General features: G+C 42.3%; 45 protein-coding genes and 1 pseudogene (1 of these 46 running past the window's edge). 4 read left to right on the top strand and 42 right to left on the bottom strand.

What is annotated here, in order from left to right; translation table 11 throughout:
• The 5 genes from PAENI_RS07380 to PAENI_RS07360 all read right to left on the bottom strand — a co-directional run.
• A protein-coding gene (locus PAENI_RS07380) for a non-ribosomal peptide synthetase (RefSeq protein ID WP_149644841.1) crosses the window boundary here: on the bottom strand, positions 1-5,346 show its 5' end (the start). The gene continues 5,394 nt to the left of window position 1, outside the view; 5,346 of the gene's 10,740 nt are visible here — the first part of the coding sequence; it begins with the start codon at positions 5,344-5,346; its stop codon lies beyond the left edge, outside the window.
• A 26-nt stretch (positions 5,347-5,372) separates the two neighbouring features.
• A complete protein-coding gene (locus PAENI_RS07375) occupies positions 5,373-12,443 on the bottom strand; it encodes a non-ribosomal peptide synthetase (protein WP_149644840.1) in 7,071 nt (2,356 codons plus the stop codon).
• 17 nt (positions 12,444-12,460) lie between these two features.
• On the bottom strand, positions 12,461-13,204 hold the full coding sequence (locus PAENI_RS07370; protein WP_149644839.1) for a thioesterase II family protein: 744 nt from the start codon (positions 13,202-13,204) through the stop codon (positions 12,461-12,463).
• Entirely contained in the window at positions 13,204-13,899 is a 696-nt protein-coding gene (locus PAENI_RS07365) for a 4'-phosphopantetheinyl transferase family protein (protein ID WP_149644838.1), read from the bottom strand. Before PAENI_RS07365 ends, PAENI_RS07370 begins: the two co-directional genes overlap by 1 nt.
• 241 nt (positions 13,900-14,140) lie before the next feature.
• The gene (locus tag PAENI_RS07360) at positions 14,141-14,614 is read right to left on the bottom strand and encodes a CcdC protein domain-containing protein (protein ID WP_042192000.1); all 474 of its coding nucleotides are present in this window, start codon (positions 14,612-14,614) and stop codon (positions 14,141-14,143) included.
• A gap of 489 nt (positions 14,615-15,103) precedes the next feature.
• On the opposite strand from PAENI_RS07360, the gene PAENI_RS31770 reads away from it, so the two are divergent.
• Entirely contained in the window at positions 15,104-15,274 is a 171-nt protein-coding gene (locus PAENI_RS31770) for a hypothetical protein (protein WP_156113190.1), read from the top strand.
• 63 nt (positions 15,275-15,337) lie between these two features.
• On the opposite strand, the gene PAENI_RS07355 is transcribed toward PAENI_RS31770, so the two are convergent.
• The 13 genes from PAENI_RS07355 to PAENI_RS07295 form a co-directional block, all read right to left on the bottom strand.
• Complete coding sequence (locus PAENI_RS07355; RefSeq protein ID WP_149644837.1) at positions 15,338-15,928, bottom strand: dihydrofolate reductase family protein; 591 nt, start codon at positions 15,926-15,928, stop codon at positions 15,338-15,340.
• 66 nt (positions 15,929-15,994) lie between these two features.
• The gene (locus PAENI_RS32930; RefSeq protein WP_149644836.1) at positions 15,995-16,993 is read right to left on the bottom strand and encodes a globin-coupled sensor protein; all 999 of its coding nucleotides are present in this window, start codon (positions 16,991-16,993) and stop codon (positions 15,995-15,997) included.
• A gap of 237 nt (positions 16,994-17,230) precedes the next feature.
• A complete protein-coding gene (locus PAENI_RS07345) occupies positions 17,231-17,854 on the bottom strand; it encodes an NAD(P)/FAD-dependent oxidoreductase (protein ID WP_149644835.1) in 624 nt (207 codons plus the stop codon).
• A gap of 32 nt (positions 17,855-17,886) precedes the next feature.
• Entirely contained in the window at positions 17,887-20,319 is a 2,433-nt protein-coding gene (locus PAENI_RS07340; protein WP_149644834.1) for a heavy metal translocating P-type ATPase, read from the bottom strand.
• 206 nt (positions 20,320-20,525) lie between these two features.
• Entirely contained in the window at positions 20,526-20,855 is a 330-nt protein-coding gene (locus PAENI_RS07335; protein WP_042192011.1) for a four-helix bundle copper-binding protein, read from the bottom strand.
• Between the two features lie 104 nt (positions 20,856-20,959).
• The gene (locus PAENI_RS07330; RefSeq protein ID WP_060625785.1) at positions 20,960-21,196 is read right to left on the bottom strand and encodes a glutaredoxin family protein; all 237 of its coding nucleotides are present in this window, start codon (positions 21,194-21,196) and stop codon (positions 20,960-20,962) included.
• Between the two features lie 108 nt (positions 21,197-21,304).
• Positions 21,305-21,625 carry a metal-sensitive transcriptional regulator gene (locus tag PAENI_RS07325; protein ID WP_042131123.1) on the bottom strand — a complete coding sequence of 107 codons (321 nt, stop codon included), beginning with the start codon at positions 21,623-21,625 and terminating at the stop codon, positions 21,305-21,307.
• Between the two features lie 73 nt (positions 21,626-21,698).
• Positions 21,699-22,724, bottom strand: a complete 1,026-nt coding sequence (locus PAENI_RS07320) for a cation diffusion facilitator family transporter (RefSeq protein ID WP_149644833.1) — start codon at positions 22,722-22,724, stop codon at positions 21,699-21,701.
• A 237-nt stretch (positions 22,725-22,961) separates the two neighbouring features.
• Entirely contained in the window at positions 22,962-23,678 is a 717-nt protein-coding gene (gene deoD, locus PAENI_RS07315) for a purine-nucleoside phosphorylase (RefSeq protein WP_149644832.1), read from the bottom strand.
• 114 nt (positions 23,679-23,792) lie between these two features.
• Complete coding sequence (locus tag PAENI_RS07310; protein WP_149644831.1) at positions 23,793-24,614, bottom strand: methyl-accepting chemotaxis protein; 822 nt, start codon at positions 24,612-24,614, stop codon at positions 23,793-23,795.
• Positions 24,615-24,838: 224 nt separating this feature from the next.
• Positions 24,839-26,368, bottom strand: coding sequence for an alkyl hydroperoxide reductase subunit F (gene ahpF, locus PAENI_RS07305; RefSeq protein ID WP_149644830.1), 1,530 nt, complete (start codon positions 26,366-26,368; stop codon positions 24,839-24,841).
• Positions 26,369-26,382: 14 nt separating this feature from the next.
• Positions 26,383-26,946, bottom strand: coding sequence for an alkyl hydroperoxide reductase subunit C (ahpC, locus tag PAENI_RS07300; RefSeq protein WP_042192019.1), 564 nt, complete (start codon positions 26,944-26,946; stop codon positions 26,383-26,385).
• Positions 26,947-27,175: 229 nt separating this feature from the next.
• On the bottom strand, positions 27,176-28,054 hold the full coding sequence (locus PAENI_RS07295) for an aminoglycoside phosphotransferase family protein (RefSeq protein ID WP_149644912.1): 879 nt from the start codon (positions 28,052-28,054) through the stop codon (positions 27,176-27,178).
• Between the two features lie 170 nt (positions 28,055-28,224).
• Between PAENI_RS07295 and PAENI_RS07290 the strand changes: the two genes are divergently transcribed.
• Positions 28,225-28,818, top strand: a complete 594-nt coding sequence (locus tag PAENI_RS07290; protein WP_149644829.1) for a YdeI/OmpD-associated family protein — start codon at positions 28,225-28,227, stop codon at positions 28,816-28,818.
• An 82-nt stretch (positions 28,819-28,900) separates the two neighbouring features.
• On the opposite strand, the gene PAENI_RS07285 is transcribed toward PAENI_RS07290, so the two are convergent.
• From PAENI_RS07285 to PAENI_RS07240, 10 genes are all read right to left on the bottom strand, one after another.
• Entirely contained in the window at positions 28,901-32,392 is a 3,492-nt protein-coding gene (locus PAENI_RS07285) for an alpha-amylase family glycosyl hydrolase (protein WP_149644828.1), read from the bottom strand.
• Between the two features lie 483 nt (positions 32,393-32,875).
• Complete coding sequence (locus tag PAENI_RS07280; RefSeq protein ID WP_149644827.1) at positions 32,876-33,304, bottom strand: SRPBCC family protein; 429 nt, start codon at positions 33,302-33,304, stop codon at positions 32,876-32,878.
• Positions 33,305-33,372: 68 nt separating this feature from the next.
• Positions 33,373-33,777 carry a GNAT family N-acetyltransferase gene (locus PAENI_RS07275; RefSeq protein ID WP_038573410.1) on the bottom strand — a complete coding sequence of 135 codons (405 nt, stop codon included), beginning with the start codon at positions 33,775-33,777 and terminating at the stop codon, positions 33,373-33,375.
• Positions 33,778-34,150: 373 nt separating this feature from the next.
• A complete protein-coding gene (locus PAENI_RS07270) occupies positions 34,151-34,501 on the bottom strand; it encodes a DUF6678 family protein (protein WP_223178921.1) in 351 nt (116 codons plus the stop codon).
• Positions 34,502-34,832: 331 nt separating this feature from the next.
• Positions 34,833-35,675, bottom strand: coding sequence for a membrane protein insertase YidC (gene yidC, locus PAENI_RS07265; RefSeq protein WP_149644826.1), 843 nt, complete (start codon positions 35,673-35,675; stop codon positions 34,833-34,835).
• Between the two features lie 31 nt (positions 35,676-35,706).
• The gene (locus tag PAENI_RS07260; protein WP_149644825.1) at positions 35,707-35,937 is read right to left on the bottom strand and encodes a hypothetical protein; all 231 of its coding nucleotides are present in this window, start codon (positions 35,935-35,937) and stop codon (positions 35,707-35,709) included.
• A gap of 337 nt (positions 35,938-36,274) precedes the next feature.
• Positions 36,275-36,763: a DUF2199 domain-containing protein gene (locus tag PAENI_RS07255; RefSeq protein ID WP_149644824.1), complete on the bottom strand. Its 489-nt coding sequence runs from the start codon at positions 36,761-36,763 to the stop codon at positions 36,275-36,277.
• Between the two features lie 213 nt (positions 36,764-36,976).
• Positions 36,977-37,645 carry a Type 1 glutamine amidotransferase-like domain-containing protein gene (locus PAENI_RS07250; protein WP_149644823.1) on the bottom strand — a complete coding sequence of 223 codons (669 nt, stop codon included), beginning with the start codon at positions 37,643-37,645 and terminating at the stop codon, positions 36,977-36,979.
• Between the two features lie 106 nt (positions 37,646-37,751).
• Positions 37,752-38,231, bottom strand: a complete 480-nt coding sequence (locus PAENI_RS07245) for a cysteine hydrolase family protein (protein WP_316502761.1) — start codon at positions 38,229-38,231, stop codon at positions 37,752-37,754.
• Positions 38,232-38,352: 121 nt separating this feature from the next.
• Positions 38,353-39,258, bottom strand: a complete 906-nt coding sequence (locus PAENI_RS07240; RefSeq protein ID WP_149644821.1) for an NAD(P)/FAD-dependent oxidoreductase — start codon at positions 39,256-39,258, stop codon at positions 38,353-38,355.
• A 348-nt stretch (positions 39,259-39,606) separates the two neighbouring features.
• Here PAENI_RS07240 and PAENI_RS07235 point away from each other — a divergent pair, with 348 nt between their 5' ends.
• A complete protein-coding gene (locus PAENI_RS07235) occupies positions 39,607-40,164 on the top strand; it encodes a hypothetical protein (RefSeq protein ID WP_149644820.1) in 558 nt (185 codons plus the stop codon).
• Between the two features lie 711 nt (positions 40,165-40,875).
• On the opposite strand, the gene PAENI_RS07225 is transcribed toward PAENI_RS07235, so the two are convergent.
• The 14 genes and pseudogenes from PAENI_RS07225 to PAENI_RS07165 form a co-directional block, all read right to left on the bottom strand.
• The gene (locus tag PAENI_RS07225) at positions 40,876-41,841 is read right to left on the bottom strand and encodes a glycoside hydrolase family 43 protein (RefSeq protein ID WP_149644819.1); all 966 of its coding nucleotides are present in this window, start codon (positions 41,839-41,841) and stop codon (positions 40,876-40,878) included.
• A 289-nt stretch (positions 41,842-42,130) separates the two neighbouring features.
• A complete protein-coding gene (locus PAENI_RS07220; protein WP_149644818.1) occupies positions 42,131-42,985 on the bottom strand; it encodes a carbohydrate ABC transporter permease in 855 nt (284 codons plus the stop codon).
• A complete protein-coding gene (locus PAENI_RS07215) occupies positions 42,975-43,961 on the bottom strand; it encodes a carbohydrate ABC transporter permease (RefSeq protein ID WP_042192055.1) in 987 nt (328 codons plus the stop codon). Before PAENI_RS07215 ends, PAENI_RS07220 begins: the two co-directional genes overlap by 11 nt.
• Before the next feature lie 62 nt (positions 43,962-44,023).
• Positions 44,024-45,430: an ABC transporter substrate-binding protein gene (locus tag PAENI_RS07210; RefSeq protein ID WP_081383079.1), complete on the bottom strand. Its 1,407-nt coding sequence runs from the start codon at positions 45,428-45,430 to the stop codon at positions 44,024-44,026.
• Positions 45,431-45,632: 202 nt separating this feature from the next.
• A complete protein-coding gene (locus PAENI_RS07205; protein ID WP_262495548.1) occupies positions 45,633-46,889 on the bottom strand; it encodes an extracellular solute-binding protein in 1,257 nt (418 codons plus the stop codon).
• A 66-nt stretch (positions 46,890-46,955) separates the two neighbouring features.
• Positions 46,956-47,759, bottom strand: coding sequence for a response regulator transcription factor (locus PAENI_RS07200; RefSeq protein ID WP_042192060.1), 804 nt, complete (start codon positions 47,757-47,759; stop codon positions 46,956-46,958).
• Positions 47,756-49,549 (bottom strand): sensor histidine kinase, encoded by a 1,794-nt coding sequence (locus PAENI_RS07195; RefSeq protein ID WP_262495547.1) that lies wholly within the window; start codon positions 49,547-49,549, stop codon positions 47,756-47,758. Before PAENI_RS07195 ends, PAENI_RS07200 begins: the two co-directional genes overlap by 4 nt.
• Positions 49,550-49,809: 260 nt before the next feature.
• The gene (locus PAENI_RS07190; protein ID WP_076285549.1) at positions 49,810-50,181 is read right to left on the bottom strand and encodes an iron chaperone; all 372 of its coding nucleotides are present in this window, start codon (positions 50,179-50,181) and stop codon (positions 49,810-49,812) included.
• Between the two features lie 263 nt (positions 50,182-50,444).
• Positions 50,445-51,620 (bottom strand): annotated as a pseudogene (locus tag PAENI_RS07185) (MFS transporter).
• Positions 51,621-51,644: 24 nt separating this feature from the next.
• On the bottom strand, positions 51,645-52,463 hold the full coding sequence (locus PAENI_RS07180) for a MerR family transcriptional regulator (RefSeq protein ID WP_149644816.1): 819 nt from the start codon (positions 52,461-52,463) through the stop codon (positions 51,645-51,647).
• A gap of 415 nt (positions 52,464-52,878) precedes the next feature.
• Positions 52,879-53,433 carry an RICIN domain-containing protein gene (locus PAENI_RS07175; RefSeq protein WP_149644815.1) on the bottom strand — a complete coding sequence of 185 codons (555 nt, stop codon included), beginning with the start codon at positions 53,431-53,433 and terminating at the stop codon, positions 52,879-52,881.
• Positions 53,434-53,947: 514 nt separating this feature from the next.
• Positions 53,948-54,184: a hypothetical protein gene (locus tag PAENI_RS07170; protein ID WP_076301020.1), complete on the bottom strand. Its 237-nt coding sequence runs from the start codon at positions 54,182-54,184 to the stop codon at positions 53,948-53,950.
• Between the two features lie 109 nt (positions 54,185-54,293).
• Complete coding sequence (locus PAENI_RS31765) at positions 54,294-54,467, bottom strand: hypothetical protein (protein ID WP_188114500.1); 174 nt, start codon at positions 54,465-54,467, stop codon at positions 54,294-54,296.
• A gap of 79 nt (positions 54,468-54,546) precedes the next feature.
• Positions 54,547-55,983, bottom strand: coding sequence for an erythromycin esterase family protein (locus PAENI_RS07165; RefSeq protein ID WP_149644814.1), 1,437 nt, complete (start codon positions 55,981-55,983; stop codon positions 54,547-54,549).
• 206 nt (positions 55,984-56,189) lie between these two features.
• Here PAENI_RS07165 and PAENI_RS07160 point away from each other — a divergent pair, with 206 nt between their 5' ends.
• Positions 56,190-57,074 carry a helix-turn-helix transcriptional regulator gene (locus PAENI_RS07160; RefSeq protein WP_149644813.1) on the top strand — a complete coding sequence of 295 codons (885 nt, stop codon included), beginning with the start codon at positions 56,190-56,192 and terminating at the stop codon, positions 57,072-57,074.
• The last annotated feature ends 597 nt before the right edge of the window (positions 57,075-57,671 follow it).

The raw sequence follows: 57,671 nt of genomic DNA, 5'->3' as shown, positions 1-57,671 counted from the left end.
AACGCGTTCCCCGCCGAAGAGGACTTTCCTTACCTGAGACAAAGCTTCAACGTTCACATCCACGACGGTGTTGAATAATGCGGTGGTAATAAACAGTAGCGAAATGCGTTCGTTCTCGATCATCTTCGTCCATTCCGTGATATCCGAAATCGACTCCTTGTCAATTAGCACCAGCTTAGCACCATTTAAAAGAGCGCCAAAGATATCAAAGGTAGATCCGTCAAAAGCATAATTGGACAATTGCAGCAGTGCGTCATCTTCAGTAATTTTGATATAGTTAGTATTCCTTACAATGCGAATAATGCCGGAATGACTGCTTATCGTTCCTTTCGGCTTGCCGGTAGATCCTGAAGTGTACATTACATAGGCTGGAGAGGAGGAATCTATCTGACAAGGAAAAGGTATGAAAGATTCGTTAACCTGGAGCGCATGCAGACCATCGAGCCAGATCACTTCACGCAGAACTTCTCTCGTTGTTTCATGAATTTTCGTCACTAATAAGCTTTGGGTTAAAAGTACCTGAATCCGCGCATCCTCAATAATGGTGCCGATACGTTCTTGTGAATACTCTGGATCTATAGGTACGTAGGCTCCGCCTGCTTTCAATATTCCTAAGATCCCAATGATCATTTCAAATGAACGTTCCACCATCAGCCCCACTCTATGACCTGGGCCAACACCTTGAGTTCGAAGCAGATAAGCCAACCTTCCAGACTGCTGATCTAGCTCCTCATATGTCATTTGCTCTTCACCCGAGACTAGGGCAACATGTGTAGGAAACTTTGCCACCTGCTCCTCAAATAACTGTGGAACCGTTAGATCTCTTGGATAGTCCGTCCAGGTATCGTTAAATTCCTGAACAATGACTGCTCTCTCTTCCTCGCTCATCAGCTGCAGTTCTTTTATTGGGGCATCTGTCTTCCGAGTCATCTCCCGTATAATATTCAAATAGTGCTCTGTAAAACGCCGTATCGTCTCCTGGTGGAACAAATCGGTTCCATACTCCCATCGGAAAACAATTTCATCCATACGCTCCTCGGCAAACACCGTCATATCAAACTTGGCTATCTTATAATCAAAAGGATAGTAAGACAGCTTGGCATGGCCCAGTTCAATCTGCGGAACATCCATATTCTCCAGAATAAACATGGTATCAAAGATCGGATTCCTGCTTTTTTCTCTTCGTACTTGAAGCACATCCAGCAGCTCGTCGAAAGGGTAATGCTGATTCTCGAATACATCCAACGAACGCTCCTTGATTTCTTTCAGGAAATCAAAAACGGTCTTGTCACCTTCCGGATAATTTCTGTGCGCTACCGTATTCACGAACATGCCCATCGTCCGTTCCAAATCCGCATGTGGCCTTCCCATGGAGACTGAACCGACAATAATATCCTCTTGCCCCGTGTATTTTGATAAAAGAATGTTATAGGCTGCCAGCAAGACCATAAATAAAGTGGCACCCGTTTCTCTAGACAACCGCCGAATATCATCGACAACCGCTCCATTCAAGGTGAAATCAATAAAGTCACCTTTGAAGCTTTGTACAGCTGGCCTTGGAAAATCACTTGGCAGATTCAAGACGGGAAGATCGTCCTGAAGTTGTTCCTTCCAGAATTTCTCCTGTTTACCGCGCTCCTCCACTCCTTCTGAACTCAATCTCCACTCAGTGTAATCCTTGTACTGGATAGTAGCTTCTTCTATAGAACAACCAGCATAAAGATCCATTAGTTCCTGAAATAAAATCGCTGTGGAGATGCCATCAGAAGCAATATGATGAATGTCCATCAGTAGCAGCTGTCTTCCATCCTCAACCCGAACCGTCTGTGCTCTGAGCATCGGAACCCTGTCTAAGGCAAACGGAGTAATAAACTCATCAATTAATGAAGCAACAGAATCTCTATCTCCTGTAATATCCGGGACTTCAAAAGAGAACTCCTGATGCACTTGCTGCATTAGCCCTTCCTCCGTCATAAGATAAGACGTCCGCAGAATTTCATGCCGTCCGATAATATCTTTCATGGCCTGCTGCAACCGTACGCGATCCAGCTCCCCATCCACGATCCATATATTCGGCATATTATAGGTGGTCGATTGATCATCCAGCTGACTTAAGGCGTAAATTCTTTGCTGCATTGGTGACGCCGAATACATCACCCGTGACTCAGCTGCCGGGATTGGTAGCTGTACTCGCTGGATCGCCCCTCCCATCCAATCCGCAAGACCTGCTATAGTGGAAGTGACGAATAGTTGTTTAAGTGGCACCTCGATACTAAGCTCCTTTTGAATTCGAGATACAAGCACCATGGCCTTAAGCGAATGACCTCCCAGTAAGAAGAAATCATCTTGAATACCTACACGTTCTATATTCAAGACCTCTTGCCAGATATAAGTCAGCTTGCTCTCCAGCTTATTGCGTGGAGCTTCATAGATGTTGTATAAGAAAGTACCTGCTTCCGGTTCGGGAAGCTCCTTCTTGTTGACTTTACCGTTAGAAGTTACAGGTAAGGTAGCCAGCTCCATGAAATAGGTCGGGATCATAAAATCAGGTAATAATTGAGTCAGGAAAGCTCTTAACTCTACTGGTTTCAGACCTGAATCTGTTACATAATAGGCGCAGAGTAAATTTTGTCCGCTGGAATCCTGACGGCCAATCACGACCGCATCTGTGATGTCCTTATGCTGCTGTATCTGATATGCCACCTCTGCGGGTTCCACTCGGTAGCCTCTTATTTTTATCTGATCATCTATCCGTCCTAGGTAAGCAATAGAACCATCTGGCAGCACTCTACCTCTGTCACCTGTACGGTATAATCGTTCTTCACGTCCTGATAAAGACAGGATTAGAAACTTACTGCTATTCAAATCCTCACGGTTTATATACCCTTTGCCTACTCCATTTCCAGCAATGCAGATTTCCCCGGCTAAACCCGTCGGCATCAGATGATTGTTCTTATCCACAATGTAGATTCTAGTATTATCAATAGGTTTGCCAATCGTAGGCATCTGACTAAATCGCTCTAATCCATCTCGTTCCATCCAATGAGCAATACTGCCGATTGTAGCTTCTGTAGGGCCATAATGATTCATTACTCGAATGTTACTGCTAAGCTGGAAAGTCCGTTCCACGTCCCTCACATGAATCGGTTCACCGCCAAGTACTAGCACTCTCAAGGATGGGAAGAACAGATCCTCAGCCTCTGTTTCGTTTTGCAACGTGCTGTAAAGTGTTGGTGTCATTTTTAAGAAGGTAAGATTATGAACTCTACCATATTCAAGAAGCCGCTGTGGAGATGCATATAACTCTTTATCCAGTAAATGAAGTTCGCACCCACTTACCATTGCTGAGAAAAGAGCGGTATATCCGAGGTCAAAGGCAAAGGAAGAGGTTAAGGCCGTCTTATCACTGGACCGAAGCTCTGCTGTACGCTGGAACCAGATCAAATAATTCACAAGATTATGGTGAGCAATCGCGACTCCTTTAGGAACTCCCGTTGTTCCACTGGTATAGATCACATACACCGTATCCGTTGGATCATTATCCGGCCATTGGATCTCCGCACCATTCTCCATTTGATTGCTATCTAGATACAACGTTTCTACCGGAAGTTCCTCTGCCCGAAGATTGCCCTCTTGTGTAATTAACAGCCTTGCTTCACTATCTTTTAGCATATAAGCTTGCCGTTCTGCCGAGAATTCAGGATCTATCGGTACATATCCAGCTCCCGCTTTTAACACACCCCAGATTGCTACGATCATCTCTAGCGAAGGCTCAGCCATAATCCCTATAATATCTCCGGGGCCTATCGCCCATTCTCTGAGCTCACGAGCGAGCGTATTCGATTTTCCATCCAGCTCAGCGTAGGTCAACTTGCTTTCGCCATATACGAGTGCAACGTTATCCGGATTCTGAATAGCCTGTTGCTTAAGCCACTGTGTAAGGGTCCCTGGCTGTTCCAAAGCAGAATACTCTGTTCCCTTTGCCGATCCTGAAGTAGCAGCATCTGTACCTGATAGCAGCATCAATTCGCTGATTCTCATATCCGTCCGATCCAGAAGACTTTCGGCAATTAATTCGATATGTCTTTGAATGCCCTCTATAAAATCCTGATCATATACCTTGGTGTTGTAACCCAAACGTATGGAGATTTCTCCACTAGGAACGATTACAACATTGAAGTGATAGTTGGTCTGTTCGAAGACCTGCACTTGGCTTAATACAAAGCCAAGATCACGTTCATTTTTTAATTGAATCCCTTCTTCTAACGGGTAATTCTCAAAGACAAGCACATGGTCCAGAAGCTCCCGCTTGAGTAACGAAGCGTTCTGAATTTCAGGTAAAGCTACAAATTCATTCCCTGAAGAAAGTGCTACATGATCTCTTACCGTTTCTAGCAATTCTGCAAAAGTAGTCTGATCATTTCTGCGAATACGAACCGGAATGGAATTGATGAACATGCCGACCATTTGCTCAATCCCGCTCACCTCTGGTGGACGCCCAGAGACCACCGAGCCAAACACTACATCATCTACATTATTATATTTCTGTAGTACAATGCCCCAGATCATATGCAGCATCGTACTGAGCGTAACACCACTCTTTCGGGCTAAGGCCTCTAATCTCTCGGTCAACCCCCGGTTTACGGTAAAGTTCACTTCTGAGAGCGAGTAGGCTTCACCTTCGACATTATCCAGCTTCCATGCAGGAACTCCCGCACGCTGCTCATATCCCGACAAATAATGGTTCCAATAATCCATCGCTGAATCTTTATCCTGCTTCTCTAACCACTGAATATAGTTAGAGAACGGCAACACCTGCCGAGTTCTTATCGGTCTGTTTCTTTTAAGCTGCCGATACATACGTCTGAAATCCCGTAGTAGCAAGCCGACACTCCAGCCATCAAGTATGATATGGTGAAACGTCCATATGACATCGACTCGGCGGTCGCTCCGCTCAATAACCGTCAACCTGACAGGAGCATCCAGCGTTAAATCGAACGGCTGACTTCTGTCCGATGCTTTATATTGTTCTATAAATTCAGATTGTGCTGTCTCATCCAACCCGATAACCTGTTCTGTACGAATACTCTGCACCCGCTGCTTCAGCACGACCTGCACCGCTTTTTTCACATTCTTGTGAATGAACACGGTACGTAGAGCCTCGTATTTCTCAACGAGTAGTGCGATCGTCTTTTCAAAGATACGTGGATTAAATTCGCCTTGCAGACTAAAATGAAATTGCTCTAGGTAGACGCTGGAAGCTGGATGCATTAAATGATGGAAGAGCATTCCCTCCTGCATAGGTGTCAGAAAATAAATATCCTTAATATCCGCCTTTGTATACATTTGCCTCTACCCCTAAACATTCGTTTTTAATTGCCGATGGATTCAAAGATCTCGCCAAGCAGTTCAAAATCAATTTGACCAGATGAGCAATCACTCGGCGTCAATTCCCCTTCTCTCCGGTTCTGACAATGCTCAATGATTGCCAGTAAGCTACGTCTGTAGGCCTCAGCGAATGCATATATTGCAGCTGGTTCTATGGTTTCCCTATTATAGTGACAGACCATTTCAAGGCAGCCGCCGCTGATTACACCTTCCAAGGCTATCGCATGATTATGGTTAAATTCCGGGTGCACTTCCTGTCCTCTATAGAGATTCGATACACTGAATAACTCATTTTCGTTATCCATTTGCCCCATAAAGTTAAAGCTAATCACTGGCGGCGATATCTCACCAAGTCCTTGTCTATGCTCTGTGCTCAAGTATTTCAATACACCGTATCCGATACCATTATGTGGCACGGCCCTCAGCGTTTCTTTAGTTCGTCTGATGGAGTCTCCAATGTCATCGGGATCGATAAGCTCCAGCAGCAATGGATACACAGAGGTAAACCATCCTACTGTTCTAGTCACATCCGTATCAACAAACAATTCTTCGCGTCCATGACTTTCTATTGTAATTTTGATGGCCCGTCGTCCAATCCAATCTTTAACCGCTAAGCTCACTGCACACAGCAGTAAATCGTTAATTTCCGTGTTATAACTGCGATGGGTATCCTTCAGCAGCGCCTCCGTCTGTTCACGGGTAAATAGCAAGGTAACACTGCTGGATTGGTTAACCAAATGGGTGGAAGTTAGACCAGGATACAGCGGTTCTTCTTCCCAGGAGGTGATTCTATTCCAGAAAGCAAGCTCCTTAAGCAGCTCTTCGCTTTGGGTGTACTGCTTCATTTGTTCCGCCCAATAGAAGAATGAATCAGTCGATTCTGGAAGCTGAATTTTCGTATCATGCTCTGCCGTTATTAACTGAGTATAGATATTTCTGAAATCCTCAAGAAGGATTCTCCATGACACCCCATCTACTATAAGGTGATGAATAGCAATTAGAAGGTAATCACCCTCAGTTCTTCGGAATAACCCTAGCTTTACAAGTAGCCCATGTTCTATATTTAATCCCGCTTGAAGCGTATCTGCCTCTTCGCTCATTCTCTGTTCCGGATGTTCTTCTTCTCGCATGTCATACACATTTACTGAAAATCCGCCTTCGATGATAGAATCTTGGATTATAGCCTCAAACTCAAACTGCCCTTCTGTGGTTCTTCTGAATTTGGTTCGCAGACCCTCATGTACACTGGACAGAAGATCGAAACTCCGTTCAACCCCTTCAGGGCTAAATCCTTCTTGATGGAAGAGAAGCACGGATTGGTTGAAATGATGACGTACCCCTTCTGGATTCTGAAACAGCCAGTTCTGGATAGGTGTTAGCACAGCCGACTCCAGCTTCACCTTATCTCTTACCCGCACAGATTTGGTCTTCACGAACGGTGCGATTCGGCGAATCGTATTTTGCTGAAGAATGTGCTTCACATCCAGTTGCAAGCCATATTTGTGTAATCGAGAGGCAACCTGAATGGCTTTGATCGAATCTCCACCCAAGCTATAGAAGTGATCTTCTGTCCCCGCAGTCTCACCGAGTACATCTTTCCATACTTCAACCAGAATCCGTTCCATGGTATTCGTAGGTGGTAACTTAATCATTTTCGGAGCCTTTTCCGTCAACCTTTGTGCAAGCTGCTTTTTGTCTATTTTTCCGTTAGGAGTAAGCGGTAAGCTCTCCAATAAGACAAGCTGTGCAGGAACCATATATTCAGGCAATTGTTCTCTTAACTGCTCCCTGATTGATTCTCCAACGACACCAGGGTGAGCTGGAATACAATATCCATATAATTCGTTGCCCCCGTTATGCCCCGTCTTACTGATCACCACAGCTTTTCTAATCTCAGGGTTAAGCAGCAGCTTCGACTCAATCTCACCAAGCTCAATCCGATACCCTCGAACTTTGATTTGATCGTCGACCCGCCCTTTATATTCAATGTTGCCATCTGTCAGCCAACGGCCCCGATCTCCGGTTAGATACATTTTTCTGCCGGGATGAAAAGGATCGTCCACAAACTTCTGGTTAGTTAACATTTCGTTATGCAAATAACCTCTAGCGATTCCGGTACCTGCGATAGCAATCTCGCCTTCCACACCTACCGGCTGTAATCTGAAATAAGGATCTATGATGTAAATGGAGGTATTATCAATGGGCTTACCGATAGGGATCTTCCCGCTGCTCTCCTCTACCTGAAAGCTAGTGGCTACAACCGTATGCTCTGTTGGACCGTAATTGTTAACTAGTTTATAACGTTGCGGAATAAACGACTTCAGAGTATCTCCTCCAGTTAGTAGTAAGCGTAGGGATTGATTCTGAAGCGACATAAAAGGCTCGCAGATCGGCGTAGGCAGGAAACTAACCGTAATTCCATTTAAATTCATATATTCATTTAATCGATGGACATCTTTGCGAAGATTCTCCTGAACGAGGTGAAGCTCGGCTCCGCATAACAGGGAGGGGAAGATCTCCCATACCGCTGCATCGAATCCAAATCCGGCAAACTGAGTCGTCCGGTCCTGCTCATTTAGTGCAAAAGCCCGGTGATGCCAATGACATAATTGGACCAGTGAGCGATGCTCTATCATAACCCCTTTAGGCATCCCTGTAGACCCGGAGGTATAGATGATATAAGCCAGATCATCCGGTCCGCTCAAGGATTCCAAATCCTCGGCTCCGTAATCCAGACACCATTCCATATGATCTATATCCAGCATTTCTATAGCATAATCATCTGGAGCTGGGAATTGGCTTTGTGTCAACAGGATCTCTGCACCACTATTGTGAAGCATATAAGAAATGCGCTCCGCTGGATAATCAGGATCAATAGGAAGATAAGCTGCTCCACTCTTCAGAATGGCTAGGATTGCTGTAATCATATGCACTGATGGACGGGACATCACAGCGGCAATGCTGTCTTTTCCCAGACCTTTGCTTATTAGTGCCCTTGCCAAGCGATTGGATTGTTCATTTAGCTCACGGTATGTCAAACGTTCCGTTCCGCAGATCACAGCGGTCTGCTCCGGGGTTTTCCCTGATTGGCACATAAACCATTCATACGCTGTTATTTCTTCAGGAAACGCTACGGATTCAGTATTGAAGATGCTCAGCAGCTGCTCCCTCTCCGGTATAGTAATCATCTCGAACTCTGAAATAGAGTCATCCAGTCTGGTCACCAGCTGTTCCAATAGCTGTAAGTAATGCTCGTTCATTCGCTCCACCGTCTCTTGTTTGAACGTGGAGGTGAGGTACTCCCATTTCAAAGAGAGCTCTTTGCCTTGCTCCGTTACGATCAGAGCTAACTTAAACCGGGATACAGGGTCTTGGAATGGATAAGAAATGCCTTGGGACCTTCCAAGACGCAAGTCTGGCAGTTCCAGATTCTCCATCGAAAACAAAATATCAAATAATGGATTCGGTTCATGGCTGCGAGAGAACTCTAGCTGCCCAACCAGCTTCTCAAAGGGATACAAGCTATGTTCAGAAGCCGCCAGTACCTGTTGCTTGACTGCTTCCAGAAGTTCTCTTCCCGTTTGTGTACCGTACTGGCGTAGCCGTAAAGGTAAGGTATTCACAAACATTCCTACAACGGATGACATCTCCGAATGACTTCTTCCGTTGTTTACCGTACCGACGATCATGTCCTCTTGACCGCTGTATCTGGATAATAAGAGCTGAAAGGCTCCTAACATTACCATATAGGGTGTTGTTCCGCTGCGGCCTGCCGCTTCCTTCACCTTGTCAGCTAATTTTCGGGTCAAGGGTAGTGTCAAATGGTCTCCTGCGGTTTGGGAATAAGGTCTTTCTGAGTGATCGATGGGCAATTGCAGAATCGGCAGCTCCCCTTCGAATAATTTCAGCCAATACTGTTCTACTCTTCTGCCGTCCTCCATACACCGCTGTTTCTCTAACCAGTTTGAGCAATCCTTATACTGTATTCTTGCAGGAGTCGCGACCAACTCTCCATTGTATATAGCATTAAGCTGTCTCAGTAGAAGTCCGGTGGATATCCCGTCGCAGACTGAATGATGAATATCCATTAATAGAAGCCCGCGTGAGGGTCCAAGCTCCTTCCATAAAGCCCGAAATAATGGAGCATGGTGCAGATCAAAAGGAGCGATAAAGGCTTGTATCGTCTCCTCAGCAGATTGTTGATTGTCAGCGATCTTAAGACTCAATACTGCTTGTTCATGCACATTCTGCCGAAGACCGTCTTCCTCCAGGCTAAAAGAGGTGCGGAGCGACTCATGGCAGCGGATCAGCTCATTTAAAGCCATCTCGAGTCTGCTTAAATCCAGCTCCCCATGGATCTCAATAGCCATTGGCAAGTTGTAAGGAGTACTCTCTGGGTGAGCCTGTGAGAGTGTATAAATCCTCTGCTGCGCTGAAGAAGCAGGATAAGAGGCTTGCTCAGCTACCTTATCCATCGATGTGGATATCGTCTTGTCGCTCTGCTCGATAAAAGACGCCAAAGAACGAATATTCTTTAAGCGGAGCAGGTCAGCCAAGGTGATGCGAATCTCATAATGCTCTAGAATAGCGCTTATGATCTCCGCAGCCTTCAACGAATGGCCACCTAATAGGAGAAAATCATCCTGTACGCCTATCCGATCTGTTCCAAGCACCTGCTGCCATAATAGTGTTAACTCAAATTCTAGTGGTTTTGATGGAGCTATATATAGGTTATTATCATTTATTTCAGTTGTTATAAGAATAAGCCTCTTCCGATCAATCTTCCCACTAGCATTTAAGGGGAATGACGTATCCACTTGGATGAACTGCTGGGGGAGCATATAATCTGGAAGCTTACTCAGTACATATTGTTGTAATTCAGAGGTAGAAATTTTACTTTCGAGTACTAAGTATGCAGCAAGATATTTCTGACCCTCTTCGTTATTCTTATCAAGGACGGCTGCATTCTTAACAGCTGGATGTTGCAGCAGCACAGTTTCAATCTCCTCGGTCTCAATCCGGATACCTCTAATCTTCACCTGATGATCAATGCGTCCGATATATTCTACATTTCCGTCAGGAAGCCATTTGGCAAGGTCACCTGTCTTATAAATCCACTCGCCAGATTGAAAAGGATGTGGAACCAATTTTTCTCTGGTGACTTCCGGCAAATTCAAGTAACCGCGAGTTAATCCAATGCCTCCTATACACAGCTCCCCTGCAATGCCAATAGGCTGTGGATTCTGATCAGGATCGATAATATAGAGTTGGAAATTAGCGATCGGTTTTCCGATAGGAACCGCTTTGAGCTTGCTTGCCGCAAGCTCTTTCGGCTTCTTCCAATAGGTTGCACAGATAGATGATTCGGTGGGTCCATAGCCATTTATATATTGAACTTGCTCCCCCCACTGTTCCAATAAAGCAGGTGTAGAAGCCGAGCCAACTACAAAAAGATGTCTTAACGTATGTATGCGTTCAGGATGCAGGGATGCTGCATAAGCAGGTGGAAGTGTTGCAGTATTTACTTCATAATCATTTATATATCGTTCAAATCGAATGAAATTATAGATGATGTCCCGGGGCGGGATATAAAGTGTTCCTCCCGACGTCAGTGCCTGCAACCATTCCCAAATAGATGCGTCAAACGATACATTAGCGAACTGTACTACACGTTTGGGCACATCCAGAGGGAACTCAGAGGCATACATCGTTGCCAGATTAACCAACCCTCGGTGTTCAATCATTACACCTTTGGGTTTACCGGTTGTTCCCGAAGTGAAAATAATATAAGCCAAATCCTCAAGCTTTCCCACATGCTCCGGCTTCTTGCTGCTGATGTTCTCCCATGATATCGTTACAAGCTCCAATCCTTTGTCGGTACGAATCATTTGTTTACCAGTATCGAAGTATACACAGCTCTTCAGGTCAGTCACTGCTGCCTGCTGCTCACACATTAATGCATGTTCTTGACAGGACAGTAGAGTTTCAATCCCTGAACTCTCGATGATATCCGTGATTCGATCTTGAGGTAAGCCAACGTGAATCGGTACAAAAGCGCCTCCGCTCTTAAGGACCGCTAGGGAAGCAATTATGTGCTCAGAACTACTCTCCATCAATAAGCCAATCCGGGTCTCCCGTCCCGTCTGCTTCTCACTTGCCAGAAAATTCGCCCATCGGTTCGCTTGTTCATCTAGTTCACGATAAGAAATTTGACCGCCTTCGTGAACAATTGCCGGATGTTCTGCTGCAAGTTTGACCTGCTCTTCAAACAGCTCATGAATCGATTGTTGTACTGGAAGAAGGGTGTCCGTTGCATTGAAGTCGATCAGAATGCGGCGTTTTTCTAAGGTGGAGAGCATTTCAATAGAAGCAATAGGGGTAAATGGCTGCCGGATGGCATTAGTGGCCATTCTGCTTAGATGACGGGACAGGCTGCGGATAGAAGCGCTGCGGAGGGCTGTCTTGCTATAAATCAAGCGCAGCGATAGATCATTATCACCTACAACGATATTCAGCGCCAGATCATAAGGAGTGAATGTACATAATGTCCTGCTCTCATAGATTGCAGAATGACCTATAGCATAGCTGTTCGACCGTGTTTCTCTTATCCATTCTGCAGTCCGCTCCATAAAAGCTTCAGCAGCATACCGCGGATTCTCCCTCGCATGATTCTCAGTTTGTTCCCAGGCTTCTATAAAAGATTGTCCCGAATCTACCGTGCATGGGATCGGCTGTATCTCATGATGACCGGTGGAGCATTCGTGATTAATAAGGAAATTCTTCTCGCCAGTATACCGATATAACACCATCGCATACAGGGTCATTATCCCTGAATATATCGAAAAACCGTGTGTATGTGCCAACTTACGGAAAGCGGTAAATGTTCGACTTGAAAATGTGAAATCCACATAGCCCAGAGAATCCTCATTCTTAACTGCTTGGCTGTTCAGTGGACTTCCCCATGAGAGATCTAGCTTCATATTCTCATCCTCATACCGTTCAATCCATACCGGATCAGAGGATTTGGACAATTGATTAATGGGTGTTGTCGACATTGAAATTGAAACCTCCTTTATTTCCCAGGTATAGCAACCCGGAAGATCCTCTCCAAATATAAGGCGATATAAATTTTCATAATGACGTCATCCAACGATTCGTTAATAAAGAAATGATTACCCGGAAAAATACTGGTGCGGCACTGTCCCGTAGTCGTCTCCCCCCAGGATTGAAGGTCTTCAAGTGTAACCTGGACATCCCTTTTTCCTCCGAATGCACTGATGTTGGCTGAAAATTTGGGTCGGTCTAATCTAGGTTGATACGTCTCGACTAATTTAAAATCGGCTCGTAGAATCGGGAGAAATAACTCGCGAAGCTCTGTATGCTCCAACGCCTGTCTAGTGGTCCCCCCGTAGTTGAGCACTTCCTGTACAAACTCCTCATCAGATAGCATATGAAAGTTATGATTAGGCGAGGGGATAAAAGGAGATCTTCTACCTGAGAAAAAAATATGCTCCGGCCCCGGCAGCCCCTTCTCTTGCAGCTTGTGACATAATTCAAACGCGATCAGACTGCCCATACTATGCCCAAATATCGCATAGGGCTCATACAACTCATAGCTGATACTCTGATACAAATCTTCAACGGCTTCTTCCATATTTTCATAAAAAGGAAGATTCGACTTGCGACCTCTTCCGGCTAGTTCCAGCGGAATAAAATCCATATCATTCTTATCCGGTATCCGCTTCTTCCAGCGTTCATAAGTGACTGCAGAACCGCCCGCGTATGGAATACAGAACACTTTTATATGATTCATCATTACGCCAACTCCAACTTAGGATAGTAAAAATCATTTAAACTCCACAACTTCAACTGCCCTGGTATGCTCTTGGGATGGCAGCAAACAGCACATTGATAACCAGTTATGTCATTAAAGGTCTCAAAAGCCCAATCTTCCAGTAAATGATTCTGTATGTAACATTTGAACCTGCTTTCTTCCTGACATTTTTGAATAGAAAAGGATTGTAAAGGGATCGACATCCCCTTCCCCAAAGCCTTGATATAGCTCTCCTTCAAGGTCCATAGCTCGTAGAAGCGATTAGGATATTCATGCGAATCTGCTGCCAGATAAACTTTCTCTTCTTCCGTGAAGCATAGATCTCCAATAGCGGGAGGTAAGGAATGACATTGTTCAATATCCGTTCCGATCGGCTGCTCGTCGAGAGCACATGTGACCCAATCACCGGAGTGACTAATGTTAAAATGAATGTTCAGTCCGCTAACCTCTGGCTTACCATAAGGGTTTTCCTGGAACTGGATGCGTCTAACCGGCTGTCCAATTCTGTCGGCAATCACTGTTTTGGCAAGGAAAATACCTGCAAGCGAACGCTCCGCATCTTCCCTTCTATAGAAGCTAGAAATCCGTTTGCGCATACCAGCATCAGTTGAAAGCAAAAGATGTAGATATTGCTGTTCCGGAATGCCACCTTCTATGTGTAAAGCGTGCAATTCCATATCACTCACATCCTTTTCTGAAAATCATCCTATAGCCGAGTTTGTTTCTTAAGTCAATCTTACAACAGCCTATCAGACCTTTCACCGAAAACCACCCCTGGTTTAACCACAAACCTTTTGCGCTTTTACGAGCCAAGCACCGCAATTATGTTGGTTCATAAATTGTCCAGTTGCGTGGTCCAGTTGCCCATAAGAAAAGACCCGCATTCTACCCGCGGATCCTTTGTTAAAGCAAGTATCGTTATTCCATCGAAACGTCTGATTTAATCATCTTTTTAAACTTCAGATAACTGGCTAGTCTCCATGGAATGATGTAGGACGACGCGACGATAAACAGCAGCACAGCCATATTTTGCGGTTCAATCTGGAGAAGATAACTTCTGAGAATAACACGCAAGATCAAGATCCCTACGAAAAAGTAGAGAAAACCTATGTTCCTCTTGGTGTAAATTCGGCCATCCCTTTTCTCATAAGCCGTTGTAATAATCAGCGGAACCGAGAAAGCTAATCCTACAAGTATAGCCAGCAGTGTTTCATTCTGTTGAAGATGTACCTGACCGTTTAGCAGCAGCAGTAGGCCAGGGCTTAAGAATAGAATCGGCAGCATAATCCTAAACGCTCTTTTTCCCATAGGCCTATGTTCCGACATTAGTCTTCTCAGCACAATAATTGCAGCGACACCCAGCATAATGCTTAACATAAAGTTACTATTCATTTTGCACAGCTCCTTCCACGTAATATGCATCACTGGAATAAAGTGTATCTTATTATTTATAGCTTTACACCGAAAATCATTGTGGTAAAAACCGCAAATTTTAAGCTTGTGACCAGCAAAAAAAGGGATGCCCCAGCATCCCTAGAGGAAGGGGTCTAAGCGGTAGAAGCACCGAAAGCAGCCATTGGCATCTGCCAAAGTTCTAATGCAATCGAAGCCCCCCCTCCTTCATCCGAACAAGCACTGGTTTACTAGGCACGTAGGGAGCTGGTTCGAACTGGTTAGCTGTAGATTTTTTGCACCATGTCATCAAAGGACTCAGTAAGTCCGAGACAACCATAAACTTAGCCGATGCTGAACTCCCCTAGGCCCCCTCAAAGTAAAAAGCCTCCAATTGAATTGGGAGTTTTCTACTATATAACTGTCAAGGTCTGGCATAAAATTCAAACTACCTTCTCATACTATGGGGAGAATATGGAGGTGAATGTCATGCCAAAAAATAACGCCAGTCCCAAAGGTGAACCAGGCAAACATCAACCAAGTAAGAAAAACAATGCACAGAATAACAATAACTTTAATGAAGCGGCTCAGATGGTAAACATCGATAAAGCTGCCGATTATGTTCCCAGCTTAAACGGTGTTTCCAAAACCGACGTCTAAACCGCACTGTTAAACAAAAAAACACTCCTCAGAATATTCTGAAGGAGTGTTTCATTTCAAAGATTATATGCGATACGTTAAGCCTACTACACCGTTACTGTAAGCTTTTGAGTCCACAAGATGAAGTGGGACTTGATTCGTGATCTCGTCAAAAAGACGCATGCCAGAGCCAACGACTACGGGGCAGATATTAAGCCTAAGCTCATCTAACAATCCATTTTGTAATAGGGATCTGACTAATTTCGGACTACCAGGGATCTGAATGTTCTTTCCAGGCTGTTGCTTTAGCTCCATTATCTCCTCAAAGAGATTGCCCTTGATCAGGCTCGCAGGTTGCCATTCGAGCATGTCCTCCGTAATCGTACTGGAGACCAGATATTTGTCAGAATGGTTCAGGAATCTTGCCATGGGTAGATCGTCACTCTGATGCTGCCAGAACTGGGCTAACATCTTGTAAGTACGTGGTCCAAGCAGTACAGTATCCGCCTGTGCAACACCCGCAGCAATCGTCTCATTCATTTCATTGCTCCCCCACTTCTTAGGTGAGGCTTCAAGCGAGTCTACAACCCCATCCAGCGACATGAATAAACCTGCCACAATCTTTCTAGATGAATTTTCTGCATCTTGTTCATGATGATCTACAGGCACACTCATCACTCATCGCTCCTTGTACCAGAAATGAGTAGTTAACACTCGATCCGCAATATAAGACATTCTTGATTATTTCAAGTTTTCTAACTCGACGGTCACTTTTTCAATCAGATTCACGAAGGAAGCCAGTTCTTGAGAGCCCTTCACCTGATCTCTGGAATACATGGAATTGTGTTCCGATTCTTTTTTCACCTTTGACAGTGTGGAGTTGATATTATTCAGCTTCTCATCAATCGTCCCTATTGAATCTTTAGAGCGACGAGCTAACTTGCGCACTTCATTCGCGACGACTTCAAATCCTCTACCATACTCCCCTGCTCTTGCCGCTTCAATGGCTGCGTTTAAGCCCAAAAGATGCGTATGATCAGCTACTTCCCTAATCATTGTACCCACTTGATGAATAGACTCTACCTCTTTGTCGAGATATAACACAGTTTGATGTGTTTTCTCTTGATAATCAGCATTCTTACTAGCTAATTCCTCAATGGATTCACTGCTATCTTTCAGTTGAACCATTAAGGATACTAATTCTTGAACCGCAGAACTAACACCTGTAAGCAAATGGTTTTGCTTTTCCAATAAATTTTCTATTTTTGCTTTTTCATCGACTTCGTAGGCTTCAAGAACCAACTGTGAATCCAGATTAAACATCTTGGTTAATGCATGAATGACGGGTTTCCAATCAGTCGGTAATATCCGTTCAAAATAAGCTGTAGCGAGATCCAAATATAATATGTAAGTGCCCAAATACCAATTCGTGGTCAGACCAATACGCGAGTGAATTTTGCCTATAAGCAGTCGTCTTTCAATAAATGCTTCATCAATCACACCCGAGGCCATGGATAAAAAATACCACTGTTGTGTTTCCTTCAATCGATCAAGCGTACTGTGCTGTTCAATGATGTGAAGTAGCTCAGGTTCCTCTATCATCTGCTTATACAATTCATCTACAAGGGAGCTTACGATTTGCTTGAATTCTTTCTCCTTACTTTTCAATACATTTAAATCAGCCTCAGTAATCCCAATATAGCTAACTTGCTGTTTTCGTTCTGAACTAAGATTGATCATAATTTGGTCAACTTCCCTCTCATTCTGTTTATATAATGATCATCGCATCTTCCATGCCATCCCCTATGGCATCTATTTATCTTGATAATAAAGGTATTATTTTTATAAATTTTAACACTTTATTTACTTAAATAGTTTATTAATTTTACAAACTTTTCATTTTGTACATTATTCTTAGATCACACAAAAAAGAGGAGCTCCTGTAAAGGAAGCCCCTCTTAAAATTATAACCTTACCCTACACTGCAACAACTTGTTGCAGCAATTCTATCGTTGTCCGGTCAATGAATTTTCTGAATTTCTCTTTGCCTTTGGCGTTGGCTTTATAGTAGTTAATCAATGACAAAATCACTGGAATGAGTTGATCTTCACTTAGCCCTGATCTAAGAGATTGTGCGATTGAAGTCTTAAGTCCTTTAGGTTCTCCTCCAATAAAAACCTCATAGGTATTACGCATTTTGACAACACTAATGTCTTTCAACAAAGGCTCGCTTGTTCCGAGTGCACAGCCCGCATAACCAATCTTCAGTGGCATAGGTGTTTCAATCCCTGCGATGGACTGATTTAATTTCTGTGCAACTGCCAGACCTGCTTCCTCAGCCCCTTTACAAAAATTACAAGCAATCAGGCTTTTCGTGACAAAACCCGCTGGATATACTTCCAAGCCTGTACGCTCAAGTTGTTCCACAATCTCTTCACGATGTTCCAGAGGTACCTCCAAATATAGCTGTTTAAAAGATGTCATTTCAATTCTTGCATTCGTCCCTACAATAGCTCCAATTGTAGCAAGCTGCTCTGGCGTGAACAGGCTTCCTCCCACTTGAATTGGAGGCGCAACTGCGATTTTCGTTATCTCTCCCATATCCTTATCTCCGTCTCCATTCCTCAAGCGATTTAGTTACGGATCTTCACACGTTGTAGACGAAGCGCGTTAAGTACAACGGAAACCGAACTGAGAGCCATTGCTGCACCTGCTACCCATGGAGCCAAGAAACCAAGTGCTGCGATTGGAATCCCAAGGGAGTTGTATCCAAGTGCCCAGAATAGATTTTGTTTAATATTAGTCATCGTTTTACGGCTCATGTAGATGGCATCAGGAATACTGGATAGATCGCCTCGCATTAAAGTAACATCCGCAGCTTCCATAGCCACATCCGTACCGGTACCGATTGCCATCCCAATATCTGCAGTAGCTAGAGCTGGAGCATCATTAATACCATCGCCAACCATAGCTACTATCTTTCCTTGCGCTTGTAATTTTTTCACTTCCTCCGCTTTTCCTTCTGGAAGCACTTCAGCGCGTACATGATCAATGCCAACTTGGGCAGCGATCGCCTTTGCCGTACGTTCGTTATCTCCGGTAATCATGATGACCTGGATTCCCATTCCTTTCAACCGACTGACAGCAGCCTGAGAGGTTTCTTTAATGGTGTCCGCAACAGCTACCATACCTACGTACCCTTTATTTATAGCAACAAGCATTGCTGTTTTACCGGATTCTTCTAAAGTAGACATGATGTTATAAGCATGACTTGCCTCTACACCGTATTTGTCCATGAGACGCCGAGTACCAATTAACAGCTCTTTGCCTTCCACGACAGCCTTGATCCCAAAACCCGGTATAGCTTCAAAAGACTCTGTCCCTGGCAATTCAATATTTCTTTCCAAGATGCCTGCGACAATAGCTTCTGCAAGTGGATGTTCTGAATTCTTCTCGGCTGCACCCACCAGTCTAAGAAATTCTGTCTCGTTGCCTTCGACCAAAATATCGGTAAGCTCAGGTTTGCCCTTTGTTACTGTGCCTGTTTTATCCAAGATAATCGTATCAATTTTATGTGTTTGCTCTAAATGCTCTCCGCCTTTGAACAGGATTCCCAGTTCAGCTGCACGTCCGGAACCAGCCATAATGGAGGTTGGCGTAGCCAGACCCAAAGCACAAGGGCAAGCGATAACCAGAATGGCGATTGCTTTTTCCAAAGCTCCTGCAAAATCACCCGGTGTTACGATGAAGTACCACACTAAAAATGCAATAACGGCAATCCCAACAACGATAGGAACAAAGATACCAGAGATGACGTCAGCAACCCGTTGAATAGGAGCTTTTGAACCTTGCGCTTCTTCTACCACTTTGATGATCTGCGCAAGAGCAGTTTCCTTACCTACTTTTGTTGCCTTAATTCGAAGCATACCGTTTTTATTAATCGTCGCTCCAATGACGGAATCTCCGGCTTTCTTTTCAACAGGGAGGCTTTCTCCGGTCAGCATGGATTCATCTACCGAAGAGATCCCTTCCAGAACTTCACCATCTACAGGTACTTTATTCCCTGGACGAACAAGTACTATATCACCAGTAATAACTTCTTCTACCGGAATGCTTAATTCTTCACCATTGCGGACAACTAAAGCTGTCTTGGCTTGCAGTCCCATCAAGGATTTAATAGCTTCTGAGGTCCGTCCTTTTGCCAAGGATTCGAACAATTTTCCCATTAGAACCAGAGTAATCAATACTGCACTCGTTTCGTAATACATTTCTGGTCCATGATGCGCGCTCCCACCATCGACAGCCCAAACAATGGTTAAATAAAGGCTGTAAAAAAAGGCCGCTGAGGTCCCAAGTGAAACTAGAACATCCATGTTCGCACTGCCGTTACGTAGTGCTTTATAAGCACCGATGTAAAATTGTTTACCAATATAAAATTGAACTGGTGTTGCCAAAATCAATTGGAACCATGGATTCATAAAAAGATCAGGCAGCCATATCCACGAAGTGAAGGAAAAGTGGCTCACCATCGCCCACAGCAGTGGAAACGATAGAATCGCGGAGATCAGCAGCTTACGTTTTTGCTTGGATAAATCTTGTTGTCGCTGTTCCGCTGGGTCACCTTGCTCTTGTTTGGGAACAGCCTTGTATCCAAGCTTCTCCACCCGCTTCTGCATGTCAGATACAGAAACTTCAACGGGATTATATTCGACATGTGCTGTTTCCATCGCAAAGTTCACACTAGCGGTGCTTACGCCAGGCAGTTTATTCAGAGTCTTTTCAATTTTCAATGCACAAGCAGCGCATGTCATACCTACAAGCTGTAAATCTACAGCTTCTTTAGCCGTGCTATACCCTAGCCTCTGAATACTTGCTTCCATCTTACTTACGTCCACTATGTTCGGATCATAAGTCACTGTAGCCCTTTCCATTGCAAAGTTTACGTTGGCTTCTGTTACACCTTCTAACTTGTTCAAGCCTTTTTCTATGCGGTTTGCACAAGCAGCACAAGTCATCCCTGTGATTTGTAATGATGTTTGTGATTGTCCCGCCGCAGCAGTAGTCATTATATAAACACCTCTTCCACTTTTGTGATGATTTCCATTGTTTGCATCATCCTCTTCTTAACATTAGTATACCCCCCTACCCTATATTATGTCAAGCGACAAGCTATACTCTAAATACTTAAAAAGGAGTTTTCTCAGTAACAGAAATCCTGTTTCTGAGAAAACTCCTTCATGAATCCGTCCTCTCTGAAGAGAGTCCTACTGAGTTAAGCAGCCATTTCACGGCAGATTTTCGCACAGGCAAAACATGCTTCTGCACATTGCTGGCAATGATCATGGTCATGCTTTTTACATTCGTTGCCGCAGGCTTCACAAGCCTCTGCACAAGCTAAACATAAGGCCTTGGCATATTTACTGTTCATCGACAGGGCATGTGCAGTGAATCCGCATATTTCCGCACATTCACGATCCAGGCGAATGCACTCCTTCATCATTCCAACATGATCTTCCTCCAAGCAAGATGAGTAACAGTGATTACAAGCCACCATACATTTTAAACATTCTTCAATACACGCCTTGTAGTTTTGATGTGACATCATAAAAGCTCCTCTCAAGATGTAATTTAGTATAGTCCCCTACTCTATATATACCCAATCGTGAGCTAACTTATCATGCTCAGAGAAATTGTCCGAACTGAACATTAGACAAGCAGCTGTTTCTCAATTTCTTGACGATTGAACACAAATCCGAAGAATACCTGATTGTTAATGAAAATGGTAGGAACCAATCTTTTTCCAGTTCGATTAAATAACGTATCTGCATGGTCAGGATGATCTGCAATATTAAATTCAGTAAATGGAATATGATGCTCACTTAAGAACTTTTTAAAATTTCTGCAATCCTCACAAGTCGGTGTTGTAAATACCTCTACGTTCATATGGGTCGTCCTCCTTCAGTATATTTTCTAACAGAATTAGTATACCCCTCTATACTATACATGAATCTAAATAAAAAAAGGATTCCAACGAATCCTTTCTATTATCAATTATTTAATTAATTTATTGATGGTAATTAATAACTCATCTAACACTTCATTTTCACCATCTTGAATTCGTTCTACGACACAGCTCTTCATATGATGTTCTAACAAAAGCTTTCCTACGCCGTTCAAAGCAGATTGGACCGAAGAGATTTGATGCAGCACATCATCACAATAGGTGTCCTTCTCAATTAATCCCTTTAGCCCTCTTACTTGTCCTTCAATTCTATTGAGTCGGCTAACCAGGTTCTTTTTTGTCTTCTCAGAGTGATGACTTTTTCGTTCACCCGTGCTACATGATTCGTGCTCGTGCGTATGATCTTCCATGCACCAATCACTCCTTTCCATATAGTTTTATTATACTATAGCCCCCCTAATCTATTCAAAATATAAAATATAATTAGACTTTCATCACTTCATGGGATATCACCGATGTCTCAATTTGAATAGTAGTATGCTGGATTTTGAAGCGTTCCGCTATTAACTGAATGGCTTGCTGCAAAATACGTTGATCATCTTCCTGATCTTTGATTAAGAGATGGCAGCTTAGTGAATCAAGACCCGAGGTAATTGTCCAAATATGAAGATCATGAACATTTATAACGCCCTCGATATTTTCTAGAACTGCCTTCACCTCAGAAGGATTCACTGTAATCGGTGTACCTTCCATAAGAACATGAACGGTATGTTTGATGATTCCCCAAGCGCCTCTAAGAATTAATAGAGCAACTATTACGCTTATAATCGGATCAGCAATATACCAGCCAAAAATCATCATAACTAAACCTGCAATAATAGCCCCCACCGAGCCTAAAGCATCGCCAAGCACATGAAGATAAGCGCTGCGAAGGTTTATGTTATTCTTTACATCTCCTTTTCTCATAAGAGACCAAGCACTAGCAACATTGGCTAAAAGACCTATACATGCGATCAGCATCATAGAACCACTTGCAACCGTAGGCGGCTCGAAGAATCGGCCATAAGCTTCCACGATGATAAAACCAGCAACTACAAATAAGGTGACCCCATTCAATAGTGCCGCTAGAATTTCAAACCGATGAAATCCATATGTTTTATTGGGAGAGGCAGGTTTAGTTGCAAACCAGACCGCTACTAGGCTTAATGCTAAGGAGCTTGCATCGTTTAGCATATGCCCACTATCCGATAGCAGCGCTAAGCTGTTAGTGATCAGTCCGCCAAAAAACTCCAAAAACATAATTCCTACCGTAATTATTAATGCAATCATTAGTCCTTTTTTATTTCCGCTAGGATCAAAATGATGATGACCGTGAGGCCCATGGGAATGATCATGTCCTGCATGGGAATGATTGTGATCGCTGTGATTGTGATCGCTGTGATCGTGATCAGAGTGTTGCCCGTCTAAGTGCTCAATCTGATGATTGTGATTATTCTTCTTGTCCTTCATGATTTACCTCCTATTTACCTTCAGCAAGATAGTATTTGTATGCGCGCGCAGTGGTATTCAAAAGCTCCAGATCATAATAACATATGAACAAATGCTCATATGTTATTATGATCTGGATTTTTCTTCTTGTCAATAACGAACCTAAGGGTATATCCTCTTTAGTCATGAAAACACAAAAAAACACCTCTATACAATTTCTGTATAAAGATGTTTTAGTTTATCTTTCACTTCTTAATCTTAAAGAGAAATCGCTGCTTCTAATGCAACTTCCATCATGCTGTTGAAAGAATTTTGTCTTTCTTCTGCCGTGGTTACTGCATGAGTAACTAATGAATCTGAAATAGTAAGAATACATGCTGCTTGTTTACCTAATACTTTCGCATTATGGAACAATGCATAGCTCTCCATTTCTACACATACACAGCCATGTTCATTGTAAAATTCATTGTGGCCTGGCACGTTATCTTCATGATAGAATACATCGCTTGAATGAATTCTTGCCGTCAAAAGTGGCTTGTTAATACGTTTAGCCGCTTCTTCAATGACTTCGTTCAATTCTTTACTTGGCAGCTGTACGTCTCCTTCTACACCACTTTGCACATAGGCGTATGTAGATTCACTCCACGCACTATCCGCCAGTACCACATCAAATAAATTCAATTTATCAGTGTAGGCACCTGCACTACCGATGCGAATGATGTTTTCCACACCATAATTTTTGTATAGTTCATAAGAATAAATACCGATACTTGGCATTCCCATTCCCGAACCCATTACTGACACTTCTTTACCTTTGTAAGTGCCTGTATATCCAAACATATTCCGTACCGTATTAAATTGGGTTGGGTTCTCCAAATAGGTTTCTGCGATATACTTCGCTCTTAACGGATCTCCTGGCATTAATACTGTTTTGGCGATTTCACCATTTTGTGCTGCATTGTGCGGCGTTGACATAATTTATTCCTCCTAAGTTTGTTACTCAACTACTATCTTACTATACCATCCATGAATTTAAATATACGTTTAAAATATTCTTTTGTTTCAACAAAAAAAGAACTGATTCTCTTACTACAATTTATTCGCAAACTCGTTAAGCTTTTGGGACATTATTTTTATTTCCTCAATAAATGCAGAAGTATGCTGAACAGATGCAGCCTGTTCTTGTCCGATAGCCGCTATCTTCTCTATCGAATTAGCCATTTGGTTCGTAATCCCCTTAATTTGTAGCATGGTTTCATTTATATTTTGAGTTGAAGAAACGGTTTCCCGTGAAAATTTCCGAATTTCCTTAGCTACGACTTCATATCCTCTTCCCTTCTCACCTGCATGAGCCGCTTCTATTGCTGCATTCAGCCCGAGTAAATTCGTTTGGTCAGCAACCTTTTTAATAATCGATAGGACCTCTGTAGTATTCTCCACATCTCTACCAGCTTGTTGGGATTGAATAAGTAGTTGCTGAGAGTAATCCGCAAGTGAATTGGATCCATACGAAATATTATTGATTTGCTCATTAGCTTGGGTCAGTGATTCTGAGATCTGTTCTACAATAGCCTTTAATTCACTTTGTCTACGAATCTGAACTGCAATCCCGCCAATGACCTGACCGTTTTTATCGTGAAGAGGTGTCGCTGTACCCGTAAACTCGAATCCATAAAAGTTGGCCGGAACATCGGACTTTAATGCTTGATTCTCTCGTATAGCTATGTAAAGCGGTTCTTCTTTGTTTAAAAGCTGTCCTTCGGTAATGTTTAAATTAATGGTATCGCCAGGAAAATAAGCAACAAACCGATCCAAATCACATATGGCTATGGATAAATCAGCCGGAATAGATAATTTTATTATAGGTATAATCGCGATAAATTTGTCTAAAGATTCAATATTATTAATCACAGAAATATAGTCTCCATTCCAGCAAAAGGTTTTTCCAACCGTGCTAAATTCTCAATTTTGCTTAATTCATATTTGAAATATGTATTCAAGAAATCCTCATAAAATCCTCCAAAAAAGTTTACAAATCCCCTTTTTCGCTCATAACATACGGATAGCATACAAAAAAGCCCCCACCTTGTGAAAAGTGAGGGCTTTGAGTTACTTGCTTTTATTAACAGTATCGATTAGTTACGGATCAGATAATCAAATGCACCTAAAGCTGCAGTTGCACCGGATCCCATCGAAATGATGATTTGTTTATAAGCACTATTAGTGCAATCGCCAGCAGCAAATACTCCTGGTACATTTGTAGCACCATTGCTATCTACAACGATCTCGCCAACGCGAGTACGTTCAACCATGTCACCTAACCAATCTGTGTTCGGAACCAAACCGATCTGCACAAACACACCCTGTAATTCAATATGGTGAGTTTCTTCTGTCGCACGATCGATATAAGAAATACCATCTACCTTATCAGTTCCGGTAATTTCTTTCGTTTGCACGTTCTTAAGCACAGTAACGTTAGGTAGGCTGTAGAGACGATCTTGCAGTACGGCATCTGCTTTGAGCTCTGGAGCAAATTCCAGAACCGTTACATGCTTCACTATACCCGCAAGGTCAATAGCTGCCTCAATCCCTGAATTACCGCCGCCGACAACGGCAACATCTTTGCCTGCAAATAAAGGACCATCACAGTGTGGGCAGTAGGCTACGCCTTTATTCTTGAATTCAGCTTCACCAGGTACACCCATATTGCGCCAACGAGCACCTGTCGACAGAATGACCGTCTTACTCTTTAGAACAGCACCGTTCTCGAGTTCAACTTCAATTAAATCATTCTTATCTAAACGTGTGGCACGTTGTAACTTCATCACATCAATGCCATACTCTTTCACTTGCTCTTCGAGTTTAGCCACTAGCTGAGGACCTTCAATGTAATTTACACTGATAAAGTTCTCAATACCAAGTGTGTCGTTAACCTGTCCACCTAAGCGTTCAGCGACAATCCCTGTGCGAATTCCTTTACGCGCTGCGTAAATTGCTGCACTTGCACCTGCTGGGCCACCGCCAACAACAAGTACATCATATGGAGCTTTATTGTCAAACTCTGATGCGTCTACAGTACTACCCATTTTAGCTAGAATTTCTTCAACCGTCATACGACCACTTTCGAAAAATTCACCGTTAAGGTAAACGCTTGGAACAGACATAATTTCTTTGCGTTCTACCTCTTCTTTGAACACTCCGCCGTCAATCATCGTATGGGTAATCCCAGGATTGAAGATACTCATTAGGTTCAGTGCTTGTACAACATCAGGGCAATTGTGACAGCTTAGGCTGACATAAGTTTCAAACTTATATTCGCCATTAATGCTTTTGATCTGATCAATAACACTTTGCTCAACCTTAGGCGCTCTTCCGCTAACTTGCAATAGAGCCAACACTAATGAAGTAAACTCATGTCCTAGCGGAGTTCCCGCAAAGGTTACGCCCGTATCTTCACCCACACGATTTACGCTAAAGCTTGGGGTTCTAGGCAGTTCGGTTTTTTCTACCGTTATCCTAGCTGACATTTTGGCAATTTCATCAACCAGCGCTTCCATCTCTTGAGATGCTTCGTCAGAGCCTGCACTGATTTTCAGTACTACGTCGCCTTCCAAGAGTTCTAGGTATTGAGCTAGTTGAGCTTTTATTTCTTGATCTAATTTCATTTAGCTTTCGCTCCTTAAATCTTACCTACAAGATCGAGACTTGGTTTAAGAGTTTCTGCACCTTCGGACCATTTCGCTGGGCAAACTTCACCTGGATGATTGCGTACATATTGTGCTGCTTTGATTTTGTTAACAAGTGCACTAGCATCGCGACCAATACCACCAGCATTAATTTCAACGGTTTGGATAATACCGTCTGGATCAATGATGAATGTACCACGATCAGCAAGACCGTCAGCTTCGATCAGAACATCAAAGTTACGGGAAATCACATGAGAAGGATCGCCGATCATAATGTATTTTACCTTGCCAATAGCTGCAGAGCTTTCATGCCATGCTTTATGTGTAAAGTGAGTATCTGTGGAAACGGAATATACTTCAACACCCAATTGTTTTAGGGTTTCATATTGGTTTTGCAGATCTTCAAGTTCAGTTGGGCATACGAATGTAAAGTCAGCTGGGTAGAAGCAAACTACACTCCATTTACCTTTAAAGTTTTCTTCTGATACATCGATGAATTTCCCATCTTGAAATGCGCTTGCTTTGAATGGTAGGACTTCTGTTCCGATAAGTGACATATTATTTAAATCTCCTTTAAGTTTTATTTTTTGTGGATACAATATTCAAATCTGCAAACATCACATATCTGAATACTATTTGTAATTATTATAATTAACCAAATTAAGGCCTGTCAAGTTATTTATAATAATTCTAATATGATAATCGTTGTCAGTCGCTAAATGTTCATAAATTATCATACTTATGAACTAGTATGGGTTAGTTTACATGTTTTATGTAGGGCAATTTCTACAATTCGAAGTCATCTGCTATTAGATTGATAATATTTAAAGATTCTCTCGCTACCTTTGGGTTAGAATATCGATTTCCATTATATGTGATTAATGCTTTCCATAAAGCCCATCCTCTTGCTCTATTCCAAGTCTCTTCATCCATCTGTAATACATCCTTGAATACCTTTCTACTATCCTCATCAAAAAAGGTCCATGCCATTGCCGCATCACAAGCAGGATCGCCTACACCCAAGATTCCGAAATCAATGACTGCACACAGCTTTCCATCTTTGACTAGTAAATTCCCTGGCGCAATATCTCCATGAACCCAAACCGGCTTGGAATTCCATTTAGAATCTAATGCTAATTCCCAGATTTCTCTCAATAGATCTTCTTTAAAAATATCTTTATTATGCTCAATCGCATGTCTAGACTCTTCATCATATACCGCTAAAGATCCACCTCTATAGAAATTATGTTCTCCTGCTAAAGGCCCCCTACTAGCATCAATAGATTGTAATTCAATTAAAAATGCTCCCAAATCTCTTGCAAACTGGTTAAGATCATTAATATTTTGGTGCGTTAATGTCTCACCCTCTACCCACTCATTGATAGACCACGGCAATGGATATTCTTCGTTAGGCTCCCCTTTGACTAATGGTATTTGAATAGGTAACGTGAGTTCTTTACTTAATATGGGCAACCATTGTTGCTCTTTCTCTACTTGTGGAGCATAAGCTGCTGCACTTGGTAACCTCACGCTCATATGCTCACCTAAATGAAACGTACGATTATCATTCCCGCTGAATTTTACTGGCCTAATCTCTAAATCGGACCACGCGGGAAATTGTTCATTAATTAATCTTGCAACTAAATCGACGGTAATTGTATTCATAAATACCTCGCTAACATAAGTTTTACTAGCCATTTCCATAAGAGACATCTAATATTATGTTAGCTTTACTAGTGTCTGTATGCAAACTATGCAATTAGATCAGCCACAAAAGGGACAAGCTAAGTAAGTAGAAATCTTAATATGATTACGAGGAAGAAGGGTGTTCCTTAATGACTAATAGTAAAACGAATCCTAAGGTGGACGGATTTCTAAGGAAAGTAAAACAGTGGCAGGAAGAATACGAGATGTTGAGAAATATCGTTCTTGACTGTGAGTTGACTGAAGACTTTAAATGGATGCATCCTTGTTACACGTTTGAGAACAAAAACATAGTCTTAATCCATGGATTTAAAGAATATATTGCACTGCTGTTTCATAAAGGTGTCTTATTAAAGGATACCCATGGAATTCTGATTCAACAAACGGAGAATGTACAAGCTGCACGCCAAATCCGGTTCACCAATGTTCAAGAGATCCTTGAAAAAGAAAGCATTATAAAAGACTATATTTATGAAGCCATCGAAGTTGAAAAAGCTGGTTTGGAAGTGGAATTCAAAAAGAATACAGATTTCATCATTCCTGATGAATTTCAAACTAAACTTGATGAAATGCCTGCCTTGAAAAATGCTTTTGAAGCTTTGACGCCCGGGCGGCAAAAAGCATACCTTCATCATTTTAATGAGCCCAAGCAATCCAAAACTCGAGTATCTAGGGTTGAAAAATGGATGCCGCAAATTCTGGATGGAAAAGGATTAAATGATTAAGTTGTATATGAAGAAGCAACCTTAGATCGGTGAACAATCCGAACTGAGGTTGCTTCTTCTCTTTTTACTAAAAGATTTTATACTACTTCAGGTAGGTTCCGGTTACTCCAATTCCACCGCTACCGTTCAATACATACACTCTAGCGTTTCCTTTTCCAGAGCATACCAGAGTGATTGTGCCGTTAGTAACGTTTTTGGTATCGCCAGTCACCGCATCCACGTAAGTTCCGTTCGGAATTCCGGTAAATGTCGCATTTCCTGAGATCGTAACTAACGCAAAGCTATCGATGCCTTTTGCGCTATCGGTATATCTTCTTTTAAATGCCAATTCACCAGATACATTTTCTGTGGAATACTGGCCTTTTTGCAAGGCTGGAACAGCTCTTCTGATTAAATTGAGTTGTCTGATATGTTTTGCCAAAGGATAGTTTAATGAATCGGCAAGTGTACCAGTAGCATTTGTATACTTACCGTAGTCCTGAACAGTAACGCTACCCTCAATTTGATCTCCAAAGTAAGCACGCCCTGTTGAGCTAAGTGGTGCATTCGGGCCAACATCGATGACTGATCCTTTTTTAAACTCGATTTCAGAACCATAATAGATCGCAGGTATTCCCCGGAAAGTGAACATCAGCGAGAGATTCTCAGCCCAAGTGTCTTGTGTCCCAGCAAATCGTTGATTCTCTGGGGCTTGGTCAGGTGCATAGTCATGAGAGTCAACATAAGTTACATTCCAAGTAGCATCGTTATAATATTGATCACCGCTCTTCATACTGAATGCTTCCTGCGCAGTCTTGAATGCCCAATGCATCGGGAAATCAATAACATCCATACCCGATTTCATCGAATAGTCAGGCGCGTGATAATTATTGCCTATTAAAAAAGCATTGTTCGAGGTTGGCTGCCCTGCTGTAGTAGAGTTATCTGCCCACTCTTGTTCCACTGACAGCTTGTTGGAAGCGTAGTCATTTTGTCCATCACCCGGATAGGCTTTCGAGCTTTTCCATGTATAGAATGGAGTCGATATTGCCGGAATCCCACTATTCCATACATCTCTGTACCGAGTAGCCACTTCACCAAAAACAAAGAAGTTTGAGCCCCCTCTTGTTTTCCAAGCAGGAACAAAGTATTTGTTAAAAATATACCGACTCACATGCTTCACAGTATCGACCCGGAAAGCATCAACACCCATATCAATATACTGATTATAGCTGTCAATTAGATACTGATTCACTACAGGATTTTCCGTATTCAAGTCCACAGCGTCTCCTGCAATCTGTCCTGTCTGTACGGTGTAAGATTCCCAGGAAAGACTTTTTTCGGTATGATACATGTTATTGTTGGTTTCCGCATTTTTCATGATTGCGAGTCTGGCCTGATATTGCTGATCAGGGGTCATCGTATCATAGTTAGCTGGCAGTTTATCCGTAATTTTAAGCATGTTATTTACGGTGTCCGCTGCAGTCGGATCTTTTTTGAACATAGGCAACAGATTCTCTTCCCCAAAATTACCGGTATGATTCACAACAACGTCCTGAATAACCTTTATCCCTTTGGCATGAGCTGCATTAATCAATTCCTGATAAGAGGCTCCCGCTGATTCATACCTTGGATCTACTTTGGAAAAATTAATCGCATGGTAGCCGTGATAATCATACCCGCTGGCATTCTGCACCACTGGCGTAATCCAAATAGCACTGAATCCGAGCGCTTTGATGTAGTCTAGCTTTTGAATCAGTCCCTTAAAGTCACCTCTCCAAGCTGGGTCTGAATCCGGATTTCCTGCTTTAGCGTCCTCCCATGAATGTACATTGTTACTCGGATCACCATCATAGAATCGTGAAGTAATTACGAAATAAATGGTGTCTTCACGGAAATCGCCTTTATTTCCAATCGTATAGACAAAGCTCTGTTTCGTTTCATTTCCGGCACCATCAACCACCAGGAATTTCAGTGTCGTCGTCTTATTAATAAGAATGGACGGTCCTGCCAGAGCAGTTAAAGCATTGCCCGAGATATAGAGATTTGAACTGGTAGTTGGTTCCGTCCCATTATCTGTGTAATATGCGGTGGTCATTGCTGCTTTGTTATCTTTTATATTAAAAGAGACGGTAACGGCAGAGCTTGAATTCCCAACAGGTAAATTCGCGGTTATCGTTGGGGCTTGCAGGTCGAGATTTAGGTCAATGACATAAGCAAAAGTGCCTACACTGCCTGCTTGACCGATGGAGTTAACACCAAAAGCCTTGATAGTCGTAGTAGAAACTACTTGGATTGGAGCCGTGTATAAGGTAGAAGATGTCGTTGGTGTCGACCCGTCTGTCGTATAGTAGATTTTATCGCCAGTATTGATACTGGAGAGCTTCACAGTTTGGGTAGAATCATATGTCTTCGGCGTAGGAGAGACTGAAATCACGGGGATCTTCGGAATTTCTGGATTAGCGTCATACCACACATTATCTGCGTTATACCAGCTCTCTTTTACATTGCGGGACAAGTCGGCCGTCTGTTTGCCGTTGCCATCATTAAAGATAAGGCTTGTGCTGGTGGCGTTGGCAATAGTATAGCTATACCAGTCGTTTCCGTCCGATTTCATCAGAATTCCTGGCCAAGCTCCGCTTGTTGGAACCGTTGTCGGGCTCAGATTCCAGTAATGGATTCGGATCGTTGAGCTCCAGTTTGCTGGTTTCTTAAAATGAACCGTTAAGCCAGCCGAAGTTGGCGTTGGTGTTGGTGTAGGCGTCACTGTTGGTGTTGGTGTTGGTGTTGGTGTTGGTGTTGGTGTTGGTGTTGGTGTTACGGTTGGTGTTGGCGTAGGAGTCACGGTTGTTGTTGCGGTAGGCGTTGGCGTTGCTGTGGCTGAAAGAGTTAGATAGTCGATATTGATATTCCCAGTATCATCCGAGTCATATTTGTAAGCGATCGTATTATTTCCTGCCTGTAAGGAGAGCGTTTCTGTTTGGTCACCCCATGCATCCCAATTTGGCAAGTTCGCTAAAGTGGTCTGCTTTACCTTTGCTCCATTCACATAAATGGAAACTTGCTTGGCACTGCCAGTCGCATTGGCATAGCGAAGCGTGACATTATAGGCGCCTGCAGCGGAAGATTGAACATTAAAGGTGGTAGTTGCTCCTGTGGTTGTGTATCCATCAACAAAACCAGTGCCGGTATATCCGGTGTGATTCGTATTTATTTTTGCGCTACCTGACAAGGCTGCGCTCTCAGCTTCATACTTCCCAGCAACCGGAATAACTACCGTCCAGTTCTTCCCTCCGTTGCTGTCCCAGCTATCCGTCGGGGCTGTGATGTGATAACAATAAATGAGTGTTGCGCCCTCCTGAACATTGAGGTTGGCCGTAAACGTGGTCCCACTTTTAGACATGACTGTGTCCGTAGTATTCGTCCAATTATTCGTGGTCCAATGCAGTGTCACAGCAGATGCTGTGGTGTTTGTATAGGAGACTGTATAATCAGTGTTGCTGGCTGAAGCCCCGCCGGATAAACCGAATAAACTAAAGATTAGCGAAAAAATGATCAACCAAGAAAAAAACCGCCTAGATTGTTTTCGTACCAATTAAATAACCTCCTCATTAATATTAAGTGCAAATTACGTTGTGCAAACGTTTGCAAAAATGAGAAAAAAAGAAACAATCTAACTTATCAATCTCCTCCTTCTTAGAAAATATGGAAAAACCTCATTGTATGCGTTTACAAATAGAACTATTGAGAAATCCTCAGGTTACAGATAGCTCCATATCTAATGAATTTTCCCTGTTTATGATTATAGGCTCCAACCTTTTCCGGGTCAATGCATCTTTTAGGCTAAAAATATAAAAATTTAATGATTTAAATACAAAAGTTCAATCGTTTTCATTCATCAACTGTTCAAGGCATTTTAAAATCTTAAACTACTGCTATTTATAGAACTATGGTTTCCCGTTTGTTGAACGAATGATTATCAAGACTTGGGTGACAACTTCTTCGTACTTACCCAGTACTTTCGAAATCAGTTCTCGGGATCATGTACTTTAGTCACCCAACCGTGTTTTCAATGGTTCTAAAACTTCCGTTTATGATATGGGAGACCCTCGCCTTCTTCGCAATACTGTTTAAGACTGTACAAAAAAATAGCCCAGTTATAATTACATACGCGATAAAATAAGGTCACTTCCTCCCAATTCATCTGACGAAAAATGATTGAAGTCTTCCCGTTTTTTTCCCTCATATCAAAAGAAATTGTCGTACCTATCCATTCTGGATCTGAATCAACACACTGCCACAAAATCTTTTTATCGGGAACAAGCTCATCAACTCGCATCTTTGTTAAACCTTTGCCGCCGAATCGAAACTCATTTATACAACCGATCTGATCATTGACTATTAGTTCATTTGTCCATATTTCTGAAAGTCCTTTTGCAGTGGTTAATGCTTCATATACCGTTGAAGCTGGAACATTCACGGTCTGTAAGTGCTCGATATTTGCCATATTGCTCATCCCCTTTTTTTAAGGATTTAATTTATGTAATTATTTGTATATGAAAATTACACCATCAATCATATCAACTCTGAGATAAACATTGGTGTAGCTCCATCCTCTGTATTAAAGCCAAATTTATTATAGAAATCCACTGCATGAGGATAAGAAATTAATACTTTTGTTTTACACCCTTTATATCTATCAAGCATTATATTCATCATTTCCTTACCTATACCTATACTCTGATAACTCGGATTAATAAGCATATAATGAAAATATACCGTTAAAACACCATCTGACAAAGCATTTATTAAACCAACAAGCTTTCCTCCTTCCCAAGCGGTAACAATTGAATGAGACCCTCCGATTGCTTGTAAAAGCTCGTTTGGGTACTTGCCAGACTCCCATTCTACTGAAAGAAATAACTCTTGGAGTGCATCCTTAGTGATATCCTCTTTGCTTGAAGCGTAATAAATACTCACCCCTGCACCTTCCTTTCATAAAGCTAACTACGGCACAACATCTGTTTTAAACTCCCATATTTCGATGGATTTGCAATCCTTAAGAAGCCATAAAATAATACCGACATAGCAATTTCGGATTTATCAAAGTGAATAATCACTTTAATTACCTCAATATACTCTTAAAAATATGTATAGAAAATGGATTAACTGAAGTGGAATTTGTATTTATTTACATTAAAGAATTCATGAGAATACTTCTTTTACCTAAGCATACTAATCCTAAGAGGTTTATAGCGTTAATTTGCCCGGTAGTTGAATAAAGGCAGCTGATCGCGTTGACTGACGGCTGCCTAATCGTATTTGAGCTAACGCTACCCATTGGTGTAATTACTCAAATATAATCAATGAATTCATTAGTTTTGTTATATCCATAAATTATGATGGAGTCGGTAGTTACTTCACCTGGAACATGTATTTTTTTCAGGATTTGAATTAAATCAGTTTTTATCAAGTCATCTTCAGCATGAATATCTAACCACTCAATAAATTTGTAGCCACCATCTGAAAAATGGTAATACCAATCTCCATCCCAAAGGCTGATATAGCCAGTATCAATGTCTTTAGTCCTCCATTTGGTTGGAAAAGCATAGTTGAGCATTGCTTGTCTTATTTCTTCCCATTTTGTGTTGTTCATTAAAGGTTTTAGTTCATTTGAATCCATATATTCACCTTTTTCTCCCATCAGTACTGCAAGTGTTTATTCCAGCTTATCATTTTCTCTTGTACAAAACTGCCCGTTAGCAGAACAAAGCTGCCGATTCAAGTCGGCAGCTTCGTTCTGGTGTTATTGAGCTATAGTTTCCCATTAGCTTAAACGTTATTTATGATACGGTTCTCCGCGCTGTCAGTAACTGTAAGTTTTAGGGCCATCCTTTTGTGGGATGGCCCTTTCATTTTTCTCATTATGTTGAACTATGTTCCCCGTTAACGAGCCGCCAACATAAAAAACAGAGCATCTGAGGTCACGCCTCAGATGCCTTCTATTTAGTATTGTTTTATGACCTGGTTCAATTTCATAAATCTTCTACACCGGTGGGTAAGTTTTTACTCGCTACATTTGGCTTCGTGTACATTTTATTGAGTATGATCGTTTGCACGATAATGAATATACCGCCAACTGCCCAATATAATGGTAACGCGGCGGGCATCTGAAAAGAAAATACACCCATCATGATCGGTGACAACAATCCGATGAAAGCCATTTGGTTATTTTGATTTTGCTGATACTGCGCTGAAACGGATTGAGACACGCGGAACTGAACGTAATACACCGCAGCGGCAATAAGCGGCAAAATCATATCTGTTTTCCCCAAGCTAAACCACAGAAAATCGTCCGCTGCAATCTCTGGGGTACGACGAATGGCGTAGTAAAATGCGAGGGTGATCGGCCATTGGAGAAGCATCGGTAAACACCCCATATTTAAGGGATTAAATTGATGCTTCTGGTAGAGCTGCATCATCTCGACTTGCTGTTGTTTTTTTGCATCCGCACTGACGTCGTTCTTATACTTCTCCTTAAGTGCAGTTAACTCCGGCTGGAGGACGGCCATCTTTTCTTTCATGTCCATTTGTTTCTTGGTTTGATTCATCATGAGCGGCATGATCGCGAGTCTGATAATGAAAGTCATCAGCACGATCGATAATCCGTAGTTTCCGTGAAATGCATTCGCGAAGAATTTGATCAAGATCGAAAATGGATAAATAAAAAAGTGGTTAAATACCCCTACTGAATCGGCATTAATCGAGTTTGATTGGGATGCTGTCGAACACCCGCTGAGCACAATGATCGGAATAACTCCAATCAACATGACGAGAATGGGCTTGGCCCATTTTTGAAACAACAAAATCTTTTTCATCGTTGTCCTCCCTAATTGAAAGTATGGAATATCAATGTGGGGAAGGACTATGGTCTTCTTCATTAGGTGCTTCTCTTCGTCTGGCGGTACGTACTATCCACCGCTGAATGCTGCTCGGTTGTGACAGTCTGACAGCTACAAACCAAGTTAAACCGGCTGGAGCAATTTCATAACCCCAGTGTATCTCTTGTGTAGAAAAATAGGTGAATGGAATTGACACTAAGGAATAGATGAGAGCGATCGAGAACACCAATTGAACCAAGTCATAAAAATGCTCCAGCCAAGTTCACCTCTGTATGAGCCATATTGGAAAAATTTGAATAATGATTATACGTTAGAGAAAACTGTGTGGTTTCACTAACCTGCCCGTTAGTTGAACAAATAAAAAATGGCTGCCGAAGCAACCGCTATCCCACTAATGTGCCCCGCTTGCTTAATCGACATTACGCACCAGTCCGATAGACTTAGCCTTGCAGGGTTATCTGCTGATTACGCCTCACCGAAAAACCCTTAGCAGACCAAGGAGAGCAGCGACGCGGCGTAGATACGATTTTATAAGATGTCGGCAGCTTTTTCGACTATACTTTCAAATTCTTCTCTTACAGACTATGATTTATTAAATGAGCAATTTCTTTAACTCTCTCCATTGTAATTCCTTCTCTTTGTTCAACTGCAAGTGGATGATTCGTTTGTTCTAATTCTATTAACGGAACAGCACCAACTTCTTGTGTATGTACCATTGTCTTTAACGATAATGTAGTTATTAGATATATTGAAAGTTCAGTCGATAACCAACCAAAATAAGGTTTTTCAGTTTCCCTTCCTTCTACGTGCAATAATTCATTAGATTTCAAAAAGTTTTCTTCGCTAAGAGAAACCCAAACACTCCATATAAATTTCTCTTTACTATCAATTATTGGTATTTCAATATGTCCTCTAATAAAGAAATGCTGTTCATCAATTACACAAAAATCTCTAATTAATTCTGTTCTTTTCTCTTCTGGTACAGTATAAAAATAATATGGCGCTTCACTTCCGTAACATAAAGGAAGTTCACTTAATTCGTTGTTACAGTGAGGGCATTTCATGTTTTCTGCTCCTTATAGTTTCTTGGTGATTTCTTATAACGTCTTATTCGCGAAATTACTGAGTTATCCTGCCCGTTAGTTCAATAAAATGAACAGCTAGCATCTGCCGGACATAGAAAGACCGCCATTGAAGGCGGTCTAAAATTTATCATTTCTGCCCAACAATAAGTCCTGGAGATATTAATAACCTAAGATGATTCGCTGTAAGCCTAATTAGAGCGTCTCAACCAATTTCTGAATCTTTGAGTGGGAAATTAAATATACAGGACCCATTATTTCTATTTTGCCGTCCTTTACACGCATTGCACTCTCCTGTTCTGCCGCATAAACATCAATCTCTTCAGACAAGGGGAACAGGTAACCTTGAACAAACGTAGCGTAGTCGCGTTTAGGATGAGATTCATAGGCAAAATGATCAAAGCCAATACCATCATAAATAGTACTTGTTTTAACTTCATTGCCAGTGTTTTTCAAGCATAACCATTTTGCAGCCATGTTTATCGCACCGGCGCTGGCACCCATTATAACGGCATTGCTGTTCTTAATAACATTTGATAATTCATAATCCGCCAAAAAATCGTTTTGAAAAACAGGATCTCCACCGCATAAAAAAATGACAGAAGCGTTGTGAATTAATCGCTGGGCATCTTCCTTCTGCATGCGGTAATCGATGAAATGATATTCATCAAAAATAATGTTAGCCTGATTTAACCATGTACATTCAGAAACATCATCAATGTTAATTTGCTCCCCTGTATAACCAGACGGTTCAGCGCTAATCATAACAAGCGATTTTCTGTCTTGTATATCCTCATGCAAGCAATGGACCAGCTTCTCTGGAAAAAAATTATTAAACCAACTGAGATAGTAGTGAGTACTCAAACTTAATTACCTCCATATGTATTTTTCACAATAATAAAATGAAGTTACATATTAGTTATCTAATACGTAACTCCAATTATAAACAATAGCTTCTATTAGTAGAATCTCAAGCAATGGTCTCCATTAAAAATTCGATCACCGGGTAAGAGATCATGTGCCGATCACGGTAAATCGAGGTAATAGCATCTGGCCGTGTGCTAAGGATTGCCTTCTGTAAAAGGGCTGCTTGAAAGCCTCTTTCTTGTGCACCGTTCATAGTAAAGGTTACACAATGTTCTGCGGCGAAGCCCGCAACGATGATGAATTCAACACCATGTTCACGTAGAAGTTGTTCCAAATCCGTCCTCCAAAAAGCATTAGAATATTCTTTTGCCATCTGGATATCTGTCGGTGCTACTGTAATTTCCGGTATGCTATTTCTTGCTTCTGGATCCGTATCCGCATTCGCCCCTTCCATGTCTTGTATATGGATGACGATTTGGTCCTTCGCACGAAGTAACCCAGACACATGATTAATGTATTCACAAGCCTCACTTACATTTAACTTCTCCATATGATCGTGTAAGAAAAGGTTTTGCATATCAATAATTAGAAATCCAATTTTTATTTTGAACTACCCCTCTCAGAACAAATATAGTTTCTATATTAATCTGGATGTAGATTCAGCTCAAGGGAATAAATGAATTAGACTATTTTGTACAATAGCATCATATGTTACGCCATTCCTCTTCATTTAGTTCGTTGTTAATGCCGACCCCAGCTAAGGAGCCCATAGAAGCGGCAATAATGACTTGATGAAGATGTGTTGCTGCATCACCGGCACTATAAACGCCTGGAACGTTCGTTTTACCGAGATTATCGATGATGACTGTTCCTGTTTCTGTGAGTTCACAACCAATGGCTTGTGGCAAATCTGACCCGATCATAAGCTTCGGTCTAAAAAATATCCCCGTACATACGATGCTAGTACCATCCTTCAACAAAACTTGCTGCACCATGCCATTGTCAGATTCGATCGACTGAATCGGTGAGTCGTAGACAGGAATGTTATGTTGATTTAGCTCTTCGCGTTGTGCATCCGTCAAGTCATCAGATCCATTAGTACATATGGTAATCTTTTTCGTCCAACCAGATAACACTTGAGCCATATGCGTTGCATCGGCTCCCTTAACAATTACGACAAGAGGCTGATCTCTTAGTTCCCATCCATCACAATAGGGGCAGATAAAGGCGCTTTTACCATATACGTCTGAGAGTCCCTTAATATCCATCGGGAGGTCCTTCATCCCTATGGCGAAGAGCACCTTTTTACTTTTATAGGTCTGACCTTGAACCGTCGTAATTTGAAAATCGCCATCGGTTCCCGTAATCGATAGGGCGGTATCTTCCGCAAAAGTAACGGATGGATAAGCACTAATCTGCTCCTTCGCAATCCTCCTAAATTCGCTTGGACTTATAGAATCTCTAGTAAGAAAGCCATGCGTTTCTCGAGTAACCCTATTACGTGCCCGTCCTTCATCAATAACAACCACATTTTTTCTTGCCCTGCCTAGCACCAGAGCAGCATTTAGACCTGCCGGTCCTCCACCGATAATTACACAATCATGAGTCATACTAATTCTCCCTTTCGCTTTTCAATTTATATTAAAGATATTAAAGACTCCTATTATCTGCTATTCTCTCAAAAAAAGAACGAATCTCCTTTGGGTTTTATTATAGACTTTATGGATCTATAATAACTTCTATATATTTAAAAGGCAAGGATTTATTCTACTTAGTCATTGCCCTCTTCATAACCGCCTATAGATAATCTGATTCTAATCATATCAACTTTACAAGATCTTAGAGGAGTATAAAAACCTACATTTACACTTAATAGAACATTTTACCTTTTACTGCTATAATAAAATTTTTGTCGATACTTGGAGAGTCCTATCATTTTTAGGGAGAGGTTATTATTAATGTATAAAAAAATTTCTATATTTCTCTTTTTGAGCCTAATTCTAATCTTTACTACCAAGACAACTTATGCTGCAACTAAGGATGCAAAATCTATCTTGCTAAAGAAATATCCAAAGGAAGTCATACGCCTTATTAAGACAGCGGACCTGAATGGGGACAACAAAGACGAAAGCATAATACTTACGGACTCCGGAAATTTATTTTTAGTTAATTCTAAAAGTTTTGTTGTACTTATTAATACAAACGTAGCCTATAAAGAAGATGACCCTTCAATTAATCTTATTACCAAATCATCAAATGAAAAACATGTAGCTATACTTGTAGACTATTTCCCTTCCAATACGCAAGTCTATGTATATCGTTTAGAACAAGGAACATTAGTTAATAAGCTACAATTTATGGCTGACTATTCTGCTGAGATCGATGAAAAGGGCCTACTTCATCAATACTGGAAAAAGTACGCAACAGAAGGCGGATACGATTTAGTACATGGGACTTTTACATGGGATACTAAAAAAAACAAATACAAAGCTAGCGGTCAGTTTGTACTTCAATAAAAAAGTAGCCCCTTAGAGATGAACTGCACCCCTTAGAATTGACATTGGATACCCTCTCGGTTTATTTAATGTAATTCTAGGGGGTGTATTTTTATAGCGATAAAGAACAAAAGTCATCACTAAAGCGGAAAAACAGTGATATATGAAGGTGTCTCCAACTTGATCACAAACCACATTATCGAGCACCACTTCAATACCCAATTAATATAGCTCCGAACGTAATTACCCACAGTAACGGAATAGCACTAATAAAAAAGATAGTTAAAGATTTAAGCCTTCCCCTAAAAATCCAAGATAAAATCGAACAAATTACAACAGCAACTGGATACAAAGAAACAATTATCATTATTGATATTCCCCATGCTGAGATTCCATTGTCAAATACCATAAAGGATAATCCCCAAATTATGAACCAAGGAATTAGCGATAATAAATAAAAGGCTTGAATAATAAACAAATATAATTTCATCGCTTCAAATCCTTTGCGCTTTATTCCATGATTATACATCTGCCATCCAAAGGGTGATAGCCCCTGTAAAATGAATTCAATATTAAATGATGAACATGCCTTTTTACGTACTATTCAAACGAAAAAACGTCCCTAATCCAATTCGGATTCCGGGACGCTTTAGAAAGAGCAATGTCTGCGGTTCTGACATGTCTATATGAACTTGAAATGGAGTTTCATAAAAAAAGAAGTGAGCTATTCGATTAAAGCACTACCGGCCGGATTCTGCCGTCTTCTTCATAATGGAGTTCCGTAAATTTCATACTGCGTTTATGGTCCACGCCGCCAGACAACGATGCGTCATGATAGAATAAATACCATTTTTCGTTAAATTCCACTATAGAATGATGAGTCGTCCAGCCAATAACTGGATTCAGGATCGTTCCTTGAAAAACAAAAGGTCCGCAAGGCTTATCACTCACCGCGTAGACGATCTTATGGGTTGTACCAGTAGAGTACGAGAGATAGTATTTCCCTTTATACTTGTGCATCCATGGACCCTCGAAGTACCTCCTGTCTTCATCACCCGCAAGGATAGAGTTCCCTTCTTCATCAATAATGGTGATCTCCTGAGGGTCAGATTTGAATGTCAGCATGTCTTCACTCAGCTCGCCCACCCAAGGACCGTAAGCCGGTTCCTCTGGGCCCTTTTCTACCGCATCTTGTTGAAAAATACCGTCTCGCCACTTTTCTAATTGTCCGCCCCATAAGCCTCCAAAATACATGTAGGCTCTTTCGTCCTCGTCCACGAATACGGCTGGATCGATGCTGAAGCTCCCTTCGATATAGCTTTCTTGAGCCTGGAAAGGCCCAGACGGAGAAGTTGACGTAGCCACTCCGATACGGAAAATACCCTCCTTGTCCCGGGCTGGGAAAAATAAATAATACGTCCCCTGCCGGTACGCGGCATCGGGCGCCCACATTTGCTTCGAAGCCCAAGGCACATCCCGAAGATGAAGCGCCTCTCCATGATCTACACAGGGCGATGTAGGATCTTCCAAGGAAAACACATGATAATCCTCCATCGCATATTGGTCACCATTATCATTCGTAGGTCCATCATGGTCAATATCATGGGATGGGTAAATATACAGCTTGCCCTCAAATACATGAGCGGAGGGATCGGCTGTATAGAGATGGGTAACTAACGGTTCATTTTTTGTTGCCATAATAGAACTCTCCTCCTGATTGAGATTACGCCTGTTGATTAGCCAAGCAGAAATGGATTTTACCGTCCTTATAGGGACGGTTCCGTTTCTGCGAGAAATATCAGAACATGAGTAGACATGTGAAACTTATACTTTCTGATATTTCAAAAAAAGGTACACTAAGGCGCTCCTAAAGTATTTTCAGCTAATGCTCTCACATTTCCATAACTATAATTTAGCTAATCAACAGGCCTAGATTGGAATTGATTCGTTCCACGGTGCTTCCTTATTCGAAGCCAGCTTGCCTGGGTTATTCTTTGACGCCACCAAGTGCCACGCCCGCGATAATATATCTGGATAACAAGAAGTAAACTATAAACAACGGTAAAGCCGTCAAAGCCAGACCCATATAGATCGAGCCGAACTCCGTTTTGTAGATATCACCTCGGAGCAAGCTTACCATGATTGGCATAGTATATTTCTCCTTCTGTGTCAGCAATATCAGCGGCATGAACAGGTTGTTCCAGTTAGCCACAAAGGCAAAGATGGCCTGTGTGGCTACTGCCGGCATCATCAGCGGTAATATAATCCGGTTGAAAGTGAAGAATTCACCAGACCCATCTACGCGCGCAGCTTCCACGATCTCTATCGACAGAGTTGCGAGCAAGTATTGGCGCATGAAGAACACCACCGCAGGTGCAGCAATTGCTGGTAGAATCAGCGGAAGAAAATTGTTGGTCCAATGTAATTTATACATGAACTGATAGAATCCAATTGCGCTTGCCTGGGAAGGAATCATCATCACGCACATGATGAAGGTAAAGAATGGCCCCCGTAGCTTCCAGCTGTAGGTGACTAGCCCATAGGCCGCCAAGGACGAGAAATAGACTGTACAGAGGGTTGCAGAACTGGAAATAATAAATGAATTCAGGAACCCTTGAAGCGGATCGAAGCTCTTATCGAGCAACACTCGCAGGTTGCTCATCATGTGGCTCGAAGGAAGCAGAGAAAGTCCGCTTTGAATTTCCGGTGTAGAGCGTGTGGCATTTACAAACATGATCCAAAACGGCAGGATACTGAGCACCGCCAAAGAGATGCAAACAACATAGATAATTGTCTTGTTGATCTTTCGGTTAACGGTTCCGCTTTTTTGATTATTTGCCATGTGTTACACCTCCCTCACGGGCTGCTATAGCAGCTTTTCTATTCTTTTGTTTTTGTATTTTTTTAAGTCTTGACGCATCACGGTCACGCATCACGTAGAACAGTATTCCGGCCAATATTGCCGAAATCAAGAACATAATCATGCTTGCTGCTGCAGCACGATTGTACATATAGCTGCCCTTGAATGCTTGCCCGTAGATAAACATGGACGTGGTAAGCGTAGAATCGTCCGGTCCACCTGCAAGGAATAATTGCGGAATATCGAACATGGTCAAACCACCCACCATCGATGTAATCAGTGTGAACAGCAATATCGTACGCAGACTCGGCAGTGTGATGCGGAAGAAGGTTTGAAACCCGTTAGCCCCGTCAATCGATGCAGACTCGAAGAGAGCAGGATTTATACCCATAACGCCAGCAATCAGGACGATCATGGTGTTGCCGTACCACATCCAGAACTGGATGAACGCGACAATGCCCCGTGCTGTCGTCTTATCCTGCAGGAAGAACACCGGAGCGTCGGTCCACCCCAACATTTGAAACAAACTGTTTACAGGACCCATCGGATAGGCGAATAAAGTGCTAAACAACACGGCAATCGTACTCGCTGTGATGATATTAGGCATATAGAGCAGAACCTTGAACAAGCCTTGTCCCTTTATATTGAGACGCTTATTCGTGAACCATGCCGTTAGCAAGAGCGCGAGAAGCATCTGGGGAACGAAGTTAGTAATCCAGAGCAATCCAGTGTTGATCAAAGACTTCCGGAACGAAGGATTATCAAAGAGAAGATCTTTGAAGTTTTGAAAAGGATTATCAAGAATATGGATCGGTTTTGGTATGATTCCTTTCATATCGGTGAATCCAATGACTGCGGTATATAAAATGGGATACAGTGAGAAAATCAGAAATGCAAGAACAAATGGGAAGGTAAAAATATAACCGTATTTCGAATAGTTCACATTTTTGCGGCGCATGCTCTCACCTCTTTAGTTGATATGAAGGGGCGGGATTACTCCCCCGCCCCTCCGAATCCTTCTTATTCGCTTTCAATGCCAAGTTGGTCTTTGACTTGTTGCTTAAAGGTTTCGATCGCTTTGGCACGGTCCTTATTGCCCGCGGTGTATTCACGCACTTGATCACGCCAGAGCTTGTTGATTGTTTCGTCGTACTGGGTCAAGTTTTTACCTGAAGCGTTTGCATTGGCCGGTACAAACACGTCGAACATGTTCTGACCACCGAGCAGTGGAACTTCACCGTTTGACTTCGACATGACAACGGAGGAAGCAACGCTGTCCTTCGTACCTTGCTCGCCTTCCTTCATCGTACCGTTAGCCCAGTAATGTTGGAGTCCCGTTTCGGAGGTGTCGAGTGTAACCCACTTCACAAAGTCCGCAACAGCCTGTTTCTTGGCTTCGTCCTTGGTAACGTCTTTGTTCGCAAGCAGCCAAGTGCCACCCCAGAAGAAGCCTGTCGGTGGTTCGGAAACCGCCCAGTCGCCATTCGTGTCTTTTACTTGACCGTTCATCACGTAGTTGATGAGCCAAGCAGGACCGAAGAAGCCGAAGATCGGTTGAGCGCCGGCACCGGACATATCCGCGTACCATGCTTCCGTCCAGTCTGTCGTATCGTTGTGATAGCCATTGTCTTTCAGCTTTTTAGAAAGATCCAGGAACTCTTCACGCTTCGGATCGATATGAAGCTTACCATCAACAATCCAACCTTTGTCAGAGCTGTTCTCGATCGGGTGCCAGATATCGCCATCACCAGAAACGATGCCGTATCCCTTAGCTTTCAACTTCGCGGCTGCATCATAGAATTTATCCCAGCCTGGTCCAATTTCATTTTTGATGGTGGCTGGATCATCTGTTCCAAAAACATCCTTCGCAATGGAGCGGCGATAGATAAAGGCGCCGCCAGTCGCTTGATAGCCGAGGGCTTTTAATTTACCGTCTAAGCTACCGATATCAACCGAGTATTGCGCGATGCCAGCATCCTTAACCATTTGGTCATCAAGGCCCATATCAGAATAGTTGGCAGCATAGCTGGATGCGTCCCCTTGTGTATATTTGAGTACGAATGCTGATTCAGCTGCATAAATGTCCGGAGCATCTTTTCCTCCAGCAGACAGAGCCTGATCAAGCGCAGGCTGATAAGCACCATCAGTGGTTGCAATAACCGTAGTTTTGAACTCAACATTCGCGTCCGGATGAGTTTCCATATACTTCTTGGTCATATTAGGTATCTCATCTGTAAAGCTCCAGAGATTGATAGTGACTTTCTCGCCTGTTCCTTTTGATGGAGCTTCGGTAGCGTTGGCTGCTGGTGCAGTCGTTGGGCTTGAGCTAGATGAGTTAGAATTCGAGTTCCCACCACATGCTGCGAGAGCAGATGACATCACGAGCAATGTAGAGATCCCCACTAAACTACGTTTCATACTTTTCATATCTTTGCCTCCCCTTTTGTATTATTACTTCGGTTTTTTGTAACCGCATACATAATTATAAATCCTGCAATCCTTAAGCATAAGGACACCCTCTTTAGGAAAACTTCCACTATTTTTAGATTCAGTTCTATAGAGCGCAAAAAAAGAGACATCAAGGGATCTATCCCTTGGCGTCTCCATGATCTGTTTATATTTCTGATCATTACTTATCCGCTTTTAGCGCGTCATCCTGTTTCTTGATGAACTCTTCTGGCGTGACGGCTTCGCCGAACAATGCCTGAATCTGATTCATGTGTATGGTAGATGCGACTGGCTTCATTTGTGTATCCAGATAAAGAGTTACTTTATTAGCCTTATTTAACTCATTTAATAAATCAATGAACATTTGCGGTAGCTTGATGGCCGCAGTATCTACTTTGGTAGCCGGGATTACGCCTGCATTGACAACAGAATGCTCTCCCCACTTTTGAACGAAAAAGCTGACGAATTCTTTGGCCTCCAGAGCATGCTTCGAATTTTTGGAAACGAATAATCCAGTGCCCGGACCACCGACCCAATCATCCACGTTGCCTTTGCCGCCTTCAACTGTCGGGAACTTGAAATAACCGATGTTGACTTTAAATTCTTGGGCTATATTTGTAGTGGTCGTGAAATCTGGCAGCTCCCAAGTCCCTGTAACGAACATGGCTGACTTTCCGTTCATGAACTGTACCTTGGCTTCATCATTGGATAATCCGTTGTAGCCTTTGATGAATGTGTTCAGGTTTACCAACTCTTGCACTTGTCTTGCAGCCTCTAGCAAGGCAGGATCTGTGAAGTCCTGATCCGCAACAGCTTTATCCATCAGGTTAGGTCCCCCAATACGATCAGCTAGATACATGTACCAGAAGGAAGCCGGCCAACCGTCCTTACCGCCAAGAGTAACAGGTGTTATGCCATTGTTATTCAGTGTTCGAATGATCGCTTTGAGATCATCCAAGGTTTGGGGAGGCTGCAGATTAAATTCTGAAAATATTTCTTTATTATAGTAGACCGGAACTATGTTTAGTTCGACAGGAAGGGCATACGTCTTCCCATCAAAGGAGTACCCCTCCGTCGTACCAGCTACGAATTTTCCTTTCAACTCATCCTGTAAAAGATCGTCCACGGCTGCAAACTTATCTCCCCTAACATAAGGATCCATAAAGCCTGCTGCCCAGGTGAATCCGATGTCCGGTAGATCGTTGGAAGCGGCAAGTACCTTCAGTTTGCTTTTATACTGCTCATTTTCAAGAACTTCCGTCTTAATGGTGATATTCGGATTAGCTTCTTCAAATTCTCTGATGATTTCTTTTACCATTTTGTTTTGCGCGGAGTTATTGCTATCCGGCCATAGATGCATCATTTTTAAAGTGATTTTCTCGCCGTCGCTCTTGTTGCTATTCCCCTTATCCCCATTGCAAGCAGTTGTTATCAACAACAATGTTAAGAAAAGGGTAATGTATAATCCGATCCTCTTCGTAGATATTCCCCCCTTGCCGAGCCGTTATTGGATATTCGCTTCTATACCATTCCTCATAGAAGAACGATACTGCCCTGGACTCATTCTTTCGTATTCCTTGAACAGCTTGTTGAAATATTTAACCGTCTGGTAACCCGTAAGGCTGGCAATTTCCGCTATAGGCAGATTCGTTTTCAGCAGTAATTCCTTCGCTTTCTGCAACTTTCTACGGGCGACGTATTCGCTGAAATTCATCTGGCATTGCTCCTTGAAAAGAGAACTGAAATAGCTCCCGTTCAGATGAACAAGTCCGGCTACTTCCTGCAGGCTGATTGCCTCTTCTATATGCATTTCCACATAGTCTATCGCCTGACGGACCGGATCGCTTAATGCGGCATCTTCATCTCTTATGGCCATTAATTGTGGATCGGCCATCTTCCGCATGAAGCCGATATGTTCCTGCTCCTCCCCTGCCTTCAGGGCATTCTCCACAGATGCGATTAGCTTTTCCCGGCTGGCTGGCTTGAGCAAATATTCAACTACGGACAACTGAATCGCTTGCTGAGCATACTCGAACTCGGCATGACCGGAGATGAGAATAACGGATGGCTGACGCTGTATTTTTTTATCCCTTATTTGGCTAACTAAAGAAAGACCACTGATTCCCGGCATGCGGATATCCGATATCATGAGCTCCACCGGTATTTCCTCCAGAATTTCAATAGCCGAGATCCCATTGCTTGCCGTAAGGATTTCATAATGACCGGCTGCCCACACCTCTAGTATTTTCTTCATTCCTTCTCTAGATCTCGGTTCATCGTCGACAATAAGAATTGTTCGGCTTCTCATGGCATTTTGTCTCCTCGAACAGGAATTTTGATGTTTATACGGGTGCCTTGACCTTTTTGGCTATCGATGGTCATTGCCGCACCCTGCTCATTCTCTCTCGAAAAAAATAGTTGAAGCCTTCTATGCACATTAGCGATTCCGACGCCGGAATCTTTTGAAGAAGATACCTTTCCGCTATCCAGCCCTTCCACAAGAGAGCGCAGCATCTCCTCGTCCATTCCCATCCCGTCATCTTCCACCGTAATGGTGACCCATTCTTCATCTCCAGCAACCGTTAGCTTTATCCATCCCGGTTCAATCTTGCTCTCGACCCCATGCAATACGGCATTCTCTACAAGGGGCTGCAGCAACAGTCGGGGTAACTCCACATTCGAAAATTCAGGAGGAGCCTCAATTTCCCACTCCAAGCGATCTTCAAATCGCATCTTCATAATAAGCAAATATCGCTTTACATGCTCCAGCTCATCCTGTAACTTCACCCATCCCCCTTTACTTGAGCCGGTGATCGTATAGCGGAATAAATCAGACATGGCGACAACATACTCCGCCAGTTGATCTTCATCCCTATCCAGCAGCGACCAGTACAGAACATCTAGGGTATTAAACAAAAAATGCGGATTAATTTGCGCTTGAAGTGCCTTCAACTCCGTATGACTCCGGGATAACTCCTTCTCATAAACCAACTGGATCAGCTCGTTGATATTATCAACCATTTTGTTATAGGAATAATTCAGTTCCTGAATTTCCATAGTGGACGATACATTCTCGATAGGCTTCAGGATGCCTAGACGGGTACTTCTCATAGCTTTGATCAACCTGAACACAGGTCTGGTAATAAGAATGGACAGGAAAAAAGAAAGCAAGGTGAACAGCAAGGTACCCATCAAAGCCGATACGACAATGGTCGTCCGCAAGACCGAAATCCCCTTGGTGATGACGTTAACCGGGGTTAAGATGAGTAGCGTCCATCCTGTCACGGAAGACCGCTGTTTGACAACGATAAAGGACCGTTTGCCGATGGAAACATTCTGATCGTCGGATTCCTCCACCAGCTTTGCTGCTGTCTTTTGTGAAATACTGTCATCGTTAGACGTGATGAACTGCCCATCAGGAGCGAGAAGTAATACTGTTTCTCCGTCCCCTTCCCCGGATAAAGAGTCTTTAAGTGCAAACTTATCTCGGTCTGAGCGAATGAGTAAATACCCTCCAGTTGTGAAATGCCGATCAATAAGGCTGATCTGTCGAATCGCCACAAGCGATGTAGGATCGAGCGGATCAATACCGAACCAAACGAGACTGCCTTCCTTTCTCGTCGCCATTTCGATCCAATCCTCGGGTACCTTATCTCTAAGGGTACTGCCGTCGAGAGGATACAGCCTCACTCCGTCTTTATTATAAAGCTCAACAGATTTGATGCCGTCCGTGTAGATTTGTACCAGATTGATAATAGATGGCAGCGCTTGCCGTTCCGTAAAGGTAGCGGGATGACCCTCTATATCGCGTAAAAGGAGTTGCTGAATATAATCGTTAGTCGAGACCAGCGTCGTCAGAGAATTAATCTGTTCGAGAACGCTTTCCAAACGGCCGTTAGCCTGAATCGCGGTTTGCTGAATATGCTTCTCCGCATTGTTCTTGAGTAGCGTCGAGACTGAATGGAACGTAATCCCTCCAACGAACGTCAGAATGATGAGCATGACGGCGAGAAAACCGAGCAACATTTGATTTCGCAGCGTATTTAACTTTAACATCGACAGTATCCGCCGCATGCAGTCTCTTCCTCTCTTTGTCATGTGAGCATGAGATGATCGCCCCTATCCGTAAAAAAGTAAGGGCTTTCAACCTTTTCAGTCATTATATTAGCATGTTTGCTAATGATCCGCTAAGAAAGAATTATGGATTCGACAAAAAGAACTAATATTTTCGCCCCCAATACCGACAGGCGAGGTCATTAGCTCCATTTCTAGCAACCTTTTATGTAGGAGTGTCTTACTCCTAATTAAAAAAATCCCGATGATGTATTCATCATCGAGGCTAACTACTGCTTCATTTTTTATTTTCGCCAAAAAGTTGAACAATCTGCCTTGTCCATAATGTTAAACTCGATCATTTTCTCAAGTAATGAGAAATCAACCGGACTATCCCATCGGATCCGTAACAACTGCTTGGTGTGATCATAGCCTGCCTGTACAATTGCATCTGAGAAATGATTAATTCCTGCGATTTCAGGCGCAACAGCCATATGTTGTTTGGATACGCTAAAGCCAATAATATAGGTGTCGTGATCAGTGAACATAGGCTGATTCCACGCAATTTTTGGTTTTAAATCTGTGAATTTCTTAGTTACCCAAGCCAACACCTCTTCCATTCGCTCCCGATGCTGTGGGTTATCAATTTGCGCTAAATAGTCTGCAAAAACCTCCATGTCGATCACTCCTAACCTCAGAATCGCCTTTTGTTCAGGCGTAGTTACAAAAAAACACCCCGTTAGATAATCATATCTAACGAGGTGATAGGGTGCAACTTTTTATAACGTTATGACTTAAGAGTTATACTGTCTTATACACCATTTAGGGTGGAAAATAGAAACATCATTGCTCACTCTAAGAGATGAGGAATACATGATTGTCTCACTTCAATAAGACGGAATATCATTTTAGTTTCACCCTAGTTCAGTCCATTTCGTATTTATCTAGTAACAGTAGGAGTTCCAGTCCTACTGCTCATTTTTTTAAATAGTAAGATGGCAAGAAGTAAAGCTATGCTTACAACGGCAAAGCCCAGCCAATTCAAATATAGGACAGATGTACGACTGATGACTAGCCCACCTAATCCAGATCCCAGTGCAAAACCAAATTGGATGAACGAAGTATTTACACTAAGGGCAATGTCCGGATTTCGAGGTGCCAGAGTAACCAGATATAGTTGCTGGGCCGGGGAAATACTCCACGTTGCTAACATAAAAATCATTAAAACCAAGATTAATACCAAGAGATTGACACCGGCTAGAGCGAATAAAAGAAGAGTCGCCCCTTGTAACAGGAGTCCGAGACCAATGGTGAATTTCGATCCTTTTGCATCTGCCAATTGTCCGCCCAGCCTTGATCCGACAAAGCTGCAAATGCCCGCCAGGAACAGAACACCGCTAATTTCGGTCATGGAAAGAGAGGACGTGGCTTGCAAGAAAGGCGTAATATAAGTAAACAGTGTAGAATAGCCGCCGACATAAAATAACGTAATAGCCAAGGCCATCAGAATGGTTGGATTTCTTAAAATAGAGAGCTGCATTCTGAGGGTAACCTTTTCTTCTTCTTTGATTGCCGGAACCTTTTTATAGATGATAAGTAATGGAAGAACACTTAATAATCCAATTAAAACAAATAGCACTCTCCATCCAAACATCTCACTAAAAAATGTGCCCACAGGAACACCGAGCACTAGTGAACTGCTAAGCCCCATCAAAATGATACCGATGGCATTGCCCCTTTTTTCTCTTTCAACGAGTCGTGTCGCTATTGCCATGGCTACAACAGTAGCGATTCCTCCGCTAGCCCCTTGGATAATACGTATCCATAGTACTGTTTCATAAGCAAGATCTACAAACATAAGTCCGTTGCTGGCAATAAACACACCAAGGGTGGTCATTAGTAGTTTCTTGCGATCTGCATTGATCGTTAATGCAATCAAAACCGGAGCGACAATGGCTGCGGAGAGAGCAAACACAGTCACCAATAATCCAACTTCTGAAGTAGATACTCCCAAGTCCACAGCGATCATCTAAATAACTCCCGTAATAATATATTCAATGGTTCCAATCAGAAAAACAGCCAGTGCCAGAATATAAATGATCCGTTTATTTTTCAATTTCCCCCACTCCACCTTCTTCAGTTATCTATTTATAATGGGAATTTGTATTTCTATGAATTGTGCATCTCGTTCTGGAGATAACGGTAAATATAATTCCCTACCCGATTCGTTCTCCTTGATTTGATAGTTATTTTTCTCAATCCATTTCGCTAAATGAACACAGGCCGCACAATCAAAATTAGTATTTGAATGAAAAGCCATTGTGGCCATCATCGGTTCAGGAGGAAGAGTCCGTAGCTGAAACGGTTCTGGAAATGATCGCAGCTCACAAGTTAAAAAATACCCGACTTCAAACTCAAACTCATCCTCTTTTCCTTCGACTTCTTTCCACAAAACAACCTGAGGACCTTGAATTAATTGACGATTTTCCGTCGTTATAAACTGATCAAATTGACGAAGCAAATCCGGAATGTCCTCTTCTTTCCCGCATGCTTTCTGATAAAGAAACAATTGAGCACCCTCTGCTTTGACTCTGATTTCTTGCCCTGTTTCGATTTGCCCCTCTTTTTCTATAAGCTGCATACGCTCCTCAATCCTGACGAGTTTGGCTTGTTCCGTATCGATGATTTGCTGTATTTCGCTTCTTTTCAGCTTAAACATCCCTTGAATATTCTCCAATGTAATATCTTCCTGGAGCAGCTGTTTAATTTGGGGCAATGTAAAACCCAATTCCTTATAGATTAAGATTCGGTTGAGCTCTAGTAGCTGATCTGCGGAATAGTAACGGTAGCAAGTATCGTGATCCACCTTTCTCGGCTTTAGTATGCCAATCTGGTCATAATAGCGCAGTGTTTTTAAGGAGACTTTGCTTAGCCTGGAAAATACACTGATTTTGAACAAAATATCATCTCCAATCTATAACATAATGTGAGTATACAGTTTCCCGTGCAGGGGAAAGTCAAGGATGAGAATGCTTTTATAATTCAATGGAATATCCTTCCTAAAATTGCTGAAGAATGCCATTACTTTCGTTTTGCTCATTTTAACAACTCATTTATTCAAGAAATTTCTCTCATGCCAATTGTAGCACTAGCTATAGCCAAACTGTCCTTTAGCGAAACAAAAGGATGCCACTTATCACGGCATCCTCTCGGTATTTATTAATCTATCCTGCCCTATAGCTTATGAAGCAACGTCAATCTAGAACTATGCAAAGCTAGTGATTGCATTTATGTGTCAACTTGAATTTCTCTATCTAAAAAACCACGCCGTTTCTAAGTGTAGAAACGGCGCGGCATTAGCTTCTTCATATGTGTTACGATGCAGGCGGAATGAACCAGCGCTGATTGGCGCCGCCATTAAAATCCCACTGGACAGCCTGTCCTCCATCGGATGTCGATTGTCCCGACATGTCCAAATACTTGCCGCTACCTCGGTTGATAATATACGACGAGTCACCTCTATCTTGATTGGTTGGAACAACTTTCCATTGTTGGTTCCATCCGCCATTATCCGACCATTGAATCACATTAGCACCATCCGATGTAGACGATTCGCTGACTTCCAGTAAATCTCCGCTTTCTACGTTTCTGATGTGATAATAGCCGTCTCCTAGAGCCTCCAAATACCATTTTTGATCATTAACAATGGAATTCCAATTAAAGTTCCATTGTATGATAAGCGCCCCATCCGCTTGTTTATCCCATCCACTTACTCCCAATGTTTTATTGCTATTTACATTTATAATGACATGAGGGTTCGGCGTGCCGGCAGCATGCGTCGTCTGAGTAAATACAGCAGGTGCCGCGGATCCAATAAATACAAGTGCCAGAATCGCTATCAACCATTTACTCTTGAATAACCGTTTCATAAGATAAGTCCACTCCTTTAATTTTCATTTAGTCAGATTTCAACTTCTCCCAATCAAACTGCCATTATAGAAGATTAGAATGTCGCCTCCTTTGTTAAGAAGTAATTAATACCCGTTTCATCAAATCTCATGATGGGGTTCTATTTCTATTGTTTGAAGGCGAGCGCTCGCAATGAGGTTCATAGAAATAGATCTAGAAGAAATTAATTAAAATATAGGGAAATATTCCTTAATTATACATTGTTTACAAAATAGATGTCAATTTAAATCCTCTAGGTTAACATGTTAAGCTAGAGAACAATGTTGAAATGGTACATGTCGGAATGTATCCGCTGGCGGCGCTGGAGCTGAGTTGCAATGACGGCAAGGTTGTCGAGTCGAGGATTTTGATTTTGCTGCGGTGAGTCACTTCTCCTTGACGGAATAGCACTTGCTTGAGCCCTTGTGGCGACTGCAGTTAGTCTAACCCTCTTATTCACTAATCAAAAACTAATTCCTATCTATATGTAACGGCTTACTTTCTTTTAAAAAATTCAATTATTTCGTCCTGATCATCTAAATTCAGCTTATCAAAATTCTCAATCATGTCAGTTTCTTTTATATTAAATTTCCCTTCAGCATTATTTTTCTGTCTCGTTGTTTGTTTCTCACCATATAACAACCAATATAAATCCAAGCTAGGTTTATTATTTATTTCCAATAAAATATCTAAGGCTGGCTTAAATTCACCCTTTTTTAATTCTATCTCCAATAGTTGACATAATAACTCCCTATATAGAAAAATCCCGATGATATCATGAGCATCATCGGGACTGACTTTAGCGGTTCTAAACTTTATTTACTGGTTCCAGACTTTCTTATCACCAGACATTACCATAGACCCCATTATCTTCAATTTCCGATACCTTAGCTCCGTTGTTCTTCATTTGGCTGTAGAGTCCGTGAAAATCATTGACTTCCAAGGTAAGTGCACATTGTTCCGTTCCACCTATTTCAATGTAGTTTAGATTTGTCTGCTCAGGAGTCTTAATCAAAAAAATGGCTTGTCCCGAAGGGATACGAAGCTGAGCCTGAAATCTAAGAAGAATAACTTTTTTTAAAACGGTCTCCTTCTCACTTATATGTGTCCGGCAAATATGTCGGCATCTTCGCTTGTTTGATGAGAAGGACGCCGTCGAAATGCCGTCTTAGCTCTAACGGAATCGGCATTTGCACCTGATAAGAGGCTATCATCCGTTCGAACATCCAAGAATTTCCCCGTTCATTTTCCCGATAGCGTAAATCCATGAATGTATATGGCTGTCCTACAGCCGCCAAAATATCTTCCATAGACCCCGGAATAATCGGATTCAACTGAATCGGTTCCCTCGTATTCTCGGCTGCTTGTCCTTCGCCCATAAATAGACCCATGACGTAGCTTTCCTGTTGCAGTTCCTTTGGCATAAGCTCTCCCATACTCTTCGGCATGGTGGAAATCAGAGACTGTGCTTTGCTGATATGGCCATTATGGCCCCATACGATGATATTCTCTTCCGGATAAACTTCTGTCACCAACCATGCAAGGTTGCTGGCCATCGCCCGATCGCGCCATTCCATCATGGACTGAGCGCCGCTATAATCCCCTTGTTCTGTTAATAGATTGGATTGGATGCACAGCTCATTAAATTCCTGAATGACCCGGATTCGATCCTCTAGCGCTCGCTTCATTAACTTGACGATATGCGGCTCATCGGGATAGTCCATCTTCAACGCATTTTCATTCTTAGTCACAGCCTGCAATAGCTCTTCATACACCTTAATCAGCTCAGGCTTGGCCTTACGGAATCCGCTTTGATCCTTGCTCATTCTCCACTTATGAACCTCTTGTTCCGCTTGCAGCGCTCTGTCCTTCAGCTTAATACTTGGAATCCAGTTCGCATTCTGAAAAAGCGGGGATTGCACCTGAATATCGAAGCCCGTCAGTCGCAAAGGCGATTCGCTCTTATGTGTCTCCTTCATGTATTCGAATAGCGGCTTCGTCTCTTCCGTCCACCATACGCCAAATATGGAACGCCTCATCGTATCGGGAGTCGCCGTCTTTTTTATCCGTCCTTGACCAAGGGCTGCATCGCCCAGACCACTCTCAAATGCAACAATGTTAAACCCTAGCGTTTGGTGCATGTATTGAATGAGGCGCGTTTTGACTAGATTAAATTCGGCCACACCATGTGAATTTTCTCCCAAATATACGATTCGCTTATCAGCGAGCAACGGGATCAGTATATCAAGGTCGCTAAATTTGTCCTGCCCAATGGATCCTCCGTTCGAAGACCATGATTCCGGTTGGATCGTCTGTAAGGCATAAGCATGATCCGCGGCCCAACGCTTCCAATCGGATAAAGTAGCCTGATACGATCTTGCTGTTCTGACTTGCTGTTCATTCACCGCTGCTTCCCCATATGCAGTCTTGACCGGGATAACCGCTGATGTTATCGAGGTACTAAGCATGATCAAAGTGAGCGGCATGCACAACAAGCTACGCAGACTAAGGGTATTCGCCTTCCATTTCATTGCATCTAACTCCTTACCGAAAAATAATTTTACGTTCTACTTCAAATATACATTCATTGCACCACACCTTTTTGATCATTATTGCTATCTTTATGTGAACACAATAATATGGATGGAGTTATCCTTTATATACCCGAGAAACAAAGCAATATATATCAAATATGCAGCGGTTGCTTCTGATATTTTATTCTTAAGGAGGTTATAACATGAGCTACAGTCCGATCATCCAAGAGTCGATTGCCTATATAGAGACGCATTTGCCCGAAGAATTGTCACTAGAGAGTATGGCTAAGTTTGCAGGGTTTTCAAAGTATCATTACCATCGGATTTTTCAGCAAGAGGTTGGCGTGAGCGTATCTGAATATATCCGATTTCGGAGAATTGCAAATTCGTCCAACATGTTACTGTTCACAGATGAAAGAATTATAGATATTGCCATTTATTATCACTTTGAGAGCCAAGAATCGTTCACCCGTTCTTTTAAGAAATACTATCAATTACCGCCAGGGCAGTATCGCAAAATCATGGGCAAATTAACGATGCAAAGGGAGGAAATGAAAATGAAAAATGAACAATTATTAAAGGGATGGCAATTAAGCGGGAGTCACCCCTTCAACTATCAGATGGGGATTGACCGGGAAACCTTCCATCAAGGGAGAGCGTCCGGATTTTTAAAGTCGGTTACAGTGGTAATGACGGAAGGCGAATTTGCAACGATGATGCAGCAATTCAAAGCGGACAAATATATGGGCAAAAGACTAAAGCTCTCAGGGTTTATCAAAACAAAAGCAGTGAGAGGGTTTTGTGGGTTCTGGATGCGAGTCGATGATGCTCTTCATGATGTCCTGCAATTCGATAACATGAGTGACCGCCCCATTATTGGAGATACGGAGTGGAACCATTACAGCATCGTGCTGGATGTGCCGGATAATAGTGCCGCGATTGCTTTTGGTGTGCTGTTGTCCGGGAGTGGACAGGTCTGGATAGACGGGCTTCAATTCGAGGAAGTGGATACCAAGGTGCCTACGACGAATATCGATTTTATGTGTGAACTTCTAGACGAGCCTATGAATTTATCGTTTGAGGAATAGAGAGGTGTTGCAGAATGAATGATGTTAAAAAACAAAACCTTGGCAATGTCATCGGTCTTGTAATCGTTACGATCGTAATGGCTTCAAAGTTTTTGATAGGAAATATATTCGTGAGCTTGGTAAAAGATATTTTTAATTAATACCCGACAGTAAAAGAGTAGTTAGCTTGCACAAGACAAAAAAGCTTACATCCCACACAAAGGTATGCCCCTTAAGCAAGCAGCTTAACCGTTCAATAAAAAAAGCAGGCTTCGGCCTGCTCAACAATTTATGCTATTAAACTATAGTATCCAGTTAGTTCAATAAATCTTAACCTCAATCCGCGTGGCTCAACTTACCCGTTAGCCATCCATGTCGCTCACGCGACACCACAGATTATAGAAGTAATTGCGTTCTTCCATGGGAGTTCAATAGAATTAACAGTTTCAGTCCGATGGTATCCTCTTGTCTATGATTCAAGCCACCACTTTCAATCCTATGATAAAATACTTATAAATCCCACTATAGCCAAACGGCCAAAGCGGATATAATCTTACTCTAAATTACTGGAGGTAGCGCTCCGTACTCGGCCCACTGCTCTTTTGTCGGGCCGTAAAG

Origin of the sequence: Paenibacillus sp. B2(2019), assembly GCF_008370385.1 — a bacterium.
Classification (GTDB): domain Bacteria; phylum Bacillota; class Bacilli; order Paenibacillales; family Paenibacillaceae; genus Paenibacillus_AQ.
The sequence above is the reverse complement of the archived record's forward strand: the minus strand, read 5'-3'. Positions and strand labels throughout refer to the sequence as shown.

What these genes read in the sequence shown, in the direction of transcription:
- PAENI_RS07320 (WP_149644833.1), bottom strand. Translation starts at nt 22,724, where the DNA reads ATGAAGGACAAGAAGAATAATCACAATCATCAGATTGAGCACTTAGAC.
- PAENI_RS07195 (WP_262495547.1), bottom strand. Translation starts at nt 49,549, where the DNA reads ATGACAAAGAGAGGAAGAGACTGCATGCGGCGGATACTGTCGATGTTA.
- PAENI_RS32930 (WP_149644836.1), bottom strand. Translation starts at nt 16,993, where the DNA reads ATGATCAATCTTAGTTCAGAACGAAAACAGCAAGTTAGCTATATTGGG.
- PAENI_RS07175 (WP_149644815.1), bottom strand. Translation starts at nt 53,433, where the DNA reads ATGAAACGGTTATTCAAGAGTAAATGGTTGATAGCGATTCTGGCACTT.
- yidC (WP_149644826.1), bottom strand. Translation starts at nt 35,675, where the DNA reads ATGAAAAAGATTTTGTTGTTTCAAAAATGGGCCAAGCCCATTCTCGTC.
- PAENI_RS07375 (WP_149644840.1), bottom strand. Translation starts at nt 12,443, where the DNA reads ATGTCGACAACACCCATTAATCAATTGTCCAAATCCTCTGATCCGGTA.
- PAENI_RS07240 (WP_149644821.1), bottom strand. Translation starts at nt 39,258, where the DNA reads ATGACTCATGATTGTGTAATTATCGGTGGAGGACCGGCAGGTCTAAAT.
- PAENI_RS07200 (WP_042192060.1), bottom strand. Translation starts at nt 47,759, where the DNA reads ATGAGAAGCCGAACAATTCTTATTGTCGACGATGAACCGAGATCTAGA.
- PAENI_RS07235 (WP_149644820.1), top strand. Translation starts at nt 39,607, where the DNA reads ATGTATAAAAAAATTTCTATATTTCTCTTTTTGAGCCTAATTCTAATC.
- PAENI_RS07330 (WP_060625785.1), bottom strand. Translation starts at nt 21,196, where the DNA reads ATGAACGTAGAGGTATTTACAACACCGACTTGTGAGGATTGCAGAAAT.
- PAENI_RS07345 (WP_149644835.1), bottom strand. Translation starts at nt 17,854, where the DNA reads ATGGGAGAGATAACGAAAATCGCAGTTGCGCCTCCAATTCAAGTGGGA.
- PAENI_RS07210 (WP_081383079.1), bottom strand. Translation starts at nt 45,430, where the DNA reads ATGAAAAGTATGAAACGTAGTTTAGTGGGGATCTCTACATTGCTCGTG.
- PAENI_RS07325 (WP_042131123.1), bottom strand. Translation starts at nt 21,625, where the DNA reads ATGGAAGATCATACGCACGAGCACGAATCATGTAGCACGGGTGAACGA.
- ahpF (WP_149644830.1), bottom strand. Translation starts at nt 26,368, where the DNA reads ATGAAATTAGATCAAGAAATAAAAGCTCAACTAGCTCAATACCTAGAA.
- ahpC (WP_042192019.1), bottom strand. Translation starts at nt 26,946, where the DNA reads ATGTCACTTATCGGAACAGAAGTCCTACCATTCAAAGCAAGCGCATTT.
- PAENI_RS07340 (WP_149644834.1), bottom strand. Translation starts at nt 20,319, where the DNA reads ATGACTACTGCTGCGGCGGGACAATCACAAACATCATTACAAATCACA.
- PAENI_RS07360 (WP_042192000.1), bottom strand. Translation starts at nt 14,614, where the DNA reads ATGAATAGTAACTTTATGTTAAGCATTATGCTGGGTGTCGCTGCAATT.
- PAENI_RS07370 (WP_149644839.1), bottom strand. Translation starts at nt 13,204, where the DNA reads ATGATGAATCATATAAAAGTGTTCTGTATTCCATACGCGGGCGGTTCT.
- PAENI_RS07190 (WP_076285549.1), bottom strand. Translation starts at nt 50,181, where the DNA reads ATGGAGGTTTTTGCAGACTATTTAGCGCAAATTGATAACCCACAGCAT.
- PAENI_RS07255 (WP_149644824.1), bottom strand. Translation starts at nt 36,763, where the DNA reads ATGAAATGCCCTCACTGTAACAACGAATTAAGTGAACTTCCTTTATGT.
- deoD (WP_149644832.1), bottom strand. Translation starts at nt 23,678, where the DNA reads ATGTCAACGCCGCACAATGCAGCACAAAATGGTGAAATCGCCAAAACA.
- PAENI_RS07290 (WP_149644829.1), top strand. Translation starts at nt 28,225, where the DNA reads ATGACTAATAGTAAAACGAATCCTAAGGTGGACGGATTTCTAAGGAAA.
- PAENI_RS07160 (WP_149644813.1), top strand. Translation starts at nt 56,190, where the DNA reads ATGAGCTACAGTCCGATCATCCAAGAGTCGATTGCCTATATAGAGACG.
- PAENI_RS07165 (WP_149644814.1), bottom strand. Translation starts at nt 55,983, where the DNA reads ATGAAATGGAAGGCGAATACCCTTAGTCTGCGTAGCTTGTTGTGCATG.
- PAENI_RS07220 (WP_149644818.1), bottom strand. Translation starts at nt 42,985, where the DNA reads ATGGCAAATAATCAAAAAAGCGGAACCGTTAACCGAAAGATCAACAAG.
- PAENI_RS07355 (WP_149644837.1), bottom strand. Translation starts at nt 15,928, where the DNA reads ATGAGTGTGCCTGTAGATCATCATGAACAAGATGCAGAAAATTCATCT.
- PAENI_RS07270 (WP_223178921.1), bottom strand. Translation starts at nt 34,501, where the DNA reads ATGGGAGAAAAAGGTGAATATATGGATTCAAATGAACTAAAACCTTTA.
- PAENI_RS31770 (WP_156113190.1), top strand. Translation starts at nt 15,104, where the DNA reads ATGCCAAAAAATAACGCCAGTCCCAAAGGTGAACCAGGCAAACATCAA.
- PAENI_RS07280 (WP_149644827.1), bottom strand. Translation starts at nt 33,304, where the DNA reads ATGGCAAATATCGAGCACTTACAGACCGTGAATGTTCCAGCTTCAACG.
- PAENI_RS07365 (WP_149644838.1), bottom strand. Translation starts at nt 13,899, where the DNA reads ATGGAATTGCACGCTTTACACATAGAAGGTGGCATTCCGGAACAGCAA.
- PAENI_RS07215 (WP_042192055.1), bottom strand. Translation starts at nt 43,961, where the DNA reads ATGCGCCGCAAAAATGTGAACTATTCGAAATACGGTTATATTTTTACC.
- PAENI_RS07225 (WP_149644819.1), bottom strand. Translation starts at nt 41,841, where the DNA reads ATGGCAACAAAAAATGAACCGTTAGTTACCCATCTCTATACAGCCGAT.
- PAENI_RS07295 (WP_149644912.1), bottom strand. Translation starts at nt 28,054, where the DNA reads ATGAATACAATTACCGTCGATTTAGTTGCAAGATTAATTAATGAACAA.
- PAENI_RS07335 (WP_042192011.1), bottom strand. Translation starts at nt 20,855, where the DNA reads ATGTCACATCAAAACTACAAGGCGTGTATTGAAGAATGTTTAAAATGT.